The sequence below is a fragment of the Moorena bouillonii PNG genome (genome assembly GCF_001942495.1).
Lineage (GTDB): Bacteria > Cyanobacteriota > Cyanobacteriia > Cyanobacteriales > Coleofasciculaceae > Moorena > Moorena bouillonii.
The window spans coordinates 5,661,629-5,719,299 of sequence record NZ_MKZS01000001.1; the positions used below are offsets into that span (position 1 = coordinate 5,661,629).

The 57,671-nt window shown below is 43.6% G+C and carries 48 protein-coding genes and 3 pseudogenes (1 of these 51 cut by a window edge); 16 read left to right on the forward strand and 35 right to left on the reverse strand.

What is annotated here, in order from left to right; all coding sequences use genetic code 11:
* Positions 1–18 precede the first annotated feature (18 nt).
* Both BJP37_RS23025 and BJP37_RS23030 read right to left on the reverse strand, forming a co-directional pair.
* Positions 19–898 (reverse strand): annotated as a pseudogene (locus tag BJP37_RS23025) (Rpn family recombination-promoting nuclease/putative transposase).
* Positions 899–1,108: 210 nt separating this feature from the next.
* Positions 1,109–1,996 (reverse strand): Rpn family recombination-promoting nuclease/putative transposase, encoded by an 888-nt coding sequence (locus BJP37_RS23030; RefSeq protein ID WP_075902277.1) that lies wholly within the window; start codon positions 1,994–1,996, stop codon positions 1,109–1,111.
* Between the two features lie 293 nt (positions 1,997–2,289).
* Here BJP37_RS23030 and BJP37_RS23035 point away from each other — a divergent pair, with 293 nt between their 5' ends.
* The 3 genes from BJP37_RS23035 to BJP37_RS23045 are packed head-to-tail and all read left to right on the forward strand — an operon-like array spanning position 2,290 to position 7,842.
* Positions 2,290–3,588, forward strand: a complete 1,299-nt coding sequence (locus tag BJP37_RS23035) for a tetratricopeptide repeat protein (RefSeq protein ID WP_075902279.1) — start codon at positions 2,290–2,292, stop codon at positions 3,586–3,588.
* Between the two features lie 34 nt (positions 3,589–3,622).
* On the forward strand, positions 3,623–4,663 hold the full coding sequence (locus BJP37_RS23040; protein WP_143727749.1) for a tetratricopeptide repeat protein: 1,041 nt from the start codon (positions 3,623–3,625) through the stop codon (positions 4,661–4,663).
* Positions 4,660–7,842, forward strand: coding sequence for a CHAT domain-containing protein (locus tag BJP37_RS23045; protein ID WP_075902283.1), 3,183 nt, complete (start codon positions 4,660–4,662; stop codon positions 7,840–7,842). The genes BJP37_RS23040 and BJP37_RS23045 overlap by 4 nt, the downstream gene beginning before the upstream one ends.
* A 182-nt stretch (positions 7,843–8,024) precedes the next feature.
* On the opposite strand, the pseudogene BJP37_RS37205 reads toward BJP37_RS23045, so the two are convergent.
* The 3 genes and pseudogenes from BJP37_RS37205 to BJP37_RS23060 all read right to left on the reverse strand — a co-directional run.
* Positions 8,025–8,225: pseudogene (locus BJP37_RS37205) on the reverse strand (IS701-like element ISPlag1 family transposase); the annotation flags it as partial.
* 225 nt (positions 8,226–8,450) lie between these two features.
* Positions 8,451–9,297 (reverse strand): annotated as a pseudogene (locus BJP37_RS42820) (IS701 family transposase); the annotation flags it as partial.
* A gap of 136 nt (positions 9,298–9,433) precedes the next feature.
* Positions 9,434–9,997, reverse strand: a complete 564-nt coding sequence (locus BJP37_RS23060) for a Uma2 family endonuclease (protein WP_075906380.1) — start codon at positions 9,995–9,997, stop codon at positions 9,434–9,436.
* A gap of 626 nt (positions 9,998–10,623) precedes the next feature.
* On the opposite strand from BJP37_RS23060, the gene BJP37_RS37210 reads away from it, so the two are divergent.
* Genes BJP37_RS37210 through BJP37_RS23070 form a run of 3 tightly spaced genes read left to right on the forward strand, consistent with a single transcriptional unit; the run spans position 10,624 to position 11,575 of the window.
* Positions 10,624–10,893 carry a hypothetical protein gene (locus tag BJP37_RS37210; protein ID WP_143727751.1) on the forward strand — a complete coding sequence of 90 codons (270 nt, stop codon included), beginning with the start codon at positions 10,624–10,626 and terminating at the stop codon, positions 10,891–10,893.
* 25 nt (positions 10,894–10,918) lie between these two features.
* Complete coding sequence (locus tag BJP37_RS34870) at positions 10,919–11,134, forward strand: hypothetical protein (RefSeq protein WP_143727752.1); 216 nt, start codon at positions 10,919–10,921, stop codon at positions 11,132–11,134.
* 12 nt (positions 11,135–11,146) lie between these two features.
* Positions 11,147–11,575, forward strand: coding sequence for a hypothetical protein (locus BJP37_RS23070; protein WP_143727753.1), 429 nt, complete (start codon positions 11,147–11,149; stop codon positions 11,573–11,575).
* 573 nt (positions 11,576–12,148) lie between these two features.
* On the opposite strand, the gene BJP37_RS23080 is transcribed toward BJP37_RS23070, so the two are convergent.
* On the reverse strand, positions 12,149–12,406 hold the full coding sequence (locus BJP37_RS23080) for a hypothetical protein (protein WP_198954152.1): 258 nt from the start codon (positions 12,404–12,406) through the stop codon (positions 12,149–12,151).
* A 20-nt stretch (positions 12,407–12,426) separates the two neighbouring features.
* Between BJP37_RS23080 and BJP37_RS41995 the strand changes: the two genes are divergently transcribed.
* Positions 12,427–12,615, forward strand: a complete 189-nt coding sequence (locus BJP37_RS41995; RefSeq protein WP_214607773.1) for a hypothetical protein — start codon at positions 12,427–12,429, stop codon at positions 12,613–12,615.
* Between the two features lie 514 nt (positions 12,616–13,129).
* Here the strand turns inward: BJP37_RS41995 and BJP37_RS39870 are convergent.
* The 7 genes from BJP37_RS39870 to BJP37_RS23115 form a co-directional block, all read right to left on the reverse strand.
* Positions 13,130–13,393 (reverse strand): hypothetical protein, encoded by a 264-nt coding sequence (locus BJP37_RS39870; RefSeq protein ID WP_158069732.1) that lies wholly within the window; start codon positions 13,391–13,393, stop codon positions 13,130–13,132.
* A gap of 81 nt (positions 13,394–13,474) precedes the next feature.
* On the reverse strand, positions 13,475–13,876 hold the full coding sequence (locus tag BJP37_RS23090) for a hypothetical protein (RefSeq protein ID WP_075902285.1): 402 nt from the start codon (positions 13,874–13,876) through the stop codon (positions 13,475–13,477).
* A 235-nt stretch (positions 13,877–14,111) separates the two neighbouring features.
* Positions 14,112–14,348, reverse strand: coding sequence for a hypothetical protein (locus BJP37_RS23095; protein ID WP_075902287.1), 237 nt, complete (start codon positions 14,346–14,348; stop codon positions 14,112–14,114).
* Positions 14,349–14,725: 377 nt separating this feature from the next.
* Positions 14,726–16,363 (reverse strand): eCIS core domain-containing protein, encoded by a 1,638-nt coding sequence (locus BJP37_RS42825; RefSeq protein WP_075902291.1) that lies wholly within the window; start codon positions 16,361–16,363, stop codon positions 14,726–14,728.
* 12 nt (positions 16,364–16,375) lie between these two features.
* Complete coding sequence (locus tag BJP37_RS43845; RefSeq protein WP_269087053.1) at positions 16,376–16,501, reverse strand: hypothetical protein; 126 nt, start codon at positions 16,499–16,501, stop codon at positions 16,376–16,378.
* Between the two features lie 115 nt (positions 16,502–16,616).
* Positions 16,617–18,707: an eCIS core domain-containing protein gene (locus BJP37_RS41460; protein ID WP_198954153.1), complete on the reverse strand. Its 2,091-nt coding sequence runs from the start codon at positions 18,705–18,707 to the stop codon at positions 16,617–16,619.
* 123 nt (positions 18,708–18,830) lie between these two features.
* Positions 18,831–21,176 carry an eCIS core domain-containing protein gene (locus tag BJP37_RS23115; protein ID WP_075902293.1) on the reverse strand — a complete coding sequence of 782 codons (2,346 nt, stop codon included), beginning with the start codon at positions 21,174–21,176 and terminating at the stop codon, positions 18,831–18,833.
* A 173-nt stretch (positions 21,177–21,349) separates the two neighbouring features.
* Between BJP37_RS23115 and BJP37_RS23120 the strand changes: the two genes are divergently transcribed.
* From BJP37_RS23120 to BJP37_RS23140, 6 genes are all read left to right on the forward strand, one after another.
* Complete coding sequence (locus tag BJP37_RS23120) at positions 21,350–21,766, forward strand: XisH family protein (protein WP_075902295.1); 417 nt, start codon at positions 21,350–21,352, stop codon at positions 21,764–21,766.
* Positions 21,754–22,089 carry a XisI protein gene (locus BJP37_RS23125; protein WP_075902297.1) on the forward strand — a complete coding sequence of 112 codons (336 nt, stop codon included), beginning with the start codon at positions 21,754–21,756 and terminating at the stop codon, positions 22,087–22,089. Before BJP37_RS23120 ends, BJP37_RS23125 begins: the two co-directional genes overlap by 13 nt.
* Before the next feature lie 228 nt (positions 22,090–22,317).
* Positions 22,318–22,458: a hypothetical protein gene (locus tag BJP37_RS39875; RefSeq protein ID WP_158069733.1), complete on the forward strand. Its 141-nt coding sequence runs from the start codon at positions 22,318–22,320 to the stop codon at positions 22,456–22,458.
* A gap of 3 nt (positions 22,459–22,461) precedes the next feature.
* On the forward strand, positions 22,462–23,403 hold the full coding sequence (locus tag BJP37_RS23130) for a cobalamin-binding protein (RefSeq protein ID WP_075902299.1): 942 nt from the start codon (positions 22,462–22,464) through the stop codon (positions 23,401–23,403).
* Positions 23,396–24,646 carry an AAA family ATPase gene (locus BJP37_RS23135; RefSeq protein WP_075902301.1) on the forward strand — a complete coding sequence of 417 codons (1,251 nt, stop codon included), beginning with the start codon at positions 23,396–23,398 and terminating at the stop codon, positions 24,644–24,646. The genes BJP37_RS23130 and BJP37_RS23135 overlap by 8 nt, the downstream gene beginning before the upstream one ends.
* 2 nt (positions 24,647–24,648) lie before the next feature.
* Positions 24,649–25,161 carry a hypothetical protein gene (locus BJP37_RS23140; protein ID WP_075902303.1) on the forward strand — a complete coding sequence of 171 codons (513 nt, stop codon included), beginning with the start codon at positions 24,649–24,651 and terminating at the stop codon, positions 25,159–25,161.
* A gap of 302 nt (positions 25,162–25,463) precedes the next feature.
* Here BJP37_RS23140 and csaB read toward each other — a convergent pair whose 3' ends face one another.
* The 3 genes from csaB to BJP37_RS23155 form a co-directional block, all read right to left on the reverse strand.
* Positions 25,464–26,507, reverse strand: coding sequence for a polysaccharide pyruvyl transferase CsaB (gene csaB, locus BJP37_RS23145; protein ID WP_075902305.1), 1,044 nt, complete (start codon positions 26,505–26,507; stop codon positions 25,464–25,466).
* 81 nt (positions 26,508–26,588) lie between these two features.
* The gene (locus BJP37_RS23150) at positions 26,589–28,118 is read right to left on the reverse strand and encodes a YifB family Mg chelatase-like AAA ATPase (protein ID WP_075902307.1); all 1,530 of its coding nucleotides are present in this window, start codon (positions 28,116–28,118) and stop codon (positions 26,589–26,591) included.
* A 240-nt stretch (positions 28,119–28,358) separates the two neighbouring features.
* Positions 28,359–28,538 (reverse strand): hypothetical protein, encoded by a 180-nt coding sequence (locus BJP37_RS23155; RefSeq protein ID WP_075902309.1) that lies wholly within the window; start codon positions 28,536–28,538, stop codon positions 28,359–28,361.
* A 241-nt stretch (positions 28,539–28,779) separates the two neighbouring features.
* On the opposite strand from BJP37_RS23155, the gene BJP37_RS23160 reads away from it, so the two are divergent.
* The 3 genes from BJP37_RS23160 to BJP37_RS23170 all read left to right on the forward strand — a co-directional run bounded on the left by BJP37_RS23160 (position 28,780) and on the right by BJP37_RS23170 (position 32,249).
* The gene (locus BJP37_RS23160) at positions 28,780–29,418 is read left to right on the forward strand and encodes a Fic family protein (protein ID WP_229415425.1); all 639 of its coding nucleotides are present in this window, start codon (positions 28,780–28,782) and stop codon (positions 29,416–29,418) included.
* A gap of 567 nt (positions 29,419–29,985) precedes the next feature.
* Positions 29,986–31,713, forward strand: a complete 1,728-nt coding sequence (gene ltrA / locus BJP37_RS23165; protein WP_075906382.1) for a group II intron reverse transcriptase/maturase — start codon at positions 29,986–29,988, stop codon at positions 31,711–31,713.
* A 167-nt stretch (positions 31,714–31,880) separates the two neighbouring features.
* Positions 31,881–32,249, forward strand: a complete 369-nt coding sequence (locus BJP37_RS23170) for a hypothetical protein (protein ID WP_198954154.1) — start codon at positions 31,881–31,883, stop codon at positions 32,247–32,249.
* A gap of 270 nt (positions 32,250–32,519) precedes the next feature.
* Here the strand turns inward: BJP37_RS23170 and BJP37_RS23175 are convergent, their stop codons facing one another.
* The 19 genes from BJP37_RS23175 to BJP37_RS23255 form a co-directional block, all read right to left on the reverse strand.
* Positions 32,520–33,668, reverse strand: a complete 1,149-nt coding sequence (locus tag BJP37_RS23175; RefSeq protein WP_075902311.1) for a glycosyltransferase — start codon at positions 33,666–33,668, stop codon at positions 32,520–32,522.
* Between the two features lie 206 nt (positions 33,669–33,874).
* Complete coding sequence (locus BJP37_RS23180) at positions 33,875–34,990, reverse strand: glycosyltransferase family 4 protein (protein WP_075906384.1); 1,116 nt, start codon at positions 34,988–34,990, stop codon at positions 33,875–33,877.
* A gap of 303 nt (positions 34,991–35,293) precedes the next feature.
* Entirely contained in the window at positions 35,294–37,486 is a 2,193-nt protein-coding gene (locus tag BJP37_RS23185) for an NHL repeat-containing protein (protein WP_075902313.1), read from the reverse strand.
* A gap of 130 nt (positions 37,487–37,616) precedes the next feature.
* A complete protein-coding gene (locus BJP37_RS37225) occupies positions 37,617–37,823 on the reverse strand; it encodes a hypothetical protein (RefSeq protein WP_143727754.1) in 207 nt (68 codons plus the stop codon).
* 117 nt (positions 37,824–37,940) lie between these two features.
* Positions 37,941–39,005 carry a glycosyltransferase family 4 protein gene (locus tag BJP37_RS23190; RefSeq protein WP_075902315.1) on the reverse strand — a complete coding sequence of 355 codons (1,065 nt, stop codon included), beginning with the start codon at positions 39,003–39,005 and terminating at the stop codon, positions 37,941–37,943.
* A 134-nt stretch (positions 39,006–39,139) separates the two neighbouring features.
* Complete coding sequence (locus BJP37_RS23195; RefSeq protein ID WP_075902317.1) at positions 39,140–40,609, reverse strand: O-antigen ligase family protein; 1,470 nt, start codon at positions 40,607–40,609, stop codon at positions 39,140–39,142.
* A gap of 6 nt (positions 40,610–40,615) precedes the next feature.
* Positions 40,616–40,741, reverse strand: a complete 126-nt coding sequence (locus BJP37_RS43850; protein WP_269087054.1) for a hypothetical protein — start codon at positions 40,739–40,741, stop codon at positions 40,616–40,618.
* Positions 40,742–40,974: 233 nt separating this feature from the next.
* Positions 40,975–41,907, reverse strand: coding sequence for a glycosyltransferase family 2 protein (locus BJP37_RS23200; protein WP_075902319.1), 933 nt, complete (start codon positions 41,905–41,907; stop codon positions 40,975–40,977).
* A gap of 135 nt (positions 41,908–42,042) precedes the next feature.
* Positions 42,043–43,068: a glycosyltransferase family 2 protein gene (locus BJP37_RS23205; protein WP_075902321.1), complete on the reverse strand. Its 1,026-nt coding sequence runs from the start codon at positions 43,066–43,068 to the stop codon at positions 42,043–42,045.
* A gap of 144 nt (positions 43,069–43,212) precedes the next feature.
* Positions 43,213–44,118, reverse strand: coding sequence for a class I SAM-dependent methyltransferase (locus BJP37_RS23210; protein ID WP_075902323.1), 906 nt, complete (start codon positions 44,116–44,118; stop codon positions 43,213–43,215).
* 246 nt (positions 44,119–44,364) lie between these two features.
* Positions 44,365–45,486, reverse strand: coding sequence for a glycosyltransferase family 4 protein (locus BJP37_RS23215; RefSeq protein ID WP_075902325.1), 1,122 nt, complete (start codon positions 45,484–45,486; stop codon positions 44,365–44,367).
* 245 nt (positions 45,487–45,731) lie between these two features.
* Positions 45,732–46,928, reverse strand: a complete 1,197-nt coding sequence (locus BJP37_RS23220) for an IS4 family transposase (RefSeq protein WP_075902327.1) — start codon at positions 46,926–46,928, stop codon at positions 45,732–45,734.
* Between the two features lie 218 nt (positions 46,929–47,146).
* A complete protein-coding gene (gene hepA, locus BJP37_RS23225; RefSeq protein ID WP_075902329.1) occupies positions 47,147–49,018 on the reverse strand; it encodes a heterocyst formation ABC transporter subunit HepA in 1,872 nt (623 codons plus the stop codon).
* A 54-nt stretch (positions 49,019–49,072) separates the two neighbouring features.
* On the reverse strand, positions 49,073–50,041 hold the full coding sequence (locus BJP37_RS23230; protein ID WP_075902331.1) for a GDP-mannose 4,6-dehydratase: 969 nt from the start codon (positions 50,039–50,041) through the stop codon (positions 49,073–49,075).
* A gap of 535 nt (positions 50,042–50,576) precedes the next feature.
* Entirely contained in the window at positions 50,577–51,650 is a 1,074-nt protein-coding gene (gene gmd, locus BJP37_RS23235) for a GDP-mannose 4,6-dehydratase (protein WP_075902333.1), read from the reverse strand.
* A 128-nt stretch (positions 51,651–51,778) separates the two neighbouring features.
* Positions 51,779–52,579, reverse strand: a complete 801-nt coding sequence (gene hepC / locus BJP37_RS23240; protein ID WP_075902335.1) for a heterocyst development glycosyltransferase HepC — start codon at positions 52,577–52,579, stop codon at positions 51,779–51,781.
* Between the two features lie 268 nt (positions 52,580–52,847).
* Entirely contained in the window at positions 52,848–55,109 is a 2,262-nt protein-coding gene (locus BJP37_RS23245; RefSeq protein ID WP_075902337.1) for a GumC family protein, read from the reverse strand.
* A 563-nt stretch (positions 55,110–55,672) separates the two neighbouring features.
* Complete coding sequence (locus tag BJP37_RS23250; protein WP_070394560.1) at positions 55,673–56,818, reverse strand: glycosyltransferase; 1,146 nt, start codon at positions 56,816–56,818, stop codon at positions 55,673–55,675.
* A 95-nt stretch (positions 56,819–56,913) separates the two neighbouring features.
* Positions 56,914–57,671 carry the 3' portion of a sugar transferase gene (locus BJP37_RS23255; protein ID WP_143727755.1) on the reverse strand. Its footprint extends 238 nt past the window's final position, so the window shows 758 of its 996 coding nt (coding positions 239–996); its start codon lies off the right edge, out of view; it ends in the stop codon at positions 56,914–56,916.

Here is a 57,671-nt window from a genome sequence, read left to right on the forward strand (position 1 = left end):
TTTTGTTTTTCCTCGACTTTACACGCTATATATAGCGTAAGTGCGTAAGTCCTGTGTCTTAAAATCCAACAACGCTTCACTCAATTCCTCCAATCGAGTAATCGATAATCCCTCAATCTGCTGTTGGAGCACAGGGTCAATTAAACCTAACTTCAGGGTTAGCTGACGCATCACAACTAATAGGACTCCCTCCTGCTTGCCGCGCTGGCGTCCCTTTTGGATAATATCTTGATAGGTAACAGATTCTTCCATAACTTCCTCCCTCAACAATCGACAGACTAAATTTTTGTCAAACCGCAAACCAGCCAGTACATCCACACAGGCCGCTAGGTTTCCCCGTAATGGTTTTTCTTCAATTCTATCCACTTGGGCAACCACTTGCTCTAACAATAGATTAGGGCTATTACTCCTAGCTAGAGTGGCCAAGGGTAACAAAGCCTGATTGGCCAATAGTGGTAATGGGTCTTGCTCCCACAGGCGAATTACTCTATAACGATGCCAGGTGTTAGTATCCCTAAACTCGTTAGTAAATACCATCTGTGAGGTCGTAGACTTTAGAAAAATCACTACCTGTTCAATGGGACATCGGTACTTTCGTTGTAGTCTGACCCAGTAGTCCAACATCCGAAATGGTAATGGTGGCTCGGATTGGGGCAGGGTTTGAAATTCTAGGTGCAGAATTTGGTTAGTACTTTGGAGTCAACTCAAAGCATCAGCTTGAATTGGTTCACTACTCAATTCAGTGTCTTGATGCAGTCGCTCATGGGGGAAACCCCCAAGACCGCGCTGCATCGCTTTTAAGTACCTGAATATCATCAGGTGCCTCACCCAATAGCCAGTGAAAAAACTCCGATGGGTATGCTTCTGCTAGGTATTTACAGATGTTATCGTAGGCCAAGGCAAATTGTTCAAAGTTAATACTATCTCAGACAGTGTAGTGAATCTGAACCAGAAAATTGATCGCACCTGGATCTTGTCTTAAGAGTAAACTTATGATATCGGAGCAGTTCTGATTGAGATAATATCTAAAAAAGACCTGATTAGATCAGGTCTTTTCAAAATCATGTTCCCACGAAAAATCCTAGGGGTGAACACTAACAGTTCAATCTCAGCCGTGCTCCAACCAAACCGCTAAATCCGTTACTGTCTCAAAATTCAACAATGCTTCACTCAATTCCTCCAATCGAGTAATCGATAATCCCTCAATCTGCTGTTGGAGCACAGGGTCAATTAAACCTAACCTCAGGGTTAGCAAACGCATCACAACTAATAGGACTCCCTCCTGCTTTCCTCGGTCGAGTCCCTGCTGGAGTCCCTGCTGGAGTCCCTGCTGGATTCCTTGCTGGAGTCCCTTTTGGACTCCCTTTTGGATAATATCTTGATAGGTGACTGATTCTTCCATAACTTCCTCCCTCAACAATCGACGCACTAAATTTTTCTCAAACCGTAAACCACCCAGCACATCCACACAGGCCGCTAGGTTTCCCCGTAATGGTTTTTCTTCAATTTTATCTACTTCCGCAACCACTTGCTCCAACAATAGATTAGGCCGATTACTCCTGGCTAAAGTGGCCAAGGGTAACAAAGCCCGATTGGCCAATAGTGGTAATGGGTCTTGCTCCCACAGGCGAATTATTCTATAACGGTGCCAGGTGTTAGTATCCCTAAACTCGTTATTGAATACTAGATCTGAAGTCGTAGACTTTAGAAAAATCACCACCTGTTCAATCGGACATCGGTATTTGCGATGTAATCTGACCCAATAGTCCAACATCCGAAATGGTAATGGTGGCTCGGATTGGGGCAGGGTTTGAAATTCTAGGTGCAGAATTTGGTTAGTACTTTGCAGTAGACTCAGAGCATCAGCTTGAATTGGTTCAGCACTTAATTCGGCTTTAAGTACCTGAATATCATCAGGTGCCTCACCCAATAGCCAGTGAAAAAACTCCGATGGATATTCTTCTGCTAGGTATTTGCAGATATTATCGTAAGCCAAGGCAAATTGTTCAAAGTTAATACTATCTCAGACAGTGTAGTGAATTGACACTAAAAAATTGATCGCACCTGGATCTTGTTTATGGAGTCAAGTTATGATAACGGAGAAATTTTGATTTTACATAATACCTTTAGATAAGATTTAAATCAGAAGGGTGCATCTCATTAAAGCTGTTTGAGCTGGTGGGTGGAATAGGCATATTGGTAGAATAGGCATCTTGCCTGTTCCCTGTTCCCTGTTCCCTATTCCCTTTTCCCTGCTCCCTACTCCCTACTCCCTTTGCTATTAGCTGAATGAGCATCCTAGAGTTAGAGTCTATACTCAATCGTTATGAAGCTGCCCTGAACGCCCTTGAAAAAACTGACAATAAACCATCTGCTGAAACCATTCTCCGTGTCCTGATTACTCGCAATGTTGTTCATGAAAAATTTGCTGATATTGCCCACATTTCTAAAGATAAACTGATTAAACTGATTGAGTTAGATAGCAAATTAAAAAAGCAGGCTGGTTTGATTAATCAGACTGTGCAATTAGCGGATTGGCGGAGTAGCTTTCATCCCCCAAAAGACTACTGGTGGTGGTTTCTGGAAGCACCTACTCATCCCTTAGACCGTTTCGACTGGCTTTGGAATGCACTGACAGTTACTTCTTTAACAGCATCGGTGAGTCTAGTGGTAGATATTTCCTCCCGTTTTTTGAGTACTAGTCCGGGTTTTATAGGTTCTTTTGCTGTGATTTCCCAGAGTGCATTGACCTTGTTGACAGCTGGGGGGATTTTAACCAAAGCCGGTCGTACAGGTGTTGAAGAAATTCTATCACGATTAGGAATTAAAAAATATCTTTGGCAAGAAGTTAAATTGGGACTATCGGGAGTACTTTTACTTTCCTTAATTGGCTTTCGAGCATCGTTGCCCCTGATTTCGGGCTACGTTAATGAAAAGGGTGTAAAGAATTATGATGACGGAGACTGGTCAACTGCTCAGTCTAATTATGAACGAGCATTGAGTCTTAATGCAGATAATGCAGACGCTCACTATAATTTGGGTCGTCTTTATGAAGATTTACAGGATTTTAAGAAGGCGCGAACTCAGTATAGGTTAGCCGCACAGGGGGGATTAGATGCTGCTTATAATGAATTGGGTCGGTTGTATATTCAAGACAAAAAATATTCCCAAGCGGTATCGTTACTTTTGACAGGATTAGATAATCTGCAAGAAAATGATCTTCAAAATAAACTACTTAAAACAGAGGATATTCAAACTAAAAATGAAACTCAATATGCCTTATGGAAAAACTTGGGCTGGGCAAGGTTGAAGCAAGGACGCTATGCCGATGCTGAAACCCACCTCAGAGATGCTATTGAACTAGAGAAAACCTTTAAGCAAACTCCGGCGGCAGCTCACTGTTTATTAGCTCAAGTCATTGAAAACAAACCAGCAAAAGATCCAGACAATGCCTTGGCAGAATGGAAAATCTGTTTACGATATACTGGTATTCGTAACCCTGATGAAGATATCTGGGTTGACATGGCTCGTAAACGTATAAATGCTCAAGTAGGTGTTCAAGACAAGAGTAGTGAATCGAGTAAGTAAGCTGATTTGCTCTGCCCCAATCTTGACCGTAGTTATGATTATGTTGGGAAGTCTGGTGAGTCAGCCAGTACTGGCAGGGCATTGGATTTTTAAAACCACGGGTAGAGTTGAGCTAGAACGGGAGGGATGGTCACGTTTCCATCCAGTGCCTAACTATACCACCATAAATCCAGGGGATCTGGTCAGACCAGCATCGGGGGTTAGGGTTAAGGTACTTTGTGAGAATGGTAACACTCGCTCTGTACCTGCTGGGGAAATAACAGGTATCAATGCCATATGTCTACCACCGCGAATTAAAAGCCTCAGGAAAATTGTCAGACCGCGTCCGGTAAGACCCTATATTCCCTACATTATCAGCCCACGGGCAACTCGTTTACTGACTGACAAGCCCACCTTACGCTGGCATGATGCCACCGATGCTAAAAGTTTTACCGTTAAGGTGAGAGGGCGAGGATTGGATTGGACTCAGGAATTTAGTCGAGACCAGGTTTGTCAAAAGGGTATTTGTCAGGTTGTTTATCCAGGGGATAAGCCCCTAAAACCTGGAGTTAGTTATAAGTTGGTCGTTAAGGCTGATACCAATCGCACCTCTGAACAGGATAAGACTGGAGGACTGGGATTTAACCTGATTGATTCGGATCAAGCTAAAAAAATTAAGGTGATAGCTGGGCGGATTAAGGAACAGAATCTACCAAAGGAGTTCAAGCCCTTAGCTCTAGCTGACCTCTATGGTGACTATGATTTAACGGCTGAGGCCATTGAAATCCTGGAAGGACTAGAAAACGATCAAAAAATAGTACCGATTTATCGCTTACTGGGTGATTTGTATCTACGAATAGGACTAGTTTTGGAAGCTGAGGGTCCTTATTCAAAGGCAGTCGAACTGGCAACAGCAACTGACCATTGGGAAGAACTGGCAGCAGCAAAAGCTGGATTAGGGGAGGTTAAGTATGCTCGTGGGAATCGGCAAGAAGGAGTGAATTTGTTAGAAGCAGCGAAGGCAATCTATCAAAAGTTTGGCGATCGGAAACGGGTAGGGGAATTAGAAGAGCGACTGGAGCAGTTGAACCGATGAAGAATTTCCAAATCCCAAATCCCAAATCCCAAATCCCAAATGGTATGAGTTACCTGGGAGTTCCTCTGCTGATGGTAACCCTGGTTCCTGCTATTTTCTCTGTTACTGTAACTGTGCCACTGATGGCTCAATCGAGCTGGGCACAGACTCAAAACTCTCAGGAAGAAGCCACGCCCTCAGACTTACTTCAGGCTAAAGCTGACCAACTCCGTGAGCAAGGAATCGAACAATATAAGACCAGTCAATTTCAAGCTGCGCTCAAGTCCTGGCAAGAAGCCCTAGGCATTTATCGCGAACTGGAAGACCGCCAGGGGGAAGCTAACTCCCTGGGCAATCTCGGCCTTGCTTACGATAGCCTAGGGCAATACCGCCAAGCGATTGACTTGTATCAGCAGTCTTTATCCCTGGCGGGGGAACTCGAAGACCGTCAGGGGGAAGCCAAGTCCCTCAACAATCTCGGGAATGCTTACGATAGCCTAGGGCAATACCGCAAAGCCATTGAGTTTCATCAGCAGTCTTTATCCCTATCTCGGGAACTGGAAAACCGTCAGGGGGAAGCCTACTCCCTCAACAATCTCGGGAATGCTTATCGTAACCTAGGGCAATACCGAAAAGCGATTGACTTGTACCAGCAGTCTTTATCCCTATCTCGGGAACTGGAAAACCGTCAGGGGGAAGCCTACTCCCTCAACAATCTCGGGAATGCTTATCGTAACCTAGGGCAATACCGAAAAGCGATTGACTTGTACCAGCAGTCTTTATCCCTATCTCGGGAACTGGAAAACCGTCAGGGGGAAGCCTACTCCCTCAACAATCTCGGGAATGCTTACGATAGCCTAGGGCAATACCGCCAAGCGATTGACTTGTATCAGCAGTCTTTATCCCTGGCAAAGGAACTCGAAGACCGTCAGGGGGAAGCCTACTCCCTCAACAATCTCGGGAATGCTTACTATCGCCTAGGGCAATACCGAAAAGCCATTGAGTTTTATCAGCAGTCTTTATCCCTGGTGCGGGAACTGGAAGACCGGCAGGGGAAAGCCAACTCCCTGGGCAATCTCGGGAATGCTTACTATAGCCTAGGGCAATACCGCAAAGCCATTGAGTTTCATCAGCAGTCTTTATCCCTGGCAAAGGAACTGGAAGACCGTCAGGGGGAAGCCAACTCCCTGGGCAATCTCGGGAATGCTTACTATAGCCTAGGGCAATACCGCAAAGCCATTGAGTTTTATCAGCAGTCTTTATCCCTAGCGCGGGAACTGGAAGACCGTCAGGGGGAAGCCAACTCCCTCAACAATCTCGGGAATGCTTATCGTAGCCTAGGGCAATACCGCAAAGCCATTGAGTTTCATCAGCAGTCTTTATCCCTGGCGCGGGAACTGGAAGACCGTCAGGGGGAAGCCAACTCCCTCAACAATCTCGGGAATGCTTATCGTAGCCTAGGGCAATACCGCCAAGCGATTGACTTGTACCAGCAGTCTTTATCCCTGGCGCGGGAACTGGAAGACCGTCAGGGGGAAGCCAAGTCCCTCAACAATCTCGGGAATGCTTATCGTAGCCTAGGGCAATACCGCCAAGCGATTGACTTGTACCAGCAGTCTTTATCCCTGGCGCGGGAACTGGAAGACCGTCAGGGGGAAGCAGCCTCCCTCAACAATCTCGGGGTTGCTTACGATAACCTAGAGCAATATCAAAAAGCGATTGAGTTTTACAAGCAAGCCATCAAGGTTAAAGAATCTATCCAAGGTGACATCAAAGTAGAAGAGTTGATAACCTCTGATGGCAGTCAAAAGGTAGATACCTACGAACGTCTGATCAACCTACTGTGGAACCAAAAAGACTTTGAAACGGCCTTCAACTATGTCGAACGGGGAAGAGCCAAAGCCTTCCTCGACCAACTGGCTAATGAGAAGATAGACATTCGTGCTGGGGCTGACTCCAAACTCCTGGAACAGGAACAAGACCTGAAAGCTGAAATCAATGCCCTCAGCCAGGAATTAATTACCCTCCGCAACAGTCCGAAAAACCAGTGGGATAACGAAACGATTGCTGAAACCGAAAACAACCGAACTGCTCTGCGGAAAGACTACCAGGACTTGCTGCTTGAGTTAAAAGTCCAAAGCCCTGAAATCGCTAGCTTAATAAGTGTAGAGGTTGCCTCCCTCCCTGAAATCCAAGGCTTGCTGGATGCTGATACCACCCTAGTCGAGTACTTTGTCACAGATGAACGCACCCTAGCCTTCATTATCACCCGCAATAGCTTCCACACTGTCCCCCTCAATGTCACTCGCCAACAACTGACCGAAGAACTGACACTCTTCCAAGACTTTGCTGACTTAGATGAACCCCATCCCCTAGAACTGAAAAACCTCCACGACTGGCTAATTGTACCCCTCCAGCCCCATCTCAACACCACCACCATCACCATTGTTCCCCACAGTATCCTGCACTATCTCCCCTTTGCTGCTCTGACTGACGGCAAGGAGTACCTCAGTGACAACTACGCCCTATTGTCTCTCCCCAGTGCTAGCATCCTGCGCTATTTACCCGACAAGGGCAAATCAACCACAAGCAGTCTTCTTGCCCTGGGAGATCCCACTATTCCGGGACTTTCCCCCTTAACTCATGCTCAAAACGAAGTAGAGACCATTGCCAACCTGTTCAAGACCAAAGCCCTGGTGGGGAAAGCCGCTACCGAAAGCGCTCTCCGGTCTAGGGCTAAACAATCGGGAATTATACACCTAGCCGTTCATGGGGAGTACAACCAGATTAACCCCCTATTCAGCGCCATCCGTCTCCTAGAAGATACCCAGCACGACGGTTCCTTAGAAGTTCATGAAGTCTACGGGTTGGATTTAACCAATACCAATTTAGTTGTGCTCAGCGCCTGCCAGACCAAAATCGGTGAATTGAGCCGGGGTGATGAAGTAGTAGGACTAAATCGTGCTTTCTTGTATGCCGGAACCCCCACTATCATTGCAAGTCTCTGGAATGTGGATGATGCTGCTACAGGACTGTTAATGAAGCAATTTTACAGCCATTGGCAAGGGGGAATGAACAAAGCCGAGGCACTACAGCAAGCCCAGAAAGATTTACGGGAAACATATCCCCATCCTTATTTTTGGGCAGCATTTTCTTTGACAGGAGATGCTGGGAATAGGGATTTGCGTAGGGTGCGTTAGGGGAGCTTTCATGTTTCGCCTCATAGCTAGGGTTAGGTTGCTCCCCGTAACGCACCACTGCTGCCTCAAACAACTATTCCTATTTTTTCTTATTCCCTATTCCCTAGTGATCCAACCAAACCGCTAAATCCGTTACTGTCTCAGGACTTACGCAAAGACACCAGATAGGTCGTAGATTCTGATCAGACTAAATTCATAACTAAAGAAGGTTTTTTAAGTTCTTTAGTTAAATATGAAGATAAACTTTGGTGCTTAATTTTATAAACTGTACATTTAGTCAAGTAAGCTAGTCTTTTCAGAAAATTCCACACCAAAATAGCACAAGCAATATGGTTTCTTTGGATTCGAGATTTACGACACTGACAAGATTGTATGCCAGTCAATGTCTTGATGCAATAGCGAGTGGGGGAAACCACGGCAGTCGCTCATGGTTTGTTCGCGAAGCGTCGGCTACGCCGAAGTTACCGTAAGATAGTGGAGCCTTATTAACAAATATTTAACCCTTTTCTGCATAACCTGCTAACTATAAAGGCTCCACAATAAACAGGTTTCGTCTCCGGGGGAGACCCCCAAGACCGCGCTGCCTCCCCAAGACCGCGCTGCATCGCTTGTTTAAGTTCCCGGTGAAACTCCTCTATTTTCCAACGGTAAGAACAAGTTGATTTTACCTGTTCAATATCTGAGGCAGTTAGTTCATTTGTGGCAATGTATTCCGTTCTATTGGTAGAAATAGTAACCCGAAACCACTTCACCTTTTTCTGGTCAGGAAACTTTTTTAGTTTAATCAATTTCCCTTGTTTGACATCTAACTCACTCCACGACAATGAGTCAATTCTTTGGGATTTTTCATTACCTCCTGTTTCATCCACCAATCGATTCTTTTTTAAGGGACAGTAGTAGATTTTTTCCCAGTTATCAATTAAGGCCATTAGTCTTTGAGTGGCATACCAACTATCCATTAATACTCTTTTAAAGGGGAGTTTCTTATGAAACAATTTCTGAGTATGTCTTCTACATGGTCTAGTTTGGTTTTTCCATCCTGTTCTGGAGCATATATCCGGTAATCTATCACCCAAAACTTACCGGTTTTACTATTAACGTATATACAATTTACTACTCCTATTCCTCGAACCACACTATGAGTATTTCCACTGTATTGTTTTCGCACCAATTCTATTTTATGGGAAGGGTTTTTATCCAAAACTGTATCGTCAACTACTAGATAGCCGTTTTCATCTACTTCAATATATTCAGGTGCGACCCAAGGCCGGGTTCCCCGGCCATTGGAAAGCGCACCTAGACATTTAACCACAACGTCTTAGGAGTAATTTTTTCGTTTTTTAAATATCGGTTAATTTGATCATGACTTATTTTTGGTAGATTCTCTGCCAAATTAGTTATGGTGTAATTGTTTTGGCTACTCAACAAATATTGACAGTAATCTAGCTTGTCCAATCTTTATTCCCATTATTTTTTTAGTTGGTTTCTCCCTTGATATTATCATTTACTTTATCGGTTTTTCCCCTTTAGGGATTAATTTTGTTTTTCCTCGACTTTACACGCTATATATAGCGTAAGTGCGTAAGTCCTGTTACAGTAATAACCAGGCAAATAAATCCTTAACTGTAAGATTTAGATCACTCACAAAAGATGGTACAGGAAGTAACATATCGGGTTGATCGAATACCTCAATTTCTTGTTTAGAATGGTAAACAAACACAGTTTTTTCCTCTGGGTCAATCAACCAACCGATCTGGGTTCCATGCTTGAGGCAATGAAGAATATTTTTGGTTACTTTTGTGTGACTTTGGTCTGGAGATAAGATTTCAATAGTCCAATCTGGAGTCAGGTTAAATACATTGGCAATTTCTCCATTATCATCACAGGGAATTCGGTTCCAAAGAAATACTGAAATGTCAGGTATTATTGAGCGACCCCCAAAGGTACAACGTAATTCAGGAAAAGCGCAAGCAATTTTTTTAGGTTTTACCAAACTATTGATTGCGGGTATTAGTTCTCCTTGAAGACGACTATGTTTTCCTTGAGGCATGGGCTTCTGAATAATTTTTCCATCAAGGTACTCACTAGCAGGCTTTGTTTCCGGTAGTTTCAGAAACTCCTCCAATGTCAGTATTTTAGGTTGTGCTTGTACCATTTCAGGGTTGTCTCCAATTGTGCCAGTAGGGGTAGGGTGGGCTAATTTTGGGAATTTGATCATTTCATCAGCTCTGATGCCCATTTGCCCACCCTACAAAATCAGGCGATCGCACTCAACGGCGTTGTCCTCGACTTCACTACCTTTATTGTGTCATATCATCGGTTTGTTGGGTTTTGTTGTCTCAACCCAACCTACACTATTCGCGTACCCACTTAAGCGCGGACATTCACCGGTGCGTTACCTGACGGGGGGACAGAGCGGTTATAGCCCTTGTGTAGCAAGGGATACGGCAGAAAAATCAAAAAAAAGATCGGTCAAATATAGTAACCCTGACCCATCTACAAAAAATGATAGCGTGCGCCATACCAGAAAATCCTACAAAATCAGCTGCATCACAGTAGGTATTTGTTAATCACCTTAGTCGTGGCCAGCCTACAACTACTCAGACAGGTCAAACTAGAAGTGTTAGCTCAAGCGCTGCCGTTACCTATTTTGTTTGAGAGTCGCCCTTCAGAAATTACGTCGGTTTTTACGGATCAAACAGTTCAACATCGTTTCAATCTGGTTTCCCTGTGTAAGTGCTCTGCGCTGAATGGATGTTTAAACCAAACGATAGAATATATTTGGCGATAGATCGTACCAGCTGGGGGGTGATTAATATCTTGATGGTTAGTGTCATCTATGATCATCGTGCCTGGCCGATTTACTGGGAGTTCTTGGATAAAAAAGGCAGCAGTAATTTTGATGAGCAAACAGCTGTTTTGGGTAAAAGTATTGGGTTACTCTCCAACTATAGGGTGGTGGTGTTAGGAGACCGGGAATTTTGTTCACCCAAACTGGGAAACTGGCTGGGGAAAGCAGGGTGCATACTTTTGTTTGAGACAGAAATATAACACGCTTGTTTGTTACGATACTGAGGTGGAACGGGAGTTAAAAGACTATGGGCTTAAGCCAGGAGTAAAGCTGTTTATTAATGACTGCCAAGTTACCAAACAAAAAGGATTTGGGACGTTTAATATAGCCGCTAAATGGAAAAGAAATTACCAGGGATTTAATACGAAAGAACCCTGGTATATTTTGACTAATTTTGATGATGTCGATACGGCTATTGTGGCCTACCAAAGACGATTTTAAATTGAGGAAGCGATGCAGCGCGGTCTTGGGGGTTTCCCCCACTCGCGCTTTGCATCAAGACAATGTGCGCGAGATTTTAAGTCGGGAGGCTATAGTATTGAAGGCTCTAAGCTAACAGGTGAGTATCTTTCAAAATTGATGATTGTTGTGGCGATTGCTTATACCAGTGCCATGCTTCAAGGGCGACACATTAAGCAGATGGGAATTCAAAAATATGTGGTCAGACCTGAAACCCAATCAAGTGGACAACGGCGACATAGCGGTGCGACCCAAGGGCGATTTACTCGCCCGCTTAAGGCGCGCACCGTCCGCTTTTTATGTTGGCCAACATCAGCATTCGTGGCTTCGCTTAAGGGGATTGTGCGAAAAAATAGTGGACGAAATGCATGCAAATTAACCGTCGTTGGCTCAACTATTACAAGAAGGGTGAGCGGGCTATAGAGTTGGCACTGTCTACGTTATAAGCTTTATGTCCCCCTGTCAGGTGCGTTACACTTCATTAACGCACTCTACAAGAGCTTTGATATCCCTGATATATTCGATTATTAATAAACGTAAATAGTTCAGGGTTTCGACATAGTGTTTCATTTTCGGATAATCAAAGTCTGGTGAAAAATACCATTCAGGAAATTGAGGTATTTCTACTAGTTTTATTTTCTGTAATTCATTACTAATTTTTTGGGCATTTTCAAATGAATTATCATTAATAAATTGAAAGGCGTATCCTCTAATAGTATCGGTTAATATTTCAATAATCCCTAATATACTAACGTCTTGATTTTCTTCCCATCGGGAAATGAAATTTTTGCTCTTTATCCCTGAGTAGCTTGATAGTCAATGAGCAATTGATTTAAGATTTGCTCAATATATCCTTTGGCTGTTATGGTATTATCAGCTTTGTTGGAAATATCTAAGTTTGGCATGATTTTTTTAAGTTTAGCCGTAAGAAATAATTTTGTTGTCTCTTTCTATAAGAAATTCAGTTCCTTTATTCCATCTCAATGCCCCATTCAGTCATTGGGTTTTTCGCGACCCTTTTTTGTTAAAATTAGCAGCTTTTTTGAGATACTTTAAATAATTCCCTTTAAAACCGTGTCTGTCTGCATGATCTACAATACTATTGGCTAGGGTTGGATAGGTGGCTTTGTCCCAGGTTTGGATCAGAGTTTCGATTTCTGCAATCTCCTGCTCGGTGTATCCTGCAAATAATATCTGTTGATAGGGATCGCTTCTGTCAAGTTGATGGGGCTGATCAGGGTTATTGGGATTCATTTAAGCATAAATCGACTGTTTTGGCATTTAATCAACTTAACGATCATTTTACCAATGGGTTCGGTTGTCCGTTACACGGACGTTTTCGCACTCTACAAGTCCGGCGATACTCCCGCAGGGAGTGGCTGCCGCCAACCCACGACAAGATCGTGATCACACTACGTTCAGTAGACCGAAAACTTTTCTCCCAAAGGGTGATCGCACTTTGAGCGACTACCGCAAACCTTCCGGATAGTCAGGTAGGGTTAGGGTGGGCAAATTTTGAGAATTTGATCATGTCATCAGCTCTGATGCTAATTTGCCCACCCTACAAGATCACGCGATCGGTCTTGCTTGTAACCTCTTCAGCAGGTTAAGATTTTTTTGACTTGCTTTACAATTTTAACCGATAAATCAATTAACAACAGGGTAGACGGTAGTGGATTTGCTCACCTCAGGGGTAGGGTGGGCAAATTATTATAGTTTGGTAATTTAATTAAGAATCATGTCTATTTGCCCACCTTACAAGAACTCCCTGCTCCCTTCAAACAAGAAGCTTGTAGGTCACAACATTGATAAGTGATATCTTAAAGTGTTAGGCATTAGATAAAGATTTAGCTAGCAGGGGGACAACGAAGCTTGTAACATAGACAGGGCTTGTTCCCTAGCCCGCTTACCTTTTTTATAATGCTTGACCCAACGGCGGTTAATTTGCAAAAATTCCTCTCTCTTAGTGCGCATTCCCTAGGTCGGGAAACCCGACCGGGGTCGCACCGCTACAATTTTTTCGGGTATTTGCCCTAAGTACAGCCAATGATACTGATGTTGACCAACATAAAAAGCAGACGGTGCGCTTTCCAATGGCCGGGGAACCCGGCCTTGGGTCGCACCGCTATGTCGGCGACCATATTTCGATTTTGTTTCTGGTCGTACAACATATTTCTGTATTCCCATTTTCTTGATTTCTCGTCCTTGAAGGATTGCACTAGTATAGGCAATTGCGATCACAATAATTAACTTGCTTAGAGATTATGCTCCCAGCTTGGAGCCTTCTAGACTGTAACCACCTGATTGAAAATATCGAAACATTTATTCAATCGCAAATCGCTTTTTGTAAGACACAATAGCGGTATTTAAATCCTCAAAGTTAGTCAGTATATACCACGGTTCTTTTGTCTTCACTCCTCGGTAATTTCGTTTCCATTTACAAGCTACATTAAACGTTCCAAATCCGTTGTTTTTCGTTACCTGAAGGTCATTGAGAAACAATTTCATCCCCGGCTTTAAACCATAGTCCCGCAACTCTTGATAAACCTCATTTTCTGGCAAAACTTTGGTGTCACATTTTTGCCGTAAACAAAAGTATACCTTGCGTTCAGCCAGCCAGTGACCTAGTTTGGTAGAGCAAAATTCTCGGTCTCCCAGCACCACGACATCATAGGCTGATAGTAACTCCATACTTTTGCTCAATACTGCTTTTTGTTCGGACAAATTACTATTTCCTTGTCTTGATGCAGTCGCTCATGGGGGAAACCCCCAAGACCGCGCTGCATCGCTTTTTATCTAATAATGTCCAGTAAATTGGCCAGGCTCGATGATCATAGACAACACTCACCATCAAGATATTAATCAGACTCCAAGAGACGAAACCTTGAAGAGTGGAGCCTTTCTAGTCGGCAGGTTATGCAGAAAAATTTTAAATCTTTTGTAATAAGGCTCCACTCTTCTACGGTAACTTCAAACTCGTTCTATCGATGACCAGATAAATCCTATCCTTAGGATTAAACATCTCCTCTAAAAGAGCGGTAACACAGGGAAACCAGATAGTTTCAATAGTAAAGTTTTTAAGTCTCAAAAATCGCCTGACTTTCCGACGACGGCTCTCTAATAAAATAGGTAACGGCAGGGATTCGGCTAAGACTTCTAACTTAACCTCTTTGAGTAATTGTAAACTAATTACCATCAAGTCTAGTAATAGATATGCTGTGTGATGCAGCTGATTTGGGATAATTTTTTGGTATAGCGCACGCTATCATTTTGTTTAGATAGGTCAGGGCTATTACTTTTGACCTATCTTTTTTTATCTCTTTCTGCTGTATCGCTCACTACATAAGACTTTCATGCCTCGTTGTCCCCCTGTTAGAAGATTTAGTTAAGTATTTTATCATCAAGCCATTGCTCTATAGCTTTATAATTATTCTGTTTAACTCTGTATTCTTTATTTAAATTGTTCTTATAAAATTCAACCTGTTCTTTGTAATTGCGACTGTTGTATTTGTCAATTATAAGGGTATAATCATCCTTATTAATATCAGTATTTAAGCGTATCATTAATCCAGTTTATTCTAGCCATGATTGCCGAGTACGCTGGTTTAATCTAAAAATAGCCTTATTAGGCTTTCCACCTTCTTTGATGTCTCTATTAAAATTATCTATGATGTCTTCTACCTTTTCTTGATATTTTTTAAAGATATTTTCTTGTTGTTCTAGCCACTCCTGTTCTGCTAATTTCTTAAAGTCTTCACTCTCTTTTGCTGCTTTAATTGCAGCTTCTACTTCATCATCACTCAAGGATTTGGTACTGCTGGGATCGTCAAAATTTATACTAGGATAAATAGATTCAGCGACATAGGGGATGTTGGCATGTCCAGTCCAATTTCCTTTCTTATCAAGGATGTGCCCGGCACTCTTCTGTGCTGTAATATCTACCAATGCATAATTTCCTGTACTGAGTTTTATGGCAACGTCAGGTCTAGTTCCTTTGAGAAGAGTAGTATTTTGAGTTTCAAATTCAGAACCCAAGGCTTTTATTCCTACATTTGCTTTTCCTTCAATCACGTAACCGGCTGCCGTCGAGGGATGAATAACTTTCTTTCCGTCCTCATATTCTTGCTTGCGCCTAAAATAAATTAGTTTCTGGGCTTCTGATGCACCATCATAATTACCTTTTATAAATTCATCAAACGCTTTTTCTACTTCATTATCTACTTTCTCAGCTTTTTCTTTTCCTTCCTTTTCTTCAGGAGTGTAAGCTGATTCTGCTTTAGGATGTTGAGGCTTAAAAGTAATAATTTTTCGTTGTATTACACCCTGATTAAAGTCTTGGCTTTCTGTTTGTCGCTGTACTGTACTACCAATTTGCTGTACCACATGGGTTAACTCATGGGCAATCAATTCTTGCCCTCCTCGACTCCCAGGATTATATTCCCCCTGCCGAAAGAAAATATCTTTACCTGTAGTAAAAGCACGAGCCTGAATAGATTGATTCAACTGGTTAGATTGGGCATCAGCGTGAACCCTGACTCCACTAAAATCTGCTCCAAACGACTGTTCCATTGGTTTCCGGATACTTTCGGCGATGGGCATCCCCGACCCCTTTGCCTGTTGGATTGAGCTTTCCAACTCTGGGGTAGCTGCCATCCCACCTTCTACAGATTGAAGCTGCACCATTGGCTTCCTCATCAGTTCATCTTGCTGACCTTGAGCTTGAATCGACTCTGGTTGAGTGCTGTGACTAGTCACTGGTGTGTTGATCCGATCCACTACTTCCGATGCTACTCGGTCAGCTTCAAGCTCATACTTGTCCCCAGCTTCACCAATAGTCAGCTTCGCCTGTACTGGATTCCCCTGCTGCCAATGGCCCATTAACTCATGGGAAAGTCCCCGAAACCTTGGCATTCGCTGGATTGACTGCCCACTAACAGGGGAGACAGTACTCAGTAGAGGATCTTGGGTTCGATGAACTTGTCGAGATAAGTCTTGCTGGGATTTAATTAGATTACCCAGTGCTCGGTTGCCGATTATCCCTTGCAGTTCCTCGATTGGGTGGTATGTTGGCTTCCTACTTCCCGATACTATTGACTGATCTCGAGTTAGTGTCTTTCTGGTTTGGCTTTGTCGTAGATTACCCATGAGCTTGGTTAAATCTTTAACAGTCACATCATCATGATATAGCCGAATGGCACTGGGGGTGTTCACCCCAAGACCGCGCTACATCCCTACCAATGTGGCATAGCTTCCTTTGTTAACCCCAGCAACAACAGAGCAGATCCCATTGAGTAGGCTAGGGTGGGCAAATAATGATAGTTTGGCAATTTCATCAGGAATCATGTCCATTTGCCCACCCTACAAGAGCTACAAGATCCGCGATCGCACTGCTCAACCTGGGCTGAGTTAGATCGGTAACATCCAATTGCTTAGCAAATCAGTACTAAGGCTTGGGTGAAAAGGCTTATTTCAAATTATGTTTTACTTCTTTAATAAGTTGATCGGTGTCCGGTGTATTTGGATCAACTCCTAAGGAACCTATAAGTGCCTCTGCGTAGGCCCGGTCCAATGGGCTACCATATATAGACTCTTCTACAATTTTTGTAGCAGCCCATAAACGTATATTCTCTTTCTTCTGCTCTATTGCCTTCTTTAGTTCTTTTTCATCAGGAGGCTGAGTAATCGACATGTCTAAATGCTCCTTTATTATGTATTCAGCGAACTGCCGTTGACTTGAATCATTCCACATTGCTATTAGCTCTTTTGCAATATAACTAGGTTGCTTATGACGTATCCTCTTAAATATTCTGTACCCGAGAAGCCCCAAAGCGCCTAATCCAACAATCACACCAACTACACTTGCCCCTATGCCAGTAGCTGTAGCAGCTCCTAGTCCTGCAACTGTGAAACCGGCAGCTGTTAGTCCTGCTGCTCCTGCTCCCGTTGCAGATGAGCCTGATATCATATCGTTACTCGATCGAGCCACTTTACTGCCTGCTTTTTTATTTGTGTAAGCTGCAGTTGTAAAAGTTGATCCTTTGAGTTCTGTATATCTATCTTCAAGAGATTTGATTTGAGCTTTGCTTTTACGCGCATCTTTACGATTTTTGTATGCAACTGCGGTACCGAGCATACCAAAACTAAGACCAATTCCACCTAATGTGAAACTTGGTGTGGAACTGGCTAATGCTGCTGCCGGTCCTGTTATACCTTCTGAAGCTGCTTCTAGCAGACCTATACCACCTGAAGCTACACCAGTACCTGTCTGGGCAGTATCAGCAGCAGCAACAACATTTGATCCCGCTATCTTAGCAACTCCTTCTTTTAACTTCGTACTTTTTCCGGTTTCAGGTAGCTCTAGATCACTTTGTTTCTGTCTCTCAGGTAAGGTAACTATTCCCTCCATATAAATATGGAAACGATATAGCTTCTCTAAAGCTTTGGCTAATTGACCACTCTTGTGCAAACTATAGTTCTCCTCCTCGGCTTGTAATGAAACTAAATTCAATCCCTTTTCGAATACCTTCTCGACATCGGGTAACTGTTTCCTCGCGAACTCTTTCCACGATTTCATAGACCTGACCCGTGGAATTAGCATCATTGGAAGAATACCAAGTTCGTTGATTATCTTTTTTATCCGTTGCGTTTCATCAATTTCTCTTAGAGAATCAAACACTTCATTCAGAACATAAACTAAGTTATCCAAGTACTGATCGAAGGTTACAATCCCAACATCCTTTCTTATTGGATCCGTTGCTTTCATGCACTGAATCGATGAAGTTTGATGAGCCGAAGTCGACAACCTGTGCTGGGGATTAGTCTTTTTCAATGCCGGTTTGGGAACTTCTGCTTGTGTGACTGCTCGTCGTCCCATCAGGTCAGCTTCTTGTTCTAGGCTTTTCTCATCGTTGACCATGATACCCTTCGTTTGGGTGGTACCTTGGACCCGTCCCTGCATTTGCTGCACCACATGCCACGCTTCGTGGGGCAGATGTCGCTCCTGCCCCGGACCCACCTCGATCGTTTTACCCTGGGTATAGGCTAGGGCCTGGATCTGGGCAGGTTTGGGCGAATTATAATTAACTCTGACATCATCGAGTGAATATCCTGACAGGTTTTCCACTCCTGCTTTGAGCTTATCTGGTAATCCGGTTTTATTCGGGGTAGGTGCGTTAATGCGGTCTACATCTTCCGATGCTACTCGGTCCGCTTCTTGCTCATACTTATCCCCAGCTTCACCAATAGTGAGCTTCGCCTGCACTAAATTCCCATCAGACCAATTGCCCCTTAACTCATGGGAAAGTCCCCTAAACATTGGCATACGCTGAATTGACTGCCCAGTAACAGGGGAAAGACTACTCAGCAGAGGATCTTGGGAACGATGAACTTGTCGAGATAAGTCTGGCTGGGATTTAATTAGATTACCCAGTGCCTGGTTGCCGATTATCCCTTGCAGTTCCTCGATGGGGTGGTATGTTGGCTTCCTACTTCCTAATACAAGAGACTGATCTCGAGTTAGTGTCTTTCTGGTTTGGCTTTGTCGTAGATTACCCATGAGCTAATTTAAATCGTTAATAGTTTACAAAATTAACAACCAATGATCTTACCGAGTATGTTATCGGTGTAGGGGAGTGAAACTTTGAGTCTGGATTTGGAATATCCCCATCCAGTTCAACTATCAGGCTTTGCTTATGATGATCTGTTCCAATTCTGGTAATAAACTGTCGATGGCAGTAATTGTTGATTGTGCCATCCTTCTAACCAGATCTATCTGAGCATTGGTTATCCTTCCTTGTCTTCCTTGATTAAAATTTGGGAGTAAGTCATTTAAAACTTTTCTAATCTCAGCATTTCCAGAGTTATTAACCTGTTGTTGATAAATTTGTTGAACTTCATACCAATCTAAACCTAGACCTGTTCCGACTTGAATTATCCAGCCTTGTGGGTTGGCATGAGACTGTCCCGATTTCAAAACATTTGTCAAAGCCTTTTGGAGTATAGCTTGAGGAATATTCCTTGCTAAGATCGACTGCCTAGTGCGATGGTTGTAGTTTGGTAGGGGTCTTGCTTTGAGGCGAGCGCCTCCACCTGCTGTTGATGTAGCTATTGCCGCCTTGGGCTTGAAGAAGGCATATTCCTTGAGAGCTGGTTGTTGATTGATGCCACGGAGTACATTTTTCATAAGCTCCCTTCCTTCGCCACCTTTGATACCGAACAATCGATTTTTGAGTGGGCTGTTCGGCACATTTGGATTATCTAAAAGTGCTTCATACTTTATAAGTGTATTAGGTTCAGGAAAATATGGTGCCCTAGGATCTACTTTTGAAATAATCCGACGAACCTTCATATCAATTTTATTAGCCAGTACACTCAAATCGTCATCAGCAGGCAAATCTCCACCCTGAGCCCCCTGACGCAGCTCGTACCCACCGCTGGCTAGATAGGGGAGTTGTCTTCCTTTAGTCTGATGACGTGTAAGGAGTTGGTCGTACTTGGAAAATAAACCCATGGGTTGATAATGACCGTGTCGAGATCGCTCCTCTGGAACTATGAGACTAAGCGCGTCGGCATCCCCAATATGAATATAAATGTTTGGTATTTTAAATCGATTTTTTAGGTCATTGACACATTGTTGAGTGTATGGGCTTTTTGTTATTTGATCCCTAAATACCCCATAAGGGAGATAGTTGGCTTGTGTTAATGGGCGTTCTGCTTGTTCCTGATCGGCAGCAGCAAGTGTGCCGAAGTCTGTTTCTATCTGATGTGAATTAGCCTTTGTCTTTCTCAATTTATCAAACCAAAAGGGTTCCCATGTAAATCCAAAAACAATCCCTGGATAGTTAAAATTGCCTGTATTATTGATCACATCTCTGATTTCATTCTCACTTCTACCCCTAATTAAGCTTTTGTATTTATTCACCCCAACTACTAGCCTAAATCGATAAGGCATCTGTGTTTTATCTTCAAACCCCTCCTCATACTTATTAGCGATTGCGTTTGGAGTTGTACCTCCCGGATAGGTAGGAACATTTGCCACATAGCCGTAATTAAACTGGGGATATGGTTGATTGGGTAGATGACCAACTAACTTGTTATGTACATCTGAAGTCTGAGGACGATTTTGTCCCTGCTGTTGAACAGTTTTTAGTTCGTACTTGTCTTGGAACTGCATCAAAGACATACACTGGATCCTAGCTACAGGAGCTGCGCTGACCCTAACAGATTGATTAGTCACAACTTTGCCACCTGCTTGCTGCACCACATGAGTCAACTCATGAGCAATTAACTTTTTCCCCTCCTGACTCCTAGGATTATATTCCCCCTGCCGAAAGAAGATATCTTTACCTGTAGTAAAAGCACGAGCTTGAATTGATTGATTCAACTGGTCAGATTGAGTATCATTGTGAACCCTCACCCCACTAAAATCTGCCCCAAACGACTGTTCCATTGGTTTCCGGATACTCTGTGCGATCGGCATCCCCGACCCCTTTGCCTGTTGGATTGAGCTTTCCAACTCTGGGGTAGCCGCCATGCCACCTTCGATGGATTGAAGCTGCACCATTGGCTTCCTCATCAGTTCATCTTGCTGACCTTTAGCTTGAATCGAGTCTGGTTGAGTGGTCTGACTAGAAACTGGTGCGTTAATCCGCTCCACTACTTCCGATGCTACTCGGTCAGCTTCTTGTTCATATTTATCCCCAGCTTCACCAATGGTAAGCTTCGCCTGTACTGGATTGCCCTGCTGCCAATTGCCCCTTAACTCATGGGAAAGTCCCCGAAACCTTGGCATTCGCTGAATTGACTGCCCACTAACAGGGGAAAGACTAGTCAGCAGAGGATCTTGGGAACGATGAACTTGTCGAGATAAGTCTGGCTGGGATTTAATTAGATTACCCAGTGCCTGGTTGCCGATTATCCCTTGCAGTTCCTCGATGGGGTGGTATGTTGGCTTCCTACTTCCTGATACAAGAGACTGATCTTGAGCTAGTGTCTGTCTGGTTTGGCTTTGTCGTAGATTACCCATGAGCTTGACTAAATCTTAAATAGTCGGCAAACGTCACCTAATCATCATATAGCCGAACAGTGACTGCATCAAGAACAGTATCATAATACTACTTTGGCAAGGGCTCTACTATTAGCGATCGCCCTGGAATGTAAATTGTTCTATGATTGAAAGTAAACTATAAAAAGATAACAATGGCAGCCAAAGATAAATTTCATGCTGCGGTTAGAATCGCCCTAGAAAAGGAGCAGTGGAAGATTACTGATGATCCGTTGCGACTGGAAGTAGGCGGAACCAAGTTTGAAATTGATTTAGGTGCGGAGCAACTGTTAGCAGCAGAGCGAGGCCAAGAAAAAATTGCAGTAGAGATTAAAACCTTTTTGAGTGAGTCGCAACTGACAGCTTACCATGCTGCCTTAGGACAGTTTTTGAATTATCGGCTTGCCTTAGAAATCAATGATCCAACTCGGATTCTATATTTGGCAGTGCCTGTGATTGCTTATCAAGCTTTTTTTAAGCGAGAATTTGCACAAATTTCAGTAGAGAGATATCAGATTAAACAAATCATTTATGACCCGAGTCAAGAGGTAATTGTAAAATGGATAACCTAGAGTCTTATCGCCAGAGCATCCAGTCGTTGTTGACGGATTATGCTGCCATTCCCATCGCTAATGGCGTGATTGATTGCTACACGGTTTTTGATACCAAACAAGACCACTACATGGTAATGACTGTCGGATGGGATGGCTATCGACGGGTCTATGGTTGTGTTTTACATATGGATATTAAAAAGGGAAAGATTTGGATTGAACAAAATATGACCGAAATGAGAATAGCCCAAAAACTTGTGGAGAGAGGGGTGGCGAAGGACGATATTGTGCTGGGGTTTCAAGCACCAGAATTTCGGCAATATACGGACTATGGAGTTGGTTAATTTATAAGCAGTCAGCGGTCAGCAGTCAGCGGTCAGCATGGTAGGGTGGGCAAATATTGAAAGTTTGGCAATTTAATGAGGAATCATCGACCTTTGCCCACCTGACAAGAGCCAATGCGATACGCGCACGCTACGCGAACAGCTATCAGTGGGGTAGGGTGGGCAAATATTGAAAATTTGGCAATTATATTAGGAATCATCGACCTTTGCCCACCCTACAAAAGCTAAATGAATTGTGATAATATTGTTCCCTGTTCCCTAATCCCTGTTCCCTGTTCCCTACTCCCTGTTCCCTGTTCCCTACTCCCTGTTCCCTGTTCCCTGTTCCCTATTATTGACTATTTATATCCTGAACTTATCAACGTCTAAACTATGCTTTCACAAAACCTGAGAATTGTTACTCTGCTCCCCAGTGCCACGGAAATTGTGGCAGCTTTAGGATTAGCTGATGCCATTGTAGGGCGATCCCACGAATGCGACTATCCCGCAACCATCAAAAATCGACCTGTCTGCACCGAGGCTCAAATCAACAGCGACAAACCCAGTGCCCAGATTGATGATGATATAAACAATTTGGTAAAACGTGCCTTGAGTATTTACCAAGTAAAAACTGATGTTTTAGAACAACTGCAACCAACCCACATTGTTACTCAAGATCAATGTGATGTCTGTGCTGTCAACTTCGATGTGGTGGAGAAAGCAGTTGCGAACCTTACTAATAGCCAGCCTCAGATAATTTCCTTGCAGCCAAACTTGCTAACTGAGGTGTGGGCAGATATTGAGCGAGTTGCTGTCATCCTGGGAGTAGAGTCACAATCTCTACTGAACCAATTACAGTCTCGTGTCGAAACCTGTAAGCAAAAGACACAGGAAATCTCGGAAAATGAGCGCCCTACTGTTGCTTGCATCGAGTGGACTGATCCGCTCATGGCTGCTGGTAACTGGATTCCTGAATTAGTGACCATTGCAGGTGGTAATCCTCTGTTTGGGGCTTTAGGTAAACATTCCCCTTATCTGGAATGGGATGCTTTAGTCAAAGCTGATCCAGATGTAATTATTGTAATGCCTTGCGGCTTTGATTTGGAACGCACAAAACAAGAAACCCAACAGATGGCTCACCATTCGCAGTGGTCAACTTTGCAAGCGGTACGCCAGGGGAAGGTTTTTGTTACTGATGGTAATGGGTATTTCAATCGTCCAGGACCAAGACTAGTCGATTCAGTAGAAATGATAGCAGAAATTTTGCATCCAGACCTGTTCACTTTTGGTTATCAAGGCACTGCTTGGGAAAGGTTTGAGGTAGGAAATGCTTAAGAAACTTATTTTGAAAAATTGGAAAAGCTTCCGTTATGCAGAATTCCCGATTGATCCCCTGACTGTGTTAATCGGAACGAATGCTAGTGGAAAATCTAATCTAATTGATGCTTTGGAACTTTTAAAACGAATAGTGTTTGGAAAGGAGATTCGATCCGCTTTGGCAGGGGATCCTGCTTTTCCTGGGATTCGAGGTGGAGTAGAGTGGGCGTCACTCAAGCCAGAATCTCACTTTACCTTGAAAGTTGTGGTTGAGGGAGAGGATGATGAAACCGATTACCTTTATAGTATTACAGTAGAAACCAAACCAAGTGTTCAGTTATCTGATGAATCTCTAATTCGCCAGGTCTATTCACCAGATAGTAATCAAATCCTTACTCAAACTAGTTTGTTCCAAATATCTGATCCTAGAACTCAAGATAAAGGTATTCAGATTAAATTGCTAGATCAAGAACAAATTTTGTTGATAAATTTCTGGAAAGGTTCTAATTCTATTTTGAGTATACTTAGGGTAATAAACTATAATGCCGATATTAAAAATATAATTGGAAAGGTTTGTACAATTATAGAAAATATTTTTATTTTTAATCCTATTCCTGGCAGAATGCGGAACTATTCACCCCTTTCTGATCGCATTGAGAGTGATGGCTCGAATATTGCTGGTGTGCTAGCCGCATTACCTAAAGAGCAAAAAGAGGAGTTTGACTCAACGGTGTCTGCTTACTTGAAATATCTGCCAGAACGAGATATACAGGAAGTTTGGGCGGAACCAGTAGGAAAGTTTGGTACAGATGCTATGCTCTACTGTAAGGAACAATGGAAACCTGGTCAAACTACAGAAATTGATGCCCGAGGAATGTCAGATGGAACCCTGCATTTCTTAGCAATTATTACCGCACTGATCACACGACCAGAAGGGAGTCAATTAGTAATTGAAGATGTAGACAATGGATTGCACCCATCTCGGTTACATCTGCTGATAAACATGCTGAAAGAAATTGGAGAAAAGAGAAAAATTGACATATTAGTCACTACTCACAATCCGGCTTTGCTAGATGCTTTAGGACCAGAAATGATTCCCTTCGTAGTTGTAGCACACCGGGATTCAGAAACTGGAGAAAGCACACTCACCCTTCTAGAAACTATTGATAATTTACCTAAATTGATGGCATCTGGTTCCTTGGGTAACCTAGTGACTAAAGGAGCTATTGAAAGGAATATTTCTGATCCTAAGTCACTATAGACATGAGGAAGGTTTTGATTATCGATACATCGATTCTCTGCGTTTACCTAGAAGTTCCTGGAAAAGAGACTTGTGGATCTGGTAATAATAGATGGAATAAGCAGCGAGTTGTTGAGCTTTTGGAAAAAGAAGAAAAAGCATCGACAACGTTTGTACTACCCTTGGCTGCTATTATTGAAACTGGTAATCATATTGCTCAAGCTAGAATAAAAAGGTATGAAACTGCCCAAGCTTTAGCTGAGATTATGGAGAAAGCAGCAGATGAAAAAACACCTTGGGCAGCTTTCACTGATCAGTCAGTGCTTTGGGACGCTCAAGGACTGAAAAAGTTAGCAGTCGAATGGTCTCAACTCGCAGCACAAAAAGTTTCAATAGGTGATGCTACCATCAAAACTGTAGCAGAATTCTACGCAAAAACTGGTTGCCAGGTGGAGATTCTTACTGGTGATCATGGACTTAAGGCATACCAACCCACTACACCAGCCCCAATTCCCAGACGCAGGAGAAGTAGATGAGCTGAGGGCGTGACAAGTGCTTACGCATTTAGTAGGGTGGGCATTGCCTGTTTCCCACTCCCCTACCTGCCCGAATTCACCAAAGCAATGCCCACCAACCTTTGAGAATGCGATCGCGGCATTAGTATTTTATCCTCACACTATAGGTTATTTTCACTTCCTCCTAATCTTAATGGGTAGTGCTATATCTCCTCTTATCTCCTCTTGATATTTTCCCCCCGCGCCCCCGCCCCACACTCCCTGTTTAACCCTAAATGTAAAAAACCTACCCCTACTCCCTTTGGTAAAGTAAAAATTAACAATTAACAAACTGTCATCAGCACATCCTGATGCATCCTTGCCCGGTCTACCAATGACTGAATTTGGTCTTTAGTCAATGGTTCACCATTAGCATAGTGTTCTAGCCAGGTTTTACTAATCACATTTGGGTCATCTGGTAAACTAGCAACATCCCATCCAGGTAAATCCAGTTGCTCCATCAGATAGTTAACTTTGGGGTCATAACTGAGGGCAAAACATCGACATTCTTCCGCTGCTGCCATAATCAAACTGTGGTAGCGCATCCCAATCGCCATTTCCACCCCGCGAAATAATCCTTTTAATTCTCTAGGGTCTTCTATAGAAAAGATCTGATGGGGACCGGTTAACTGAGACGCAATAGATTGAGCAATGGTCAAATCTCGGGAAGCTTGGAAAGGGACTAATAAAATACAGGTTTGTGTCGCTTTCTGAAAATCCACTAAGGCATGGGTCAGATTATTCAGGCGTTTGGGAGTTAGGCTAGAATGCGATCGCAAAGTAACTGCTACTCTTGGTGCTGGTAAATCCCACAATCCTGGTACAGGTTTGGAGTCTAATGCCCAAACTGGATCGGGAGCCATAATAAACGGAATTTCCCAATCCGCTAGGAGTGTCGCTGAGCCATAATCCCTGACACTGACTGCTGTACATCCGGTGAAGGACCGCTGGGCTAGGGAACCAATCAGCCGACGCTTAATTGGACCAACCCCCTGGGCCCAAGCAATGGTTTTCAGACCCATCCTTTGGGCTAATCCCATTAAACCACAGTAGTAGAGAGGGCTAGCGGCACTAGTCACATCTTGGATTAAACTACCACCCCCCCAGATGAATAGTTCCGAAAGGCCCATAGCCTTGAGCACTGGTAGGGTAGACATGCGATCGCAACTTTCTACTCCATAGCGCTGACGAGTTTGACTAGGGTTACCGGAAAGGACTATCGGCTTCACTGACTTTGGGAGCATTTGCAGCAGTGACGCTAACAAGGCTTCATCGCCACCGTTGCCCTTGCCGTAATATCCACATAAAACTGCTTTGACTTGCTTCATGCCTTCAACTCGTCTTGCCTACTACTCCCTATATTCCCATCCGTTAGATCCCTTAACCCATCAATTGCCCCTGATTGGAGCTTATTGCATCCGATCAATAGTACGATATTGAATGGCTTCAGCAACATGTTGGGTTTTAAGGTCATCATCACCACTCAGGTCGGCAATGGTACGGGCAACTTTGAGAATACGGTCGGTGCCTCTAGCAGAAAGACCAAGTTTGCGAATAGCCCCTTCTAATACATTACGGGAAGTATCATCTAATTTACAGAATCGACGTAGATGATGGCTTTGCATCTGAGCATTGCAATGAAGAGTGGGTTCAGTGTGGAAGCGGTGATGAGTGCGATCGCGTGCGACTTGGACTCGTTCTCGCACCGGTGCTGATTCTTCTCCTGTAGACTGTCTAGTGATTTCTTCAGGTTTAAGCCGATTCACAGCTACTTGTAAATCAATGCGATCCATTAATGGTCCTGATAGCTTCGACCAATATTGTTCCCGTTGGCGAGGGGAACAGGTGCAAGGTTGGATCGGGTCACCAAAGTATCCACAGGGACAGGGATTGGTACTAGCCACTAAGGTAAACTGAGCAGGAAACTGTACCGATTGGCGGGTGCGGGAAATAGTGACTTGTCCGTCTTCCAAAGGTTGGCGTAGGAACTCTAAGACATTGCGCTTGAATTCTGTCAACTCGTCTAAAAATAAAACTCCCCGGTGGGCTAAGGAAATTTCTCCCGGTTTCGGAAAACTACCACCACCGACAAGAGATGGACCAGAGGCGGAATGATGGGGACTGCGAAAAGGGCGATCGCAGATCAGTTTGCCGCGATTTTTCAATAAGCCAGCAACAGAATAAATTTGAGTGACTTCCAAAGCTTCAGCAAAACTCAACGGTGGCAAAATTCCCGGTAATCGTCGCGCCAACATGGTTTTACCACTGCCAGGAGGACCGACAAAGATTAAATTATGGCCCCCAGCCGCTGCAATTTCTAAAGCTCGACGCCCATGAGCCTGACCTTTAACATCCGTTAAATCCGGTGCAGTAGACTGATAAACTTGCAACTCCCCCACGCTATCAATCTCTACCGGTGAATAGCGCTTTGGCTGGTCAAGGAAATCAGCAACATCTGATAGGTGCTCAAATCCATACACAGTGATGCCATTCACCACTGCAGCTTCTGTAGCATTGTCAGCAGGAACCACTAACCCAGTAATTCCCATTTGCTTTGCTGCCGCAGCAATTGGAAGTACACCAGCCACAGGTCGCAAACTGCCATCAAGGGACACTTCTCCGAGAAATAGGTGGTCTCCCAATAACTGAGGATTTAACTGTTCCGATGCCGCTAAAATACCAACACTGATCGGTAAATCAAAACTAGGACCTTCTTTCCGTAAGTCAGCCGGAGCCAGGTTAATCACAATTTTGCGTATCGGAAAGGCAAAACCAGCATTTTTCAGTGCTGCTTTCACCCGTTCTCGGGACTCTTGGACAGCGGTATCCGGTAAACCAACGACTACAATTCCCGGTAAGCCACCGGACACATCTACTTCAACCCCTACTTTTACAGCATCAATGCCGATAATTGAACCACTCCAAACCCTAGCCAGCATAGTGTTAGCCTGATACGTGTTTTGGGACAAGGAAAATAACAGGACTTACGCGGTTAAGTGTCTTTCGCCCCCCTAGCCCCCCAATTATGGGGGGTAATGATGTCAAAGTACCCCATAATTGGGGGATTTAGGGGGCAAATGCGTAAGTCGTGAATAAAATAAGGGGAGAGTAGGAAAACTCCCCATCTCCCCATTACCAGTCTCACCTTTTCCTTCGTTTCTCTTTTTAGGAACCTTCACTTAAAGGCAAGTATAGTGCTTATCGCCTGGAGAGTTTAACCGGAAAATTACATAAATACTGATATCCTGTTCATAACAGGGATGTAACCTAGGATTTTCGGGGAATCGGGAATCGGGAATCGGGAATCGGGAATCGGGAATCGGGAATCGGGAATCGGGAATCAGTAATCTTACCAACATTACCCATTAGCAATTACCTATTACCAAAAATCCAGGGACTACTTGGGAAGAGATTAATCGAACTTGATATTACAGATAGTTTTCCACTAACGCAACAATTATAGTAGACCTCTTACAAAAGTATTGTTCTGATAGTGTTTGTCTCAATTCTTGTTCCGATGATCCGCTGCTCCGAAGTTCTCTGTTCCCTACAACTGCCGCCAAGTCTAGTATACTGAGGTTGGGTTGATAGGAATTACCCATGCAGTCGTTTGAACCAGGTTTTATTGAGCACCAGCTGATTACTCAAAATCTACTGCGTACTATCCGGCTGATTGGTGAATACAAAGGCAAGCAAGAACTGTTCAAAGAACAGTCACCCCAAGTTTTGCAAACACTACGTCAGGCGGCGATTATTCAGAGTACTGAGTCCTCCAACCGCATAGAAGGCATTACAGTGCCCCTCGAACGCATCAAGGAACTGGTAGCTGAAAAAACTACGCCCCGCGATCGCTCCGAACAAGAAATTGCTGGCTATCGAGATGTACTTAGTACGATCCACAGCAGCTATGCTAACATCCCTTTCACTCCAGGGGTGGTGTTACAGCTGCATCGTGACCTTTACCAGTTTTCTGTTGGTGAGGGTGGGCGCTGGAAGTCGGTAGATAATGAAATCAGCCAAACTTACCCAGATGGTACAAAGGTTGTGAGGTTTCAACCACTTGCGGCTTATGCTACACCATCCGCGATGGAACGCTTGCACGAACAGTTCAATCGCCTCTGGCAGTCTGAGGAATTCGAACCTTTATTGCTCATCCCCACCTACGTCTTGGATTTTCTGTGCATCCACCCTTTTAGTGATCGAAATGGACGGATGGCTAGTGCGATTCGTTGGCTATAAACCTTAACCTGAAAGGGTTTCAGGGGGATTAGCCGCAAGGGACTAAAAGAACCTTGACAACTTGATAACCATGCAGATGTAAATTCTGCCCTCTCGAAATTGGAGTGACAACCCTACCCCTACTCAATAGGAAATAACAAACCTTAGGGTAAAGCGGGGTCGAACGTTGGAATACTGCTAACCCAAAGCGGTTTCGCCAACAGGTAAAAGAACTCATGGATAACGAAAGTAAAGATACATCCGAACCATCGCAATGTCCACGTAGCGAAACGGGCTGACACGCTACAAACAAACAGTTAACGGAGCAAAAGAGGCTAGAAGGTTTAGCCACCTTACTAGAATTTCCCTCATCTCCCGGTGGACAGTATCATCCTAAAAGTTCAAAGAATGGTTATCAGGAACGAAGTAACCACACAGATGCTCTCAAGAAGGTCGATTCTTGAGTAGGTAGTTAGCCGCATGGTCTGTGTTGGAAAGACTGAGTCAGAAAGCTAACGCCGGTATGTAATGTACTGGATATGCCCACGGACTCACGCGGATTAGTAGAATGTGGAGTTGCAAGTAGCAATGAAAAAGTCTAAAACTCGGGGGTTTACCCCACAGTCGGAATGGAAGAAAGTGAATTGGCGAAAGCTAGAAATCACTATCTTTAAGTTGCAAAAACGAATCTACAGAGCTTCTCAGCGTGGTGACGTGCGAGTGGTTAGAAAACTACAAAAGACTTTGATGAAGTCCTGGTCAGCAAAAATGCTAGCGGTTAGGAAGGTAACCCAAGAGAATAAGGGAAAAAAGACTGCCGGAATAGACGGACAGAAAGCTTTAACCAATAAGCAGCGTCTCGCCTTAGTAGCCTCCCTTACCATCTACAAGAAACCTCAACCAACTCGCAGAGTTTGGATTGATAAACCAGGTCGTTCGGAGAAACGCCCCCTAGGGATACCTACCATCTACGACCGAGCACTCCAGGCACTCACCAAACAGGCTTTAGAGCCAGAATGGGAAGCACGCTTTGAACCCAACTCCTATGGATTCCGACCAGGAAGGTCATGCCACGATGCAATTGGAGCAATATTCATCAGTATCAATAAAGCCCAAAAATGGGTACTAGATGCTGACATATCCAAATGTTTCGACAAAATCAACCATCAAAAACTGCTAGAAAAACTTAATACCTATCCATCTATGAAGCGATTAATCAAATATTGGTTAAAAGCTGGAGTAATAGATAAAGGACGATTTTCCGAAACAAAAGAGGGAACCCCCCAGGGTGGGATTATATCACCACTCCTGGCAAATATAGCCCTTCACGGAATGGAAGAACACATAAAGAGCTACGCCGAAACGTTAAAAGGGAGTAAAAAAGCAAACAGACAAGCTCTTACACTGGTCAGATATGCAGATGACTTTGTCATTATGCACCCATCCAAAACCGTGGTTGAAGAAAGTCAAGCAATTATCAGTGAATGGTTGAAAGGCATTGGCCTGGAGCTGAAACCAAGTAAAACAAAAATAACCCACACACTAGAAGGTTTCGACTTTCTCGGGTTCAACGTCCGACAATACAAAGTCGGAAAACACCACTCAAAGCGCGGTTTCAAAACCCTCATTAAACCATCCAAGAGTAAAGTTAAGGAACACGTAAAGCGGCTTTCAAAAGAAATAAGCCAAATGAAAACCGCTAAGCAAGTCTCAGTGATAGAGAAACTCAAACCCATAATAAAGGGATGGGCAAACTATTACAAACCTGTAGTCAGCAAGAAAACCTACTCAAAGGTAGACAACTGTCTATATCAAAAACTCAGAAGATGGGGATTAAGGAGACATCCAAATAAGTCAAAATCCTGGGTTAAGGATAAGTACTGGGGAACTAAGGTATATACACCAAAAGAAACCTGGAAAGAACCAAAGATTGATAATTGGGTATTCATGACAGAGGAAGATAACTACCTTCCAAAACATGCCAGAACAGAAATCGTTCGACATGTAAAAGTCAAGGAAACACGAAGCCCTTTCGATGGTGACCTATCCTACTGGGGAAACAGAATGCAAAAACACCCAGAATTGTCCACAAACAAGGGGAAACTCTTCAAAAGACAAGAAGGAAGATGTACATTCTGCAATCTAAAATTCCGAGATGGCGACCAACTGGAAACGCACCATATAATACCACGCGCACACGGTGGAAGCAACCTCATAAAAAATCTGGAGTTGTTACATCTACACTGCCATGACCAAAAACATGGACAAAAATCTAAACCTTCTAATTCAGACGATTTAGATTCAAACCCGTTCTGAGAAGTACCCACTGACAAGGGACTACTGCGCGAGGAGCCGTGTGAGAGGAAACTTTCATGCACGGTTCTGAAGACGAGTCGGAGGGGCGACTCTCCGGCTTAGTTTAATGGCTGCTGACACTACTGTTACTATACAAAGCTGGTTACGAGGTGGGGCGGTTTATTAGTTTGGAACGCATTGTAGAACGCACAAAGGAAAGCTACTACGATACACTTTACCAGTCCTCCCAAAGCTGGCATCAGGGACAGCATAGTTTGTTACCTTGGTGGGAGTATTTTCTGGGAGTGTTGGTGCTATCGGCGTACCGGGATTTTGAGCAACGGGTTGGGTTAGTAACCTCAACCAAAGGCGCTAAAACAGCGATGGTGCTAGATGCCATTAACAATATAGTTGGAGATTTTTCGATCAAGCATTTACAGGAACAATGTCCTACTGTAGGAATTGATCTGATTCGCCGTATCTTGCGCCAGGAAAGGAAGGCTGGGCGGCTCGAATGCCTTGGGCGAGGGCCAGATGCCCGTTGGCGGAAGAAATAGGTACTGTACCTATTAAATAGGTACTGACCAGCTAGTTAGTACCTATTTAAGGGTAATTTTCGTTGCAGAAGCTGTGTGATCAGGCTTGTGTCCGCACCTTCAAAGCCCCGTGGCAAGAACAACCGTTGCTAATCTATAGCAGAGAAAGAGTTGGTTAGGACATAAATGTTTGAGTTTAACGAAAATAGGAATCCCCCCTGATATAGCGCTACGCGAAAGTCATAACTTACTTTTGACTTCTGACTTCTAACTTCTGACTTCCGCGTAGCGCTATACCTTGTTCAGAGCTTGGTCAAAGGCCCTAAACAGGGATTCCAGGGAAAAAGTATCCTTAGCATGGATATAACCCCGCTCGGCTAGCATATATGCAGCAATTGGATCACTTAGCAATTCACCAATGACCTTAGCTAATGCTACGGAATCTCCTGGGGGTACCAAGTGACCAGTCTCGCCATCCTCAATCAACTCCACTGCACCACCAGCAGCAGCAGCAACTACGGGTCGTTTTGCTAACTGACCCTCAACAATCACCCTACCAAAGGGTTCCGGTTCAGTAGAGGTATGGAGTACAATATTGCAAGCAGACATCAATGCTGGCACGTCATTGCGAAATCCTAGCATGTGAACACGACCAGCAAGTTCTGGTGCCGCAGCCATAGCTTCGAGCCGTGAGGCGTATTCTGCTTCACCAAATAGGGCTTTACCAACCAACAGCGCGTGTACATTGGGGAGTTCCTGTAAGGCTTCTAGTAAAATATGCTGACCTTTCCAGTAAGATAGCCGACTGAATACACCAACCAGTGGAGCATCACCAATGCCAAGCTGGTCACGGATTTGAGCGGATTGATCCGATGCCAGATTATCGAAGGGGTCTGAACCAATACCGTTGTAAACCAGTGTTACTAGGTCTTCGCGTCCCCCAGCAGCGATAAAGGCTTCACCAGTAGCACGAGAATTGACCAATACTTGAGATACTCGATGATTAGCGAGGAAAACGGCTATGGCACGATTGACCGAGCTAAAGTGTTGTGCGGTCACAATATCTCGCAGGTGCCAAACCACGGGAGGACTGCCCATCAATGTTGCGATCGCAGCAGCAATGAACGCTTTTTGGGAGTTGGCGTGTACTAGCTCAAACTCACGTCCAGCTGCTGCTATTTGACGAGCCATCCACCACAGGGCAGGTAATGCTTTGACAGCACTGAGTCCCCCTGAAGTTTTTACGGCTAAGATGGATTGGGGTGCAGGTATGACCTTGACCTTCACCTGTGCAGCTTCCAGCCGTTCCCGGAACGGGCCATCGGCAAACAGCAGTACTTCGCTGGTGTCCCGGTAGGCAATGGCTAGATCTAGCAGGCTTAACTCAGCTCCCCCCAAAACGGCGGCATGATCGACAAAAAGGACTCGACGGCGCTTCATAAGAGTGGGTAGTTCAAAAAGAGTGTTTCAAACGTGCAAAAGCTCACAGACTAATCTGATCACTGATCTCGGCTATCGCATTTACTAGTTTAATGAGGTACATTAATTTTTAGTCTTGCTCTGAAGCTCCATGCTCTGAAGCTGCATGCTCCCTAAAAGCAAGAATAAACGTACCTCACATAATTAAAAATTGCTATAAATGTTGATTAATTTATAGCAGCTTGATAAACCGATTTAATTCGTTGAGCAATCACCGGCCAAGTATAGTGCTCATGAACATAAGCTTGACAAGCCTCAGAGCTAGGGAGTTGACGCTGACCAGAAAATACCTCGATCATGCCCTGAGCAAGTTGATCAACAGAAGTCCCTTCAAACAATAAGTCTTCCGAGAAAGGCTGTAAAATCTCTGGAATACTATCTACAGGTGTTCCTAGAACTGGCGTTCCATTCACCAAGGACTCAATAACAATTAGACCAAAGCCTTCCCATGCCACAGTTGGCACCACGGAGAAAGTGGCAGCACGGTAAGCTAGGGCTAAATCTTGGTCTGACACAAAACCCAACAACCGGACATGGTCAGTCAGTCCTAATGTTTCAATCTGTGCTTGCAAGGTTGGCATCAGTGTGCCTTTACCCGCTATCAGTAACAGCACGTCTGGATAGCGCTTACGCACCTGATCCACTGCTGCAATTAAATTTTCCAAGCCCATGCGTTTAGCTAACCGTCGCACAGCTAAGATAATTGGTCGCTCTTGAGACCAGCCTAGTTTTGACCGTGCCTCCTGGGGTGTAATGGTGGTGTCGAAACGCTCGGTATCAACCCCCGGAGGAATAATGTGAATGCGCTCTAGTGGGATATGATACTCTTGGTGCAAGGTGTTGCGGAAAGCCTCAGAAAGTACGATAAACTTAGCTATCCGTTTGTAAGTCACCCGCTCTAGCATCCATTTTAACCGAGTCGCAACGGTATTGCTGCCTTCTACATGCCCTTCTAAGGCCCAAGGCCCTTGGAAGTGCATCACCATTGGGCGACTGTCTAATTGATCGAGAATTGGAAAGGTATATAAAGCGAAGTGGGACACTACTAGGGGGTAGTCTTCCTCCTTCAGCACTCGATGCATCGTTTGTCGGATACCGCTCCAGCGTTGCCAGAGAGGGGATTTATGGCTAGCAAAGGCTTGGACTTGACCACCGGAGTTTTCAGATACAGCGGTTGAGCCTGCCACTAAGCCATGCATCTCCACACCAGCTTGGGGTAAGTAACGAGTGCAATCGTAATAAACTCGGTTGAGTCCTCCTGCTTGTTCAGGGAACCAACCCATACCAATTTGAAGTGTTTTCACAGTACTAGAGCCTCGATAGTTTTTGTTATAGCAAAGGGAAGAGGGAGTCGGGAGTCGGGAGTCGGGAGTCGGGAGTAGGGAGTAGGGAGTAGGGAGTTGGGAGTCGGGAGTCGGGATGCATCGCTTCTGCCTTCTACCTTCTGCCTTGTTGTTGTGCAATTTCAATAGACCTCTTGCAAAAGTAGTTTTCTGATAATGTTTGCGTCAATTCTTGTCCACTGTTCCCTGTTCCCTGTTCCCTGTTCCCTACAAGTGCCGCGAAGTCTAATGTGTAACAGCTGATTAGGGGTCCATCTTTATCCGGTACATTAAAGCTTTAGCGTAAAAATCCTCTTCAGCAAATAGCAAGTATTCTCCATTTTTTCTTCGCACTACTCTTAAGGCCATCGGGACATCCAGCCAACCTGTGGTTGATTTGACTTCTGGGCCGGGGTTTATTTTGCCAATCTCTTGACCTGTGCGAAAATCATAAACTCGCACTTTAGGGTATCGATTCGGATCTTTTTCAAAACTATTATCGACATAGCCGACAAATAAATAGTCTCCCGAAACAGCCATACTTTTCGGTAAATCTGGTCTGACTCCTTCGGAGGTTTGATTGTAAGCGATGACTACTTCACCGACTTTTTGTGGCGTTTTACTCCAATTGATATATTTAACAGCTCTGTTACCAATCAATCCCCAATCACCCCTGGTATTAAAGGTCGGGGAATATCCAGCAATGTACATGGTATCGGTTTTCGGATGATACTCAAGTCGTTGAATAATTTGAAATTCCTTTGGCATTTCAAAGGATTGTTGATTGTTAATATCGTAAATCGGGCTGCCGTAGGCATCAAACCGTTTAAGGGATAGTTTTTTAATCCCGTTTGTTGATGTACCTATCCAGATATTACCGTCATCATCAGGCCAAAATGCCCAACCCCGATAATTTTGTCCTTGATTATATTCACCTTGTTCAGCCTGTTCCTCTTGTCCATTACCGTTTTTATCTTGCCAATACCGATAATCCAATTGACTTCCCCAAAATGAGGCAGTGGGAATAGCGACTTCTCCATCAGTAGCCGGATTAAAGCGATAAACATGGATACCAGCTGACTCGGTATACATACTATTAGTAAACATCAGCTTCCGACCCTTAACCCGGCGAATCATAGCACCAGCATTATGCTTGATAGTCTTCTTAATCCGATTATCATTAGGATATTTAAAGGGATTAACGGTATGGGCGACATGAGTCCATTCTTGACCTGATGATTTACTGTAATCTAGTTTAAACTGTTGATTTTTCGTATGAACAACAGTTTCATCCGCTGGATCAATATCAGGAATGTCAATAAATAAGAGACCTTGCAATTTCCAATTGAGAGTGCCATCCAGTTTGTAGCTATCCACGGTTAATCCACCGGCTTGCCAAGCGTAAATTCGACTGGGATCACTGGCGACATAAATATTATTATCCTGATCGACTCCAATCCCGGTAATGGAATTAAAATGTAAGGGTCGGATTTTTCCAATTTCCTGAGGAATTCCGGCGTAGATTCCCCCTTTGACACCAAAGGTTCCATCAGGAGTTGGATTTCCACTGCTGTCTAGATTTTTAAAGATTTTAATCTGGTTATCAGGTCCACCATCTCCTACTAATAGGCGATTTTGATTATCCACAACAATAGCTGTAGGGATGCGAACCGACTCAATTTTACCTTGAACTTTGCCCGTTTCTATATTTAACTTAAGTATCTTATTGGTCTTGTTCTGGATAACCCACAATGAGCCAGTTTTATCTAATGCTAACTTACCCGGTTGATTCACTGACCATTTTTTAACCGGTTTCATGGTCTGGGCATCATAAACTTTGATTTTATTGTTAGGAGTATCACTAACATATAAGCGACTATTATCTGCTGCAATTCCCCGAATCAAACCTTGATTGGTATTGATAATCAACATACTCTTATCATAGCCATTACCCCCCTTAAACTTTGCTCCTTTATAATTACTTCTGTTATAGCGACGAACACAATACCATTTATCATCAGAATTGGGATATCCTACGCCATAGCGACCCGTTTGTCTCATCGCCATGTAAATATAGTTATCATTCACTGCGATCGCAGTTCCCCCCGATCGTCCCCAGCCATGGGTAGCATCCAGTTGACCAAGAACATCACCATTTTTATAAACCCCCCCTTCTCTACCAGCTTCATCCCAGGGAGCATTAGCATAAACCGTACCATCGGGACTTACAGCCATCCCTAAAATCGATAGCTGGACATGTTTTCCCTTGCCGGGAAGCTCACCTCCAGGACCATAGGTATTACCGATCCAAGAGGTAGTGTAAGTCAACCGTTGGCTTGGGTTGGATTCAGCAGTTATAGTGTCATTGTTGCTAATCACAGAATGGGCAATTATTACCAAAACAGCGATCACAGGAACAATGGCAGCATATTGCCATTCGGGGATACGTATTGACATAGTTTTTTCCCTGAACTCGAAAGTATTTAAAAGGCTGGAGACTGAAGACTAAAGGGTGAACGCGATCGCGTGGCCAAAGGCCAAGGTTAGACGGTTGAAGGTTGAAGGTTAGACGGTTGAAGGGTGAAGGTTAGACGGTTGAAGGGTGAAGGTTAGACGGTTGAAGGTTGAACGCGATCGCGTGGCCAAAGGCCAAGGTTAGACGGTTGAAAGTTGAAGGTTGAACGCGATCGCGTGGCCTTTTGGCCAAGGTTAGATGGTTGTTCGCCTTTGGTGTCCCTTGTCGGGTAGGTTGAAGCTTCAGAAGATAACCTGTAACTTGTAACCTGCTAACCAAATAACCTGTAACCTGTAACCTGGTAACCTGTAATCTGCAACCTGTAACCTGTAACCTGTAACCTGCAAGCTGGTAACCAAATAACCTGTAACCTGGGGTAGCAGCGGTGAAGCTCCCTTAGGAAAGTTTTAGAAGCTGATGGTAGACAGTAATAATCTTCTCCACCATAGTGGTGAGGGTCAGTTCCTCAATGTTTTGCTGTGCTGCACGTCTTAATCTATCTTGTTCAGACGGACTAGCCAGAACCATTTCGATCTGATCTGCCAGTGCGATCGCATTTTTAGGAGGAACTAGCACTCCTGCCTTACCGTCATCTAGTGCTTCGGGAATACCATCCACGCTAGTAGCAACAATCGGGCAAGCCACCTGTCGTGCTTCCATCAAAACCAGACCGAAAGACTCACGGTGTGAAGCCAGGACAAAAACATCCGCTGCCATCATGTAAGCTTGGGGATTTTTATGAAAACCTTCGAAGTGAATACGATCAGCAACTGACGATGCCGCAGCTTGAGTTTCAAACATTTGACGGTCGGGACCATCTCCCACTAAGTACAAATGTGCCTTAGGAAAACCCTTAGCGACCTGCTCAAAAGCGCTAATTAACTCAGTAATTCCCTTACGTCGGTTCATGCCAGCTACCGTGACAATAGCGGGATGTTCCAAAGCTTTAGGAGTGCAGGTTTCTATTGCAGGTAATCGGTGACTGCCTAGAGTACAATTCTTGATCACAGGCATTTTACCCGTGGGAATACCCCACTTAGACATCGACGTTGCTACCGCATCACTCACGGAAATCACTCGTTCAGCCAATCCCATCACTACTGAGCTACGTTGGTGAACATTGTGAAGATGAGATACTAGCTTATATTTTGCTGAACCCCGTAGGAACCAAGCTAGGACTACTCCCGTCATCATGTGTCCATGGACAATATCTGGCTGAAATTCTGCGATTATCCCTCGATAACGCCCAGCAGCCTTGAGCAAATGCAACGGTTTTCGGGTCTGATCCAGTTCAAAGTGAGTGACGCCATAAGCGTTTAGCAATGTTTCATATCCGCCGCCAGCAGAGGCAATACCAACCTCATGACCGGCTTTCGCTTGCTCACAGGCAACGTCAATTGCTAGATTGACAATACCATTACCAGTTTGTTTAATATGGTTTAAGATATGGAGTATACGCATCAAACATCTCCCAAAAAGGAAAGCACCGCCATATTTGACCTATAAGTTAATTTATAAGTTAGTTAGGAATTGGTAGTTGAAACATCCGGCTGTTCCTCCGGCTGTTCCTTTCCATCTCCTACTTCTGTTCTTCTTCAGTCAGTGCCATTGATCAGAAAATTTTCATAATTCTTATCTTTAGCAGTCTTCACTTCAGCAATACTTTCCATTTCAGAAGAAAGCTTATTTTGATGCTGGTGATACTTATGTGCTGCCATCGTTAGACCCAAAAATCCCCAAATATAACATCCCCCGACACCAAGCATGGCGCTACCAATCGGTAGCCCGATTAAATTACTCAAACCAATAGCACGAGCAGTACTCATGAAGGAATCACGGCGAATCTCAGGATATTGAAACACACTATATACCAGCAGGAGCAATCCACACATATATGGGAGAGTTCCAAACCAGCCTAGGGTAAAAAACATATCTAAAATGCCACTGTCAATCACAACGCTTCGGAGTTCCCCTTGTTCGATAGTGAATGTATTTCCAATCCCATTACCTAAAGCCATAGAAAGAGCTTTGCCAAGACTCTCTTCATAGATCTGTTGTCTAACTTCTGCGCTGTGATCATTTCCAAGGTCAGAAAATGTTGCCAAACGACTACCAATTACTTCCGAGAATGGCTCAATAGTGGTTAACGGCACGATACACATTGCCATGACCAAGATAGAAATAATGATGCGCATCTGGATTTTGGGTTTGAGTGAACTGGTCAGAGAAGCTAGTCCAAAGAACCAGCTCGCCCACATCGTCCGTGACAAGGTTAGTAGAAAAGACAAATAACCAGCTATGGAAGCAGGAATACGTAAAGGACTGTTATTATTAAATAACAACAGCAGACCCACCATCATGGTTGCGGCAAACGGTCCAGTGGAATTCATTGTGCTCCACAAACGAATACCGAACGGTTCGGGATTCCCCATCGAGAACATTCTGGCGTTGATCAGCCAAAATCGATCCCACTCCGGTGCAATCACATATTGCACTAAGCCATAGACTCCCATCACCAATACACCCCAGAGGAATGTGCGCTGAATGTTTTGGCGATAGCGAGGATAATCTCGCCAATTTATAAATAAGTAGAAACCTAAAAGAATCGGGGTTAACCAGTCGATCAGTCCTCGAATAGCGAAAGTAGGAGAGCTTTTAATCAGACCAATAATAAAGCCATACAAAATACTGGTGAATCCCAAAATAAAAGGCAAACCCCCCTGTTTATAGGCTCTAGGAAGGTATTTTAAAAAGGTATCCACAGTAATCCATGTCACTATAGGCGCTACTAGCAATACTGGACTCGGATTAACCCAGTTACTGCGATAGTCAATTAAACGACGAACCAACGGCATCAGAAACCATAGCCACCACATAAAACCTAAGTAGAGGACAGGATACCGTCGATAGAGAAAAAGGCCCACGGCAAACCCTACCACAGGCAACAGAATACGCAGAATGCTGCCCGCACCAGCAATAATGCCCAGTATTGTAATGACAACAAATAACAGGATGGCTGTCCAAGCAGGGGCTGGTTCTAGTTTGATAGGAATTCCTTTTGTCATTAGGTGTTAGGGATTAGATACACAGCAGTTCTCAATTGGGTGAGGTGAAAAGTCCGAGGTTTTAGGGAGTAGGGAGTAGGGAGTAGGGAGTAGGGAGTAGGGAAAAGGCAAGAGGCAAGAGGCAAGAGGCAAGAGGCAAGAGGTAATAAATTATATAAGAATGGAAATGTAAAAAAATGTAATACTTTTTTTAATTCATTTGTAAATGCTATATCTAATAGATTAGAGATTAGTTAGTAGAGCGTTTATTAGTAAGCCTGAAGTACATTTAAATTTTATTTCTTGTTCCCTGTTCCCTGCTCCCTGCTCCCTGCTCCCTAAAACCAAGACATTATTCACCCAAAACCCTTCAACCGTCCCTTTTGCTAGCCTAAGCACTTTTTCCAGCTCAACCAACCTTGCCAACGTCCACGCAAAGAAGCAAGGCACTTTTGTCCTGCTAAAAGTCCTTCCTTGGGGAAAGACCGCAAACATTGCAGGAAACCGGGTTTAACTCGCGTTCCCACCAATGTTGACCAAACTATAAATATAATCCGTTGTAGAACAGGGAAGTAATCTAACAAAACTATAGTTTCATTATGTGCCGCATTAATCAGGGCAATATCGCTAAAAACTATGTCTCGCTGATCCTCATCAAAACGCTGTGCTGGATAGTGGTCTACTGCTACCCCTGGGTCATAAATCAGCTTCCAACCGGCTTTTCTTAGGGCTAGACTAAACCCCAGATCATTATGGACTTGAGCTCCCGTTCCTCGCAGACGCTGATCAAAGCGCAAGCCCGATATAGCAGTCCGTCGATAGCTCATGTTAGCTCCCTTAAGCACATCCACCTCCCGAGGTAAACCTACCCCCAGGTGATGATTACCAATCACCCGTCCACACCATTGCACTCGACCCACTCGTTCTCTAGCACCATTTTCCAGGTAGTTACCCAGATGTACCCAATCCCGTCCACCGACACCCCCGATCCGGTGATCGGACAGAAAGTGAGTTTCAATATCAGCTAACCAATTGCCACGGGGAGCAGCATCATCATCGGTAATGGCAATAATATCTCCCTGTGCTGCATCAAGACCTGCGTTAAGAGCGGCCACTTGCCCCGGAATGCTTAATTTCACAGGACGCATGGGTAAGACCTCAGGGTTGAATGCTTCAAGAAACGCCCAAGTTTCAGCATCAGTATCCCGTACAATCACCAAGACCTCATCCGCTGGTCGAGTTTGCTTCTCCAGAGCCTCTAAACACCGTTCTAAGTCTTTTGGACGGCGATACGTGGGGACTATAACAGTGATTCTCATTTATTCTACTGTGGAGTTAGGTTGTTCGCGTAGCGTAGCCTTTTAGCCAAGGTTATTTGTCAGAATGCAGAATGGTGAATGCAGAATGGTGAATTCTAACTTCTAAATTATACATTCTACATTCTAAACAGATTACTATCCTGCTGTTTGAGACCGTAAATAACTCTTTAGAGTACTGAACCAACCTTTCACCATACCTTTCAACCGTAATTCCATAGAAATTGTCCATTCAAAGACAGCACGAAAGCCCAATTTCGATAAGAACATGCGAAATCGCAAAGCTGGTGAATCTCCTAACTCTTTCAATAAAGCAATCAGCTCGGTGCGTTCTACCTCATTGAAAATTGGACGATAACAGTATGCTGTGTGTCTTAAGGCCAGTTTACGACGCTGTTTTTCAATCACCTTTGTATCCCAACCCCGTCGCTTAAAACCAGGCAATATACTGTCTTCAAAAACCCGAATACATCCTTTTAATTCCATATTTTTGCGCTTAGGACGTAGATTTTTAGCATCAGTCCAAACCCGATAACGTGCTAATATTTCATTGGCATAAACGTTGCCATAACCAGCATCTGCCATTCTGACCCACATGTTATAGTCCTCTACAAAATTAGGACTATCTTCATAAAATCTAACTGCTGGCAACGCTTCAGCTCGAAACATAACGATATTGGCAGCTACTTTTACCCCAAAAACTGCGGCTAGTAGTGATTCGTCTGCGCTCTGAAACTCGTGCTGTCTTCCAATACGTCGCACAGCTCGATTGTTACTGCGTTCATCAATTTCCTGCACAGCACTATGGATATAACCCGCCTCTGGATGGTTCTCTAGCAGGGGTAGTAACGTTTCTATGTAGTTAGGTAACAGGGCATCATCTGAATCTAAACGAACAATAAATTCAGTGTTTGGCTGTTTCAAAACCCAATTGTTGTTAGCCGCTACACCTAGGTTTTTAGGGTGCCGATAGTACCGTACTTGAGGAAACTGCTGGCATAGTTGTGCCATAACCTCAGGGGTTTCATCAGTGCTAGCGTCGTCTGACACCCAAACTTCTACATTGGGATAGGTTTGACGGCAGGCGCTGCCCACTGACTCCCATAAGTACTGGGATTGATTATAGGTAGGAATGCAAATAGCAACTGGTTTCATATCCTGCATCACGAGTAGTTCCTCTATACGAAAGTTATGTTAAAATCAAATAACCGTAATAAATGTTTAATTTTCCTTGGTCAAGAGTACTAGTTTTTTATTCAACAGCAACAAATAGCGATCCGGTTAGTTTCCCAAAAAGGCTCTATAGGTTTATTTCTTAATCAAGATTTTTTTAACAAATTGTTTCAATAGTCCTGATTTACCAGACAAATAGTCTACTATTACCTTTTTATCTTGCCAGAGAATAAAATAATCCCTTAAAGACCACTTATCGACCTTGGTAAATTCCATAGGCTTAAAGACTGAACCATACCAAGTAAGCACCATGCCCTTTTTCAAAAACATGAAGGGACTTTGACCTTTAAATTTTCGATTTGACTCTAAATGAGTTGGGTGTCTACCGGTAACATCACCATAAGCATCGGTGATCAGTGCAATACCTTCTGTTTTTAACATGGAGCGTATATTAGCAATGGCGATCCATGGCTCAGTAATGTGTTCGAGAACATCGAAAGAAATCACAACATCGTACTGATTATCCAAACAGGCTTCATAGGTGGTAATCAGGTTGATGCCATTGTCTAACAAGCCATAATGTTTAAATCGCTTGGTGACAAAATCATAGGTTTTACTGCCTGGGAAGTCGCAGTAATCAACGTGACAACCATTCATCGCTAAGTAGATAGAGTCATTGCCTGTACCATCACCCAGTAACAAAATTTTTAAATCACCAGTTGTCTTCCCTTTCTGTGAGGCATACTTCTGAAGCCTTTCTAGGGTTATTTCTATCAATTGCTTTCGTCCAGGTCTAGCCCAAAAAACCATTGTTTCAAATATTAAGCCATACCCATTTTTATAAAGAGCCTCCATATTGGAATCATAGTGGTGAGGGGTAACTCCAAAGTTTTTGGCATCTTGACACACATTCCAGCCTAGTTGCAGCGCTTCCTGCCAGACTCGATGGTTTACCTCGTCTCTCGGCAGCTCGGTAAAGTTACTAATCTCATCAACAATAGGTTCGAGCTCAGTGGGAATTTTAATTAGTAGGTTAGACATAACTAGTTATAGCGTTTGTATTTGAGTTATGAACACACTCCCTGAGGCAAGAGGCAAGAGGCAAGAGGCATGCATGCAAGATGGAAAACCGAACCAGAGTTTTATTGGACAGTAAACAGTCAACAGTAAACAGTCAACAAAAACCGATTAATTACAATAGGGATCCGTGTAGGAATTGTGATAATTTTTATTCCCAGATCCGCTGTTCCCTATTCCCTGTTCCCTTTGGAAAACATTAAATTTAGACTACTTGATCAGTTTTTCAAATAAATCCACATAGCTTTGTGCCATCTTTTCCCAACTGTATTGGGCGGCTATCATTGGTGCAGCTTGGCTCATCTGTTTCCTTTTTTCAGGATTACTAACCAGAAGGCTTAACTCCTTTGCCAAAGCCTGGGTATCGTTGGGGTCAGACAAGACCACTCCGCAGGCTGGAGTAACCAATTCAGCTCCCCCGGCTGTGGTTGCGGTAATGACTGGCAAACCTGAAGCCATTGCTTCTAAGAGCACTAGTGTGCAGGCTTCATAGCGGGATGGAAAGACAAATAAATCTACGGCTCGCATGATCTCAGGGAGGTCACGTCGGTACCCGAGAAAATGTACCCGTTCACTTACATTTAGGCTTGCGGCTAGCTGAGGATAGGGACTACCTTCTGTGATGCCAGCAACAGCTAAGTGTAATTCAGGGACTTGGACTAAGGCGTGCAGAATTGTATCCAAGTTCTTCCGAGGTGTTCGGATGTCTCCAGCAAAAAATGCTAAAGGCACTCCCTCAGGAAGACCCAATTGTTTGCGGTCAGCCACACCGGGATAAAATTCCTGTAAGTCCACACCATTGACAATCACCCGAATGGATTCAGGGGGTACACCAATGTCTACTAATTCTTTCTTGACCTTTCCGGAAACTGCGACTATTACTTTTGCCTGACGAAAGGATTTTTTTTCCCAATGGGCATTCAAGGTTGTAACTAGCCGCTGGTAAAGACCATACAAATCCCGACGTAGCCGAGAGGTATGGGCAGGCGATCGCAACCAAGAACTGTGGACAAAATGTACAGCATTCACATCTGATCCAACTCTGGTAATGGACCCGTTAACTTTCACTAAGTCCAGCTGACTACGGTGTTGATTTAACCAATTGCCACTCCGCCAGGAAAAGACCAGATGACGAATTAGTGCTGTTGGCCACCTTTTAACTGGAATCAAAATCCAGTTTACCTGATTACTCTGCTGAAGTTCTGGGGCGACATGACTGGCTAATAAGGTGACCTGATGACCGCAACGAATGGCTTCTTTGGCAACTTCATAGTTGACTCGACCTTGGCCATCATTTTTCATGACTTTGTGGGTAACGATACAGAGTTTCATGAGTAGCTATCCTGTAAAAATTATCGAAAACTCTGACTAGTGCATCCTTTTTAAGGTATCCGTCAAAAAGAGTACAGAGCCTAACCAAATTAGGTGATCAGCAATATGGTAATGATCACGATTGTCTAGCCGTATAAATTACTGAAATATTTCTAACTATCCTAGGTAGTTATAATTTAATGTTATCTGTTGGATAATTTATCTTGTGAAAGATATCTCGAAAGGCTCAAGGGGTGACAACAAGGCTACAAAGCACTCTGGATAAGGGACTTAGCGTTAAGTCCCCGCTTGAAATAGAGAGATTTGTGAGGTTTGAGACTCATCAGAGATTTGGCTAAATCCGACCAAATTTTGAGAGATTGAATCCAATCGGGACCGTGCAATCCCATCCAAAAAAAACTATGTCGCTCCGTTGAACGTTCTGATTCGGTGGGACGACAAATATACTCACTCACTCCCAGATTTTTTAAAGCAACTCCAAGTAAAGTTGCCAAAGTATAAGCGATGGAAATGAGCAAAATAATGGCTTTTAAGCGACGCTCACTAACCTTTGTATTTTCGAGATTATAACCTCCAGTTTTTAAATCTCGAAACATAGTTTCAATACCCCATCGAGCCTGATAGCAGGATAAAGTCCGTGGAAGACTATCAAGACTTGTGAGAATATACCAAGGTTCTTTACTTGCTCGACTCCGATATTGACGTTTCCAATAAGCCCCTAGATTAAAGTTTCCCAACTGATGGGCTTTTGTGCAAGAAATATTTGAGTAAAATCGAGAAAATCCCGGTTGAATTCCTAAATCTTTGAGGGGTCGATAAACAGCATCATCATCTTGAATACAAGTGCCCTTTTTCTGACGTAAAGCAAAGTCTACATTCCTCTCCTCCAGCCACTTAGCCAGTTGGACACTATGAAATTCTCGGTCTCCTAATAGGAGTACAGGATAAGAACGCAATAGCCTTAAGACCGGAGTTATAACTTTTTTTTGCTCTGGCAAACTGCTGTTCCCTCGTTTTGGTAAAAGTTGCCAATATACAGGAATTGCATGATGACCCCAAGCTAAGCTTAACACCATTAAATTCCGGTCTTGCCATTGAGTTCTATCGAGGATTAATAGCAGATATCCTTGATGCATGAGCTTCAGCTTTTTCCTTCGTCTTATCTGTTTTCGATTAGAGATATGAGGACGAAACTCTTGTTTTAAAATTTGCTTGATAATAGGAAACCATAAGAGCTTAGCACTTAACTGAGGTAAATTCAAAAACCTCTGAATATTCCGAACACGACTTTCATATTTTATCGGTTGTGGGAACAGGTTGGCTAAGCAAGATAAACGGACATTACGATGACTTTGCAATAGCAAAATTAGCAATTGTAGAGTCAGATATTGGCAAGGAGTCAGATGAGTCTCGAAGACAGTCTGGTAGAATTGAGGAAACATATATGATTGTGGGGGGGTCACGAACGCCCCCTGATTTTTGTAAGTCTTGGGCTGGCTTAAACCCCTATTCTCTCTAGTTTACAGCTTTCTTGTCACCCCTTGAGCTCGAAAGGATAGTAGTGGTAAAGATTTAGTGATGTAGGCGTTGGTCTGGTCAAGGTAACGGGAGCTAAAATCACTACTTGTTTACCACTACCCTATTTGGAAATGCTATAGTCTCAATTTTTTTGACTAACTTCATGCTGCATCTTGTGATATTTCCAAAGGTTACCGCGCTTTTCGAGTAATTCTTCATACTTTCCTTGTTCCACAATTCGCCCCTGTTCGAGAACGACTACCTTATCAGCTTTGGAAATGGTCGATAAGCGATGGGCAATGGTAATTACTGTCCGTCCTACAGAAAGTTTTTCTAAGGACTCCTGAATGAGGCGCTCAGACACAGAATCTAGGGCACTAGTTGCCTCATCTAAGATCAGAATCTCTGGTGCTCGCAGTAAAGCACGAGCAATTGCCAGCCGTTGACGTTGACCTCCAGATAATCGAACTCCCCGATCACCCAGTTGCGTCTCAAAACCTTCAGGCAAATCTAGGATGAAGTCTAATGCATTGGCAAGTTTTGCAGCTTCTCGAATTGCCACCTCATTTACCTGTTCTGAACCATATGCAATGTTATTGCGAACAGAGGTGTTGAAAATAAATGTATCCTGACTGACAATAGCTAGCTTACGACGCACAGAGTTAATTTCAAACTCTTGTATGTCAATGCCATCAATGATAACTTGACCTGCGGTTGGGTCATAAAATCGGGGAATTAAGTCAGCAAGGGTGGTTTTACCTGAACCAGAAGCACCGACTAGGGCTGTTGTCTCTCCTTTGTTGATAGTTAAGGTAATATCGTGCAGTACCAGGTTAGAGGGATCGTAACCAAAATCCACGGAAGCAAACTCAATGGCTCGCTGCAATCCTGAAAATTCCACGTTACCATTCTGCAAGTATGGTTTGTTGTCAGTTCTCAGCAGCTCTTTAATGTTATTCATTGGTCCGGTGAATTCCCCAAGACGCCCTCTGGCATTATTAATCAGACGTACAATCGGGATCACACGAAACAAAACAAACAAGAAAGTTAGCAATGAAGCTGCCTGCATCTGTCCATTAGGCACGAAGATGTTAAACGCTACAATAATCATGCCGATCAGAATTGTGGTGGCTACGCTTTCCGCAATCGGTTCTATGGCATACCCAAATGAGGCAGATTTGATAGTGATGTTTGCAACGTTTTCGCTAGCGTCATAGAATCGTCTACGCTCAAAGTCCTGACTCGCAAATGCCTTAACTGTGCGAATGCCATTGATAAACTCTACAGCAACTGAGGTAAATTTACTGCCTGCGTTGGAAACATCAAAACTTGTCTCTCGCAACCTTTTAACCAAGTTAGAAAGACCAACACTCATCAGGCTAAAGAGCATCAATGAGGCAATAGAAAGTTGCCAAGAAAGCAAGAACATTGATGTAACATAGACAACTAGAAGAGACACTCTAGTGAACATAACAGCTGTCACATCAAAAGCTTGATTAATTTTTTCTAGTTCGGTGGTTAGACTATAAACTAGCGATCCAGAACGGCTATGAGAAAAGTAACCCAAACTCAGCCTTTGAAGTTGCTCAAATAGCTTCTTGCGCAGCCTATCTAACAAATTCATTTGAGTTATCATGCTGTACCTGCGCCCACCAAACATAAAGGCTGAACGCAACCAGGTTGTGATCAAAATTAGAGCAGATATCCGGTAAATTCTTTCATTAACCGGTCTATTTACTCCAAGCAACCAGATATCTAACCAGTTAATCCCTGTCTGGATTGGGGTAGCATTCGGGTCGGTTATATTTTGTAAAAAATTTAGGATAAACCCTAATCCAAAACCTTCAAGCAATGATGAAAGTATAGTTAAAAAAATAGCTAAAAAAGCAGCTTGCTTAAGAAATTTAAATTCCCTTAATATGAATTGGTTGTCTTGCCACAATTTTGTGGACTTTGTAAACCTAATAACAGAATCAAAAAGTTTGATTTCAACAATTCTATATAGAATACTCACTGGTTTTATTTAGACCTATTGTGATTGTTGCTTAATGCTGATTTTAAACAAGGTTTAGCTAAAAAAACTAAGATCACTATCCACCATTTCCGCGACAAGATCAGGAAATTTATTTTTACTCTTCCAATTCAGCTCATCCCGAATTTTCCAGCTATCCCCACAAAGGGGCACTGCTTCAGTGGGACGATAAAACCTCGGATCAACTTCCACAAAATCTTGATAATCAAGACCGACGTGACTAAAGGCAAAATCTACTAATTCACGAACCGAGTGATTCACTCCGGAAGCAATTACATAATTCTCTGGAGAATGGTTTTGCAGCATCAGCCACATGGCATAGACATAATCCGGAGCATATCCCCAATCCCTCAGAGCATCTAGATTTCCTAGATAAAGCTTATTTTCCAACCCTAGCTTGATCTTGGCGACAGTAGAGGTAATTTTGCGAGTGACAAACTTAAAGTCACGCCTTGGGGATTCATGATTGTAAAGAATCCCGGTACAAGCAAAAATACCATACTGGTTACGATAGTTTTGCACCAGATGATGACTTGCCAGCTTGGAAATACCATACACAGACCGGGGATTAAAAGGAGTCAGCTCATTTTGAGGGGCATGGAACACCCTGCCAAACATCTCAGAAGAACCAGCAAAAAAGAAACGACACTCCGGTACCAATTCCTTAATTGATGCCAGTAAATGGTGGGTTCCATTAAAATTACTGGTTAAGATAGACGATTCATCATCAAAAGAGTAACTAACAAAACTCGATGCAGCTAAGTGATAACACTCGTCGGGTTTAATCTTGGCAATGACCTTATAGAGTGACAAGTGATTCTCTAAAGATGCAACATGTAAAACAATGTCGTCTTTGATAGTCTTTAGATTAGACAACTTACCTGCTGGGTCTTCAACTGCTGGTCTCCTCACAATTCCATGAACTTCATAACCTTTGCTTAGCAAAAGCTCTGCAAGGTAAGATCCATCTTGTCCAGAAATCCCTGTAATTAGTGCTTTTTTCATTTTTCCCAGTGCGTTAGTTATGAGTACTATGTGCGTCAGTACTGAAGACTGAGTGGGTACCGTGAGCTAGTTAGCAATTACCAATTACTAACTCACTATATTTAGCCGTTTTGAAGCTATTTCAGATCGGTAAAACTCAATTCCATAGCTGAAATCAGTATCTTCTTCAAAGTTAAGCCGCCAACTCGGTTATTGACGGTAATTACACTGATTTCAGCCTTTGATTTATCACGATAAACCGGGTATGATATTAGTGGGTAAGTCCTGGTTATAAGACAGTGCGTTCCCGTAGCGTATCCGTAGGATAATCGCTTATTTTATTTAACGCTAATCCATCCGTCTTATAATAGTGTGTTAATAGGTAATGGATAATGGGTAATTGCGCTCTCCTCGTGGTGTTTTACAGCAGCAATAGTATTTTCCTCAATTTCCAATTACCTATTACCCGTTACCCATTACCTGTTACCCATTACCGAAACGGCGACTAACTATCTCTCTAATCCATTACTAAAAATGGGATTAGACCATATCATTACTAGGGATTACCAGCGGTAACAACCTGACGAATAAAGGCAGTATCAGGGGATTGAATACAAGAGGTGACAGGCATGATACCTAGTGCCTGAAGGTCAGCATTAACCATGATTTCAACCAGTTGTTTAAAGGTCACTGAAGGTTGCCAAGGTAGTATGGTATTAGCCTTGGTCGCATCACCTAACAACAGGTCTACTTCAGTAGGTCGAAAGTACCGTGGATCGATTTCAACGTACTGCTGCCAATCCAAATTCACTAAGCCAAAGGCAATATCGAGAAACTCCCGAATTGAGTGAGTTTGACCGGTAGCAACAACATAGTCATCGGCCTCGTTTTGTTGTAGCATTAGCCACATAGCGCGGACATAATCCTTGGCATAACCCCAGTCCCGTCTGGCATCGAGATTGCCCAGGTAAAGCTTATTCTGCTTACCAGCTACAATGCGCGCCAAAGCACGGGTAATTTTGCGAGTGACAAAGGTTTCGCCGCGCCGGGGACTTTCGTGGTTAAACAAAATACCATTACAGGCGAATAGCCCATAGGATTCGCGATAGTTGATAGTTTGCCAGTGGGCGTAGACTTTTGCACAGGCATAAGGACTACGGGGATAAAACGGTGTAGTTTCAGACTGAGGAATAGCCTGCACTAGCCCAAACATTTCAGAAGAGCCAGCCTGGTAAAAGCGTACCTCAGAGCCAATCCGCTGTTGATAGTGCCGTACCGCTTCCAACAAACGCAAGGTTCCTATACCTGTGGCATCGACGGTGTATTCTGGTGAATCAAAGCTGACCCGCACATGGGACTGAGCTCCGAGGTTGTACACCTCTATCGGCTGTACGTCTTCTAGAATGCGTTGTAGTGTCAAGCCATCAGTCAGGTCTCCGTAATGGAGAAATAACCGTGTCTGTGGATTGTGGGGGTCTTGGTAGATGTGGTCGATGCGATCTGTGTTGAAGGTAGACGTGCGTCGGATAATGCCATGGACTTCGTATCCTTTTGCCAGCAGCAGTTCCGCTAGATAAGACCCATCTTGACCGGTAATGCCAGTGATTAATGCTCGTTTAATGTCTGTCACGATTCCTCACGACTCTGATTAGAGTAATTAGTTTGCTAATGTACGGGATGAACACAAAGGCAAATCAAAATTGTTAATTGTTAATTCAAGTTATTAACTAATTAATTAACAAAGCCAGAATTGATGAATCACAGCACTTGAGTACTTTGAGAACCCAACACATGCGATCGCATATCTTCCTGGTGAAGCCTGATCATTCCTGGCAACAACCTCAGCTGTCGCCGCTCCTCCTGGGTCATCCGAATCACCTCATCCAGTTTCCAAGGACGTGGTCCAACTAAACTCATCTCACCCCTTAGTACATTCACTAACTGGGGTAGTCCATCCAGACAATATTGACGCAGCCACTTTCCAAAATGTGTCATCTTAGACGTGACTTTGCCTTTGTGTATAGCTTCAGTGCGAAATTTAATCACTTGGAACAGCTTACCCCGTTCTCCAGCCAGCAATTGCCGAGAAAAGACTGGTCCTGGTGAAAAAATCGCTATCAGCAACATCAATCCCAGGAGCACTGGACTCAGAATCAGTAGCAATAGAGCAGCTAAACTCGAATCCATCACCCGTTTCAGTCGAGATCGGAATAGTTTTTCCCTACTAGACAATTCTGAGTTGAACGGTACCCTTAGAACAGCTTTCTTCTTCGCTTGCTCACAGGCATTGGTCCAAACTCTTAAGCCTGTTTCACCCAGATTGGGGTCGATACAAACCAGCCCTACCGACGAGCGTTGCAAGCAATTACTTAACCAAGACTGACTTTGCAATGGAGGTAGATAATGCTGTTCATTCTTCTGGATAGGAAGTACCCACAACTGTTTCCGTCGCCACTTGAGCTTGCAGGGAGGCAAAGAACTGACTGCTGACTCTGGGTCATCATCGATATCTAGGATTGAGATTTTGGAGGTTGTTAGTATGATTCTGGAAGTCGTCATCAATAGTTACTCCATTTCACGAAAATCAAAAGTCAAAGCTTAGATCCTGTCAGGTTTAATCCGTAGCTATCAGCTATCAGCTATCAGCTATCAGTTTTCAGCTATCAGCTTATGTGCTACGCACACGCTACTTGAGGTGCTATCAACTATCAGCTTTTGAATAAAACAAGTAAAATCTGAGTTACGTCAGCTGACGGCACCTCAAGTAGCGTGAGCTTTTAGCTCACGGCTGACGGCTGAATGCTTACTTAACAATTAACTAAAAAAATCAACGAGACTTGACATGATTGCTGAACTGACGCTCTAGTTGTGGAGAGACTTGAAGATCAGATACAGGTTGGTTTTGTTCAATAGCACCATGGCTGTTTCGCGAACCATAGTAAGCGTAGTTCTGATTAGAACTTTTCACCCCGTTAGCAATGATTCCAATCAGGTTTAAATTCCTGAGTATAGCAGTAGCCTGGGTCAGTTGAGATTGAGTAACTCGCTCTAGGCGTCCTACCATCACCACACCTTGGCACAACGATGCTGCTTGGAGTGCATCCACCATACCTAACACTGGGGGAGTATCCAGCAACACCAGATCATAGGTCTGCTGAAACTCTGCCATTAAGTTCTTCATCCGTTTAGAACCCAACAGCTTAACTGGGTCAATTGGGGTTGGTCCAGCAGTCAAAACATCAATGGTTGACCCCAAAGGTGAGATACTAACTGGGCTGGGTGTAGCAATATCATCTTCCAATAAAGTAGAAAGTCCTTCCTGATTGGAGAGGCCAAGTTGTTGGTGCAACCTCGGACGGCGCATATCTACATCAATTAGCAGTACTCGTCGATGTAAACGAGCAGCACTTAAGGCTAAACCCAACGCCAGAGTTGACTTGCCCTCACCAGACAGCGCTGACGTAACCATCAGGGATTTCCACTCAGAACCAGAATTGAGCAACTGGATATTCACATAAATCATGTCCAGTGCTTCCTGAAATGGTCGCCATCCCAACAGTTCCATCATCGGAAGTGCTTTCTCGGACTGGCTCAAGCTAAGATTCAGAACAGGTTTACTGATTTTACCCTCTGGCAATTCTGGAATCATACCTAGCAAGGGTAGAGCCACTTGATTTTTCAGATCATCAGAGGTATGAATTCCATCGTCCATGGCTTCCCGCACAAAGGCAGCCACACCACCCAGAAATAACCCAACCACTGCACCTAATAATAGGTCTTGGGTCATATTAGGACCGGTCTTCAAGCCTGGTAAAGGTGCTTCTACAACTTGCCAGTTAAATCCCCCCCGAGCCAATTCGATGCTTAACTCCTGCCGTGCTTGTAGTAGCTGCTGCAGAGTATTTTGTTGAATGGCTACTTGGGGTTGTAGACGATTGTACTGAGCAATCAGGGCTGGAAATTCCCTGAGTTGAATACGGATTTCCTGCTCTGTTTTGGCCAGGGCTTGATCACGAGTTTGTAGACTGACTAGATTAATTTGCGAGGTGATCAGTTCGTTGACCAGATTGATATCAACACCACCGAGCTGTCCTTCTGTTAGGAGGTTATTTCCAGTGGTAACCAGTTGAGTCGGGACTTGCCCTAAAACCCGTCTGGTTTCTTCCTGCAAGAGCGCAAACACACTCTGACGCTGTTCAATTAATTTTTGAATAGTAGGATGAGCTTCGGTATAAATCCGACTTTGCTCCACCAAAGCCAGTTCTATTCTTTGGATTTCATTGAGCAAATTTTGATAGCGTCCAGATTGACTCAAACGGGACGAAGTCAAGGCATTTTGCGGTGAACGAGCCAGTTTTTGCTGAACAGCCTCGTACCGAGTTTGAGTTTCCATGTACTGAGCGCGGATAGCTCGGCGCTCCTGTTCAATCCCATTCAGAGTTTGACTGACAGCTACAGCTTGTTGTGAGGGATCAATCAGGTTTTTGCTCTTGCGAAATTGCTCTAGCTGTTGTTCAGCTTGCTCAAGATCCTTACGAGCTTTTGGCAACTGCTGATTGATAAAAGCAAGACCTTTATTCAAGCGCATTTCCTGCTGCTCTAGGTTGTAATCTTGATAAACCTTTTGAATAGCTTGCAGTACTTTTTGAGTTTTAATCCGGTCATTGCTGGTGTAGACCGCTTGAAATACCTTAGTTTCGGTTTTACCCTGCAGTACTTGAGCTAATCTTAAGGAGCCTCTAATATCACCGACTGTGATATTTGGGTAGTCATCACGAAGCAATTCCACTGCTCGTTTCATCAACTCAGAACTACGCATCAGCTGTAACTGAGTAGCATAATCGATATCAACAGTGGACTCAGTAAACTGACTCTCGATTCCTCGTGTTTTATCTATATAATTAGGCTCCACCAACAGCTGTAGAGAGCTGATATAATTCGGCTCTTTCTTGAGAGTGAGATAGAAGGCAATCGGCAAGCTTGTCAACAGTACACTTATAATCCACAAGCGTCTGCGCCACAAAACTGCCAACAGTTGGCCATACCCTGCATCTGTTTCAGCTGCTGCGTTTAAATCAAGTTCCTTCATGGGATTTTAGATTAATGATTGACAAGTTTGGATTGGATTTTTAATTGATATAAAGTCCAGTGAATCAAGTCTAAAATAGTCCTGGTATGATTAGTAATCGGTTTAGATAAAATCCTGTTAATCACGTTCTTAATCTTCCCTAGGGTGGTTTTTTTTTAAAAAAAGTTAATTTATAATTAACTATTAACCCTTGAAAATTGGTTGTTGAAAGATGACCAATCTCTTAGCAGTAAAATTATCCAGGATACCTGCAACAAATTTTAGCTACCTTTTGGTAATAGGGACTTAGGAATTGGAGTCTGATTACCCATTACTCATTACCCATTACCAATGAACCGACAATCATAGGTTGCATCCCTTTTAGATAATATAAAAAGAAGTAGTCAACCGGATCTGATATTATCTATTACCCATTACCAGTCACCCGAGCAGGACTATATTGATTAGTCCACCAGATTTTATCTGATGATTTTGGACTATCGACTCGTATAAATCCCAGGAAATCAACGAAAAAATCCAAAATCCAAAATCTAAAATCTAAAATCAGCCCAGCCACTATCCTGTCACCTAGCTAAAGTGGGAACCTTGGCTGAATGGGGTAAGGAATAGCTCACATTGACAGGCTGTCCCCTGACGGTTTTATCAATAATTTGCCCAACTGTGTTAAAGAAAACGTCTTCAGTGAAATGACTCAGGGCATGGTCTCGGATTTTGGCATAATTCCAGGGAATTTCCCTAGCCTCAAGTAGTGCAGCTTGGAGTGCTTCTGGTGTTTGCCGTTTAAAAAACACCCCTGTGGTCCCTGGTATCTGAGTATCCAAAACACCACCTGCACCATAGGCAATTACTGGGGTACCACTGGCGTTGGCTTCGATTGGCACTAAACCGTAATCTTCTAAAGCCGCCACGATCACCCCACGAGCTTTTGCCATCAAATGACAACGCTGTCTATCGCTGACGTATCCCAAGAATCGAATATTGTCCAAGGCTTTAGATTCTAGACGCTCTCGCTCTGGACCATCACCAGATATTAATAAAGGCCAGCCTAGCCAATTAAACGCCTCGATAATCAGATCGATACGCTTGTAACCCAGTAAACGAGATGATACTAGGTAAAAGTCTTCCTTTTGGTCGGAAAACACAAATTTATGGCTATTAATTGGATAGTTCACTGTCATGGCTGGCTTACCATAAATATTCTGGATACGCCGAGCGACAGTGGTCGAGTTAGCAATGTAAAGGTCTGGCTCCTGGGCATAGTCCAGGTCTACTTTTCTGATCAACTGGAAGACTTGATCAATTACAGGAGAAAACGCTCTATATTCTCCATACTCCTTGAGGTAAGTTTGCGTATCCCACAAAAAACGGGTGACATTGTGGCAAAAGCACACATGCTTGGCTCCTAATTTTTTCTTGACCGCCTTTGCGAAGCTTGAACAACTACTGATAATCAAATCGTAATTTTCTAAATCCAAGGCTCGAAAAGCTGGATAGTAAAACGGAGCCAAGAGTCTGAAGTATTTCGTTGACCCTGGAATGTTCTGAAGTCCGGTGGTATGCACTAGGCGCTCACCTAGGTCAATGGTGTTCTGGGCATCATACAAGGATGTGAATACATCAGCACTAGGGAAGCGCTTACAAAGCAGTTCAAATACCCGTTCTGCTCCACCTTTTTGCGTTAGATAATCATGAACTAGGGCAACTTTCATGCTTGTTTACTGGAAAACCTATTCCTAGAGAATACTCTAATCTATTTACCATTATATTTAATTTATATCCGGAATTTTACCGAGTTTTTTTCATACTAAACGGCTCCATTATTTTTCGACAACAAGATAAAAAGGGTTTTTATAATGAGCTTAAGGTCATACATTAAGCTCCAGTTTCGTTGGTAGCGTAAATCCAGTTTAATGATATCTGCAAAATCCCGAACTTGCGATCGCCCATGCACCTGCCACTCTCCAGTCATTCCAGGTTTAACATTCAACCGTTGCCACTCTGGAACCTCATAGATGTCCACTTCCTTAGGTACCGGTGGTCTAGTACCCACCAAACTCATTTCACCTTTAATGACATTCCAGAACTGGGGTAGTTCATCCAAACTAGTTTTCCTCAAAAACCGACCCACCCTGGTGATTCTAGGGTCATTTTCGTTTTTGAATATCTTGGCATCCTTAGATTGATTTTGAACGCTATCTTTCTGGGCTTCCGCATCAGTATACATCGAGCGGAATTTCCAGATCCGAAATCCCTTACCCATCCAACCACAGCGAATTTGACTAAAGAAGATTGGGCCAGGACTATCGAGTTTAATTGCGATCGCAATGGGAATAAATAATATGGCCGTAATTCCTAAACCTACTATTCCCCCCAGTATATCTAAGCATCGCTTAGCCCAAGAGCGTGTAGATGGGTGAGTTGTGGGTAACTTAGCCTTTGACCAATTGACAGCTATTGTTGTCGGGTTATATGAGGGGTCTAGAATTAATTTTTTGTCTAGCCCAGTCATGACCAATACAGCCATAACTGGAGGATTTATACCCCTTAGTATTAGTGAAACTC

Excerpts from the sequence above, each read along its gene's own strand:
- BJP37_RS23045 (WP_075902283.1), top strand. The coding sequence starts at position 4,660 with ATGAAGAATTTCCAAATCCCAAATCCCAAATCCCAAATCCCAAATGGT.
- BJP37_RS23135 (WP_075902301.1), top strand. The coding sequence starts at position 23,396 with ATGCTTAAGAAACTTATTTTGAAAAATTGGAAAAGCTTCCGTTATGCA.
- BJP37_RS23200 (WP_075902319.1), bottom strand. The coding sequence starts at position 41,907 with ATGAGAATCACTGTTATAGTCCCCACGTATCGCCGTCCAAAAGACTTA.
- BJP37_RS23120 (WP_075902295.1), top strand. The coding sequence starts at position 21,350 with ATGGCAGCCAAAGATAAATTTCATGCTGCGGTTAGAATCGCCCTAGAA.
- BJP37_RS23160 (WP_229415425.1), top strand. The coding sequence starts at position 28,780 with ATGCAGTCGTTTGAACCAGGTTTTATTGAGCACCAGCTGATTACTCAA.
- csaB (WP_075902305.1), bottom strand. The coding sequence starts at position 26,507 with ATGAAGCAAGTCAAAGCAGTTTTATGTGGATATTACGGCAAGGGCAAC.
- BJP37_RS23040 (WP_143727749.1), top strand. The coding sequence starts at position 3,623 with ATGATTATGTTGGGAAGTCTGGTGAGTCAGCCAGTACTGGCAGGGCAT.
- BJP37_RS23185 (WP_075902313.1), bottom strand. The coding sequence starts at position 37,486 with ATGTCAATACGTATCCCCGAATGGCAATATGCTGCCATTGTTCCTGTG.
- BJP37_RS23130 (WP_075902299.1), top strand. The coding sequence starts at position 22,462 with ATGCTTTCACAAAACCTGAGAATTGTTACTCTGCTCCCCAGTGCCACG.
- BJP37_RS23060 (WP_075906380.1), bottom strand. The coding sequence starts at position 9,997 with ATGGTACAAGCACAACCTAAAATACTGACATTGGAGGAGTTTCTGAAA.
- BJP37_RS23070 (WP_143727753.1), top strand. The coding sequence starts at position 11,147 with ATGCAGCGCGGTCTTGGGGGTTTCCCCCACTCGCGCTTTGCATCAAGA.
- BJP37_RS23230 (WP_075902331.1), bottom strand. The coding sequence starts at position 50,041 with ATGAAAAAAGCACTAATTACAGGGATTTCTGGACAAGATGGATCTTAC.
- BJP37_RS23215 (WP_075902325.1), bottom strand. The coding sequence starts at position 45,486 with ATGAAACTCTGTATCGTTACCCACAAAGTCATGAAAAATGATGGCCAA.
- BJP37_RS41460 (WP_198954153.1), bottom strand. The coding sequence starts at position 18,707 with ATGGGTAATCTACGACAAAGCCAAACCAGAAAGACACTAACTCGAGAT.
- BJP37_RS23210 (WP_075902323.1), bottom strand. The coding sequence starts at position 44,118 with ATGTCTAACCTACTAATTAAAATTCCCACTGAGCTCGAACCTATTGTT.
- BJP37_RS23095 (WP_075902287.1), bottom strand. The coding sequence starts at position 14,348 with ATGGTAATTAGTTTACAATTACTCAAAGAGGTTAAGTTAGAAGTCTTA.
- BJP37_RS23250 (WP_070394560.1), bottom strand. The coding sequence starts at position 56,818 with ATGAAAGTTGCCCTAGTTCATGATTATCTAACGCAAAAAGGTGGAGCA.
- BJP37_RS23115 (WP_075902293.1), bottom strand. The coding sequence starts at position 21,176 with ATGGGTAATCTACGACAAAGCCAAACCAGACAGACACTAGCTCAAGAT.
- BJP37_RS23180 (WP_075906384.1), bottom strand. The coding sequence starts at position 34,990 with ATGGGTTGGTTCCCTGAACAAGCAGGAGGACTCAACCGAGTTTATTAC.
- BJP37_RS23080 (WP_198954152.1), bottom strand. The coding sequence starts at position 12,406 with ATGAATCCCAATAACCCTGATCAGCCCCATCAACTTGACAGAAGCGAT.
- BJP37_RS23035 (WP_075902279.1), top strand. The coding sequence starts at position 2,290 with ATGAGCATCCTAGAGTTAGAGTCTATACTCAATCGTTATGAAGCTGCC.
- BJP37_RS23220 (WP_075902327.1), bottom strand. The coding sequence starts at position 46,928 with ATGTTTCCTCAATTCTACCAGACTGTCTTCGAGACTCATCTGACTCCT.
- BJP37_RS23190 (WP_075902315.1), bottom strand. The coding sequence starts at position 39,005 with ATGCGTATACTCCATATCTTAAACCATATTAAACAAACTGGTAATGGT.
- BJP37_RS23140 (WP_075902303.1), top strand. The coding sequence starts at position 24,649 with ATGAGGAAGGTTTTGATTATCGATACATCGATTCTCTGCGTTTACCTA.
- ltrA (WP_075906382.1), top strand. The coding sequence starts at position 29,986 with ATGAAAAAGTCTAAAACTCGGGGGTTTACCCCACAGTCGGAATGGAAG.
- BJP37_RS23205 (WP_075902321.1), bottom strand. The coding sequence starts at position 43,068 with ATGCAGGATATGAAACCAGTTGCTATTTGCATTCCTACCTATAATCAA.
- BJP37_RS23195 (WP_075902317.1), bottom strand. The coding sequence starts at position 40,609 with ATGACAAAAGGAATTCCTATCAAACTAGAACCAGCCCCTGCTTGGACA.
- hepC (WP_075902335.1), bottom strand. The coding sequence starts at position 52,579 with ATGACGACTTCCAGAATCATACTAACAACCTCCAAAATCTCAATCCTA.
- BJP37_RS43845 (WP_269087053.1), bottom strand. The coding sequence starts at position 16,501 with ATGGACATGATTCCTGATGAAATTGCCAAACTATCATTATTTGCCCAC.
- BJP37_RS23175 (WP_075902311.1), bottom strand. The coding sequence starts at position 33,668 with ATGAAGCGCCGTCGAGTCCTTTTTGTCGATCATGCCGCCGTTTTGGGG.
- BJP37_RS39875 (WP_158069733.1), top strand. The coding sequence starts at position 22,318 with ATGAATTGTGATAATATTGTTCCCTGTTCCCTAATCCCTGTTCCCTGT.
- BJP37_RS23245 (WP_075902337.1), bottom strand. The coding sequence starts at position 55,109 with ATGAAGGAACTTGATTTAAACGCAGCAGCTGAAACAGATGCAGGGTAT.
- BJP37_RS23155 (WP_075902309.1), bottom strand. The coding sequence starts at position 28,538 with ATGTTGGTAAGATTACTGATTCCCGATTCCCGATTCCCGATTCCCGAT.
- BJP37_RS23150 (WP_075902307.1), bottom strand. The coding sequence starts at position 28,118 with ATGCTGGCTAGGGTTTGGAGTGGTTCAATTATCGGCATTGATGCTGTA.
- BJP37_RS23125 (WP_075902297.1), top strand. The coding sequence starts at position 21,754 with ATGGATAACCTAGAGTCTTATCGCCAGAGCATCCAGTCGTTGTTGACG.